The following is a 56,517-nucleotide window of genomic DNA, read 5'->3' on the forward strand; positions in this document are numbered from 1 at the left end:
GGTCGCCGCCATCCAGGCGGTGAACTGAGCCTCGTTCAAGCGGGGCGGCTCGAAACGGCCGCTCCGCTTTCCAAAGCCCTCATCCTGAGGAGCGATCGGAGAGCGCGTCTCGAAGGATGATCCAGAGATCGCTGGAACCATCCTTCGAGACGCCGCTTCGCGGCTCCTCAGGATGAGGGCTCAGGATGAGAAACCCGCATCCACGGACATCCCATGCGCGCGTTCACCGCCTTTTTGACACGCCTCGACGCCAAGTTCAGCCTGTTCGCGCTGATCACCGCCGGTGCCGGTCTCGTCCTGATGACCGTGATGGTCGCCTGGGGCGTGTTCGGCCGCTATGTCCTCAACGACACGCCGATCTGGGTCGAGGCCGGATCGCTCTTCCTGATGTCGTGGTTCATCCTGCTCGGCGCCGCCGTCGGCGTGCGCGAGAGCGACCATCTCGGCTTCGAAGTCGGACTGGTGATGTCGCCGCCGCCCTTGCGCGCCGCGCTGATCGTCATCGGCGAAGGCCTTGTCTGCGCTTTCGGTCTCGCCATGCTCGGCTATGGCTGGCAGCTCGCGGCCGGGACCTGGGCCGACCGGATGCCGATCATCGGCATCTCCCGCGGCTGGGACTATGTGCCGATCGCCGCAGGCGGCGCGCTGATCGCCCTGTTCGCGCTGGAAAAGCTCCTGCTCTTCATCACCGGCGAAGAACAGGCTCCGCTCGGCTTCGTCCATTTCGGCGAAAGCCAGGAGGCCTGAGCCATGGAACTCTGGATTCTCTTCGGCGTCTTCTCGCTGCTCCTGCTGATCGGCGTCCCCGTGGCCTTTTGCCTCGGCATCGCCTCCGTCGCGACCGTCGCCTTTATGGGCCTGCCGCCCGTCGTCGTCTTCCAGCAGATGAATTCCGGCATGAACGCCTTCGCGATGATGGCGATCCCATTCTTCATCTATGCCGGCGACCTGATGATCCGCGGCGGCATCGCCGAGCGGCTGATCCAGATGGCGGCGAGCCTCGTCGGCCATCTGCGCGGCGGCCTCGGCCAGGTCAATGTCGTCACCTGCACGCTCTTCGGCGGCATCTCCGGCTCGGCCGTGGCCGACGCCTCGGCGGTCGGCGGGCTGATGATCCCGCAGATGAAGAAGCGCGGCTATGACGCCGACTATGCCGTCAACGTCACCGCGAACGCGGCGATCATCGCGCTGCTGATCCCGCCCTCGCACAACATGATCATCTATTCGCTCTCGGCCGGCGGCAATCTCTCGATCGCGGACCTGTTCACCGCCGGCGTCGTGCCGGGCCTGCTGCTCTGCGCCGCGCTGATGGTCGCTGCCTGGGCGGTCGCGGTGAAGCGCGGCTATCCGCGCGAGCCCTTCCCGGGCTTCGCGACGGTCGGGCGCTATGTCGTGCTGGCGCTGCCCGGCATCCTGCTGATCGGCATCATCTTCGGCGGCGTCCGCTCCGGCGTCTTCACCGCGACGGAATCCTCCTGCGTCGCCGTCGTCTACGCCATCCTCGTGACCATCTTCGTCTACCGGCAACTCACCTGGACGGCCTTCGTCGAGGCGACGCTGGGCGCGGTGCGGACTACGGCGATGGTGCTGCTGGTGATCGGCACCGCCGGCGCCTTCGGCTGGCTGATGGCCTTCCTCGAGGTGCCGCGGGCGACGATCGCGGCGATGAAGGCGGTATCCGACAATCCCATCACCATCCTGCTGATGATCAACCTGATCCTGCTGGTGCTCGGCACCTTCATGGACATGGCGCCGATGATCATCATCTGCACGCCGATATTCCTGCCGGTGGTGAAGGCCTTCGGCGTCGACCCCGTGCATTTCGGCGTGATCCTGATCCTCAACGCCGGCATAGGCCTCAACACGCCGCCGGTCGGCTCGGTGCAGTTCGTCGCCTGCGCCATCGGCCGCATCTCCATCGGCGAGTCCATGCGCACGATCTGGCCCTTCTACGGCGCCAGCATCGCCGTGCTCCTGCTCGTCACCTATGTGCCCGGCCTGTCGCTCTGGCTGCCGCGCCTGTTCCACTGAAGGACTGATCATGACCATCGACATCCGCCAGGTTTCGCACCCCGAGGCCGTCAAGGGCTTCGACACGGCGGAGCTGCGGCGCCACTTCCTGATCGAGACGCTGTTCGCCCCCGGTGAGGTCAAGCTGACCTATAGCCATCTCGACCGTGTCATCGTCGGCGGCGCCATGCCGGCCGGGAAGGCGATCGTGCTGCCGACGCCGAAGGCGGTCGGTACCGACGCCTTTCTCAGGCGGCGCGAACTCGGCATCGTCAATGTCGGCGGCCCCGGCAAGGTCGCGGTCGGCGGCAAGGACTACGCTCTGGCCAAGCGCGACGCGCTCTATGTCGGCAAGGAAGCCGGCGAGGTCTCATTCGCCAGCGACGATGCCGGCAACCCGGCGAAGTTCTACCTGCTCTCGACGCCGGCCCATGCCGCGCATCCGACCAAGGTGATCAGGGAGGCCGATGCCAAGACCATCGCGCTCGGCGAGCAGGCGACCGCCAACAAGCGCGTCATCCGCCAGTACATCATCCCCGGAATCTGCGACACCTGTCAGCTCGTGATGGGCGTCACCACCCTCGACGAAGGCAGCATCTGGAACACCATGCCGGCGCATGTCCATGACCGGCGCTGCGAGATCTATCTCTATTTCGACGTTCCGGCCGACGCCCGCGTCTTCCACCTGATGGGCGAGCCGCAGGAGACCCGCCACCTCGTCATCGCCAACGAGCAGGCGATCCTCTCGCCCGGCTGGTCGATCCATTCCGGCGTGGGGACGAAGGCCTATTCCTTCATCTGGGGCATGGGTGGCGACAATGTCGACTATACCGACATGGACATGGTTGCGACCGGAGACCTGCGCTGATGCGCTCGGCCTTTGACTTGGGCGGCCGGACCGCGATCGTCACCGGGGCCAATACGGGCCTCGGCCAGGCGATCGCGGTCGCGCTCGCCCAGGCCGGTGCCGGCATCGTCGCGGTCGGACGATCGAGCATGGCCGAAACGAAGGCGCTGGTCGCCGAGACCGGCAAGCCCTTCCATGAGATCGCCGCCGATCTCGCGACGCTGGAGCCGATCCCGCGGATCGTGGAAGAGGCCGAGGCGGCAGCGAAGGCCGACGGCTCGCGGCTCGACATCCTCGTCAACAATGCCGGCATCATCCGCCGCGCCGACGCCATCGACTTCACCGAGGCCGATTGGGACGCGGTGATGGACGTGAACCTGAAGTCGACCTTCTTCCTGACGCAGGGCGTGGCCAAGCGCATGCTCGCCGACGGCAAGGGCGGCAAGGTCATCAACATCGCCTCGCTGCTGTCCTTCCAGGGCGGCATCCGCATCCCCTCCTATACGGCGTCGAAGAGCGGCCTTGCTGGCCTCACGCGGCTGCTCGCCTGCGAATGGGCGGGCAAAGGCATCAACGTCAACGCGATCGCGCCCGGCTATTTCGCGACCAACAACACGCAGGCCCTGCGCGCCGACCCCGAGCGCAACACGGCCATTCTCGCTCGGATCCCGGCCGGGCATTGGGGCGAGCCGCAGGAACTCGGCGGCGCCGCCGTGTTCCTCGCCTCGGACGCGGCGGCTTACATCCACGGCGTCGTACTGCCCGTCGACGGCGGCTGGCTCGCGCGCTGAGGGAGAACCGACATGGACCGCAGGAACGAGCCTTTCGCCCATGATGCCGATCTCGCCTGGGAGCCGGCCGGCGACGGCGTGACACGCAAGATCCTGACCTATCGCGAGGAGGTCATGATGGTGCGCGTGCGCTTCGAGGCCGGCGCCATCGGCCCGGCGCATAGCCATCCGCATATCCAGTGCTCGCTGGTCGAAAGCGGCGTTTTCGACATCACCATCTCCGGGCGCACCGAACGCCTCAGCGCTGGCGACAGCTTCACCGTGCCGCCGGATGCGGTGCACGGCGCCGTCAACGTGGAGGCCGGGACGCTCGTCGACGTCTTCACACCGATGCGGCAGGACTTCGTCTCCTGACGGAACGGCCCTCGGCTGTCCACGTTCGGATTGACTCTCTCATAACCCGTCAGCTATGGATCAATCCCATAACTGACGGGTTATGCTTTTGATCTCGACCGATCACGACCAGCTTTTCAGGACGCTTGCCGATCCGACACGGCGGGCGTTGTTCGAATGGCTGTGCAGGGATGGCGAACAGACTGTGGGAGCCCTGACGATCCGCGCCGGCGTCTCGCAACCGGCCGTGTCGAAGCATCTCGCCGTGTTGAAACAGGCCGGGCTGGTGCGGGACCGGCAGGAAGGCCGCCAGTCCCACTACAGCGCACGACCGAAGGCGCTGGCGCCGCTGATCGACTGGACCAGCCAGATGGGCGGGTTCTGGGAGAGCCGATTCGACGATCTCGAAAATCTGCTCAAGAGGATGGACCAGTGAACGAAGCAGCCACCGAACTCCGCTCCGTCGTCGTCGAGCGAGAATTCCCGCACCCGCCCGAGAAGCTCTGGCGCGCCCTGACCCAGCCGCATCTGATCGCGGAGTGGCTGATGAAGAACGACTTCAAGCCGATCGTCGGTCATCGTTTCGGTTTCAGCGCCGAATGGGGCGCCGTTTCCTGCGAGGTGCTGGAGATCGAGGAGACGAAATCGCTGTCCTACACATGGGGCGATCATGAGCTGAAGACGGTGGTGACCTGGACCTTGACCCCGGCCGGCGCCGGCACGGCGCTGCGCATGGAACAGACGGGCTTCCGGGACAACCAGCCACGCTACTTCCAGGGCGCCCGGGCTGGCTGGCCGCGCTTCCTCGCCGTGCTGGAGGAATTGCTGGCGCGGATGGGCTGAGGCCCAGTCCAGAGGCGTGAACGCACGGAATTTGAAGAAGGGAGAGCGTGGTGGCCGACACCGCAACCCAGACGGAGAAATCGCCGTCCGAACTGATCGACGGGCGGATCGCAGAGCTCGGCGACTGGCGCGGCGAGATGCTGGCCCGGCTGCGCGCCCTGATCAAGCAGACCGTCCCCGATGTCGTCGAGGAGTGGAAATGGCGCGGCGTGCCGGTCTGGTATCGCGACGGCATGATCTGCACCGGCGAAACCTACAAGTCGGTGGTCAAGCTGACCTTCGCCAAGGGTGCCGCGCTGGAAGACGCATCCGGCCTGTTCAACTCCAGCCTGGACGGCAATGTCCGCCGGGCCATCGATTTCCACGAGGGCGATGCGATCGATGAAAAGGCCCTGGCCGAGCTGATCAGCGCAGCTGTTGCGCTGAACGCGTCGAAAACGAAGAGAGCCGGCCGCTCGGGCTGAGCAGCCGGCCCTTTCTTGATCGAGTGCCCACGACTGAAAGTCGCGGGCTCCCGCTGTGCCGTCGTATCAGCCCTTGGACTTCTTCCCGGGCTTTCCGCCACCCTTCTTGCTTGACGAGCCGCCGCCCTTCTCGAACACCTTGTAGAACTCCTCGGCCATGCCGCGCAGAGACCTGCCGATGTTGGCGTATTGGTACTCGTTCAGATTGGCGAGCGAGGCGCGCCCCGCCGGCTGGCGCGTGCCGAAGCCGCGGCCGGGCAGCAGCACGATGCCGGTTTCGTCGGCGATCCTGAACAGCAGCTCGTCCGGATTGACGTTCTTCTTCACCCAGGCCTCGAACTCCGGCCCATACAGGTCTCTGGCCACCGCCGATAGATCGAGCAGCGTGTAGTAATCGACCGCATTCTCGTCGTTGCCCTGGGGGACGCCGAGCTCGCGATAGAGCGCCGCCTCGCGGCGGCGGATCAGCTTCTTCAGCTCCGCCTTGTAGCCATCGGCCTCATCCATCAAGGCAAAGAGCGAGAACAGCACCATCTGGACCTGCTGCGGCGTCGAGAGGCCGGCGGTGTGGTTGAGCGCCACGGTGCGGCTGTCGGCGACGAGGCGATCGATGAAGCGCAGCTGGCTGACATCCGGCAGGAGCGAGCCATAGCGCCGGTCCAGCGCCTGCTTGGCGCTCTTCGGCAGTTCGTCCAGCGCCTTGTCGAATATGGAGTCCTTGTGCGTCGCGACGACGCCGAGGCGCCAGCCGGTCGCGCCGAAATACTTCGAGAAGGAGTAGACCAGCATCGTATTGTGCGGACAGGTCGCGAAGAGCGACCGGAAACCGTCGGCAAAGGTGCCGTAGACGTCGTCCGTCAGGATGAAGAGGTCAGGCCGGTGCTCGCGCACGATGGCCGCGACCTTTTCGAGGCTGCGATCATCCATCTTCACCGAGGGCGGATTGCTCGGGTTGATGCAGAAGAAGATCTTGATCGCCGGATCCTTGAGCTTCTCCAGCTCGGAATCCGGATACTGCCAGCCCTTCTCGGGATCGGCGTCGATCGCGACCTCGACGAGCCCGTATTCGTCGAGTTCGGGAATCTCGATATAGGGCGTGAAGACCGGCATGCCGATCGCGACCTTGTCGCCGCGCTTGACCAGACCGTTCTGCTTCAACGTGTTGAAGATATAGGTCATGGCGGCGGTGCCGCCCTCGACCGCGAAGAGATCGACGCTACCCGGCGGGATGGAGCCCCCGATCATCTCCTTGACGATGTAGTGGCCGACGATCTGCTCGCTCACCCTGAGCATGCGCGGCGGGACCGGATAGTTGCAGCCGAGGATACCCTCGACCATCTCGTGCAGGAACGCGGAAGCCGAGAGACCAAGCTGGTCGCGGACATAGCTCAGCGCCCGGCCGAGGAAGACAACGCCGGGCTGGTCGCGGTTCTCGGCGATGAAGCGCTCGAACCGGCCCTCGATGCCCTCGATCTGCGGCAGGCCGCCGATGCCGTTGGGCATATAGGAGTAGGAGAGCTCCGCCTCCGCCGTGGCGAAGAGGCCGAGCCGAAAGAAAGCCCGGCGCGGCAACGTCGCCAGGAAGTTCGGATTGCCGCGTCCGGCATTGAGCATCAGGCGGTTTTCGCGGCTTGAAGCTAGCTTGATCAGTTCGTCCTTGAGCTCGAAAGGGCTGAGCTTGGCGTATTTGCTGTAATCAGTCGCCATAATACGTCTCCTCGATCAAATCAGGTGAAAGCCACGACGAGCGGGCCGAGCAATGTCAGGAAAACGTTCGCCAGCGCATAGGTGATGGCGAAGGGAGTGGTCGGGATGGAGTTCCCGGCCTTGTCCAAAACCTCGCCGAAGGCGGGGTTGGCGCTGCGCGAACCGGACAATGCGCCGGCAAAGACGGCGGTGTTGTCGTAGCGCAGGATGTAGCGCCCGACGAGCATGGTGATGATCAACGGCAGGATCGTCACAACCACACCGATCAGGAAGATCGACAGGCCACTCTGGGCGATGGTGGTGACGGCCTGGTGCCCCGACTGGAGCCCGACCACCGCGACGAAGCCGGCAAGTCCGAGATCGCGCAGCAGTGTCGAGGCCGCCGTCGGCATATTGCCGATGGCGAGATTGCGGCTGCGATACCAGCCGAAGAGCAGGCCGGACAGCAGCGCGCCGCCGCCGCTGCCGAGCGTCAGCGGGACATCGCCGATACGAACCACCAGCAGGCCGATCAACAAGCCGACGACGAGGCCCAGACCGTGGAAGACGAAATCGGTCTTGTCGCTCGAAACCAGCAGCGTGCCGACCACCTTCGCCACGCGCTGGACATCTTCCGCCGTGCCGTAGAGCGTCGCGACGTCGCCGGCTTCGATGACGGTATTTTCCGTCAACGGAAGCGGCTTGCCGGCGCGCTGCAGGCCGGTGACGTAGATGCCATGGCGGAGATTGCCGGCCGTCGCATCTCTGATCTGCTGCACGGTCTTGCCGATGAAGTCTCGGCTGGCGATGGCGACGTCGCGGCTGAGCACGACCAGATCCATGCCATCGGAGGACTGGAGCTCGGGGCCGATCTTGCTGGCCGCGCCGACGACGCCCGCACGCCTGCCGACGACGAGGATGGTGTCCCCGGGCTTGAGCTTGAGGTCCGGTTCAACGCCGATCACCGAACCGTCGCGCTTGAGCCGCTCGATGGCGAAGGCGGCAGGACCGGCCAGCGCCTCGACTTCCGCGATCGAGCGCCCTGCGACACCCTCCACCTTGAACAGGCGACCGACCAGATCAGGCGCCGCCGGGTGCTCGCCGGCGCCATACACCCGGATGCCCGCGAGCATCTCGGCCTCGGCCTTGATGGCGTCGTCCCGGATGCTGCGGCCCATGAGCCAGGGCAGGATGTTGACGCAGACGATGATCGCGCCGAAGGAGCCGAAGATGTAGGTCACGGCATAGCCGATGGCGACGTTGCCCTGCAGGCGCTGGGCTTCATCCGCCGCCAGCCCGAGTTTGCCGATGGCTGCGCCGGCGGTGCCGATGATCGCCGATTGCGTCAGGCCGCCGGCCGCGATGCCTGCCGCCAAGCCCTTGTCGAGCCCGAACATCCTGGCGAGGATGACGACGGTGGCGAGGCCGCTGAGCGCCAGCACCGCCGCCATGACGATCTCGCGGATCGATTGCCGACCCAGGGAGCGGAAGAACTGCGGTCCGCTCTCGAAGCCGACGGCATAGATGAACAGCGCAAACAGGACAGATTTGATGCCGTTGTCGATGGTGACGCCGACCTGGCTGATCAGGACCGCTGCGAGCAGCGAGCCGGCGACACCTCCGAGCTGGAACTTGCCGAACTGGAACTTGCCGACCCAGTAGCCCACCGCCAATGACAGAAAGAGAGCAATTTCCGGGGATTGATGGAAAATCGACGATAGCGCCGCCACAGATCGCCTCCCAAATGCTGGAACAGAACTGATCGAAATCAAGCAAACGATAACAGCGGACAGAACTCTAGACGCGAATTCACATATGACTCAAGGAGCGATATTCGGAGCACTGCCTCTGCAGACGCGCACGGCCAGAACATCGACACCAGAAACAATATTCAACATGGCAGAATTCAAAACTGTCATTTTGACGATAATTTTATGACTTGGTCAGGCATCTCGCCGCTTTCCACTCCCGGCCAAAGCTGTGGCTATGGCGACTATATTTCGGCGTTCTGAGCGAGCACCACCCTCACCGGGATCAATGCCGCCAAAGCTTCGGCCGGCACCAGTCAAGACCGCTCTTCGGCATGAACAACAGCCAAGATCAACGAGCACCGTTTATGACAGCTCGAACAAGGCTGTAGCGCCCTTCAAAAAAAACGCCCAGTATCGCCGCGATCCGGCCCATCCCCGCGATGGAGCCGATGCGGCGGTCAAGATGGCAGGGGAAGGGAAAGCGGATGCCTGGATTTTCGCAGCGCGCGGATGAAAGACTGCGCCCTGGAATTCTCTGCCTTGCGGCGATGGCCCTGGCCGTTGGCCTCGCCTTGAATCCCGCGACCACCGCCCTCGCCCAGCAAGCCGCCCCGGCGAAGATTCCGGTGGGCACCGTCCCCGCCGAAAAGCGGCCCGTCGAAAAAACCGCCGATTTCGTAGGCCGCATCGCAGCCATCAACCGCGTCGACATCCGCGCGCGCGTCACCGGGTATCTCGAAGAAGTGCTCTTCAAGGACGGTGCAAACGTCAAGGAAGGCACGCCCCTCTTCCGCATCGAGCGGGCACCGTTCGAAGCGGCCGTCGAACAGGCGCAAGGCGCGCTGGAAGGCGCGCAGGGCACCTTGCAGAATGCCATCGTGCAACGGCAGCGCGCCGAGGATCTCCTGCGCACCAGTGCGGGGTCCGTCGCCGTCCGCGATCAGCGTGTCGCCGATGAGAAGAGCGCGCAGGGCAACCAGACGATCGCGGAAGCCAATCTGAAGACAGCGCAGATCAATCTCGGCTACACGGAAATCACGGCCCCGATTGCCGGCAGGATCGGCCGGACCAAGGTTACCAAAGGCAACGTCGTGGGCCCCGATAGCGGCGTGCTCGTCCAGATCGTCAGCAACGACCCGATGTACGTCAACTTCCCGGTCAGCGAGCGCGAGTTCCTGGGGCTGAAGACGAACTCGGTCGCGGAACTGAAGGACCCGCCCTCCGTCAGTCTCAGATTCGCGGACGGCAGCGCATATAATTACAAGGGCCGCGTCGACTTCGTCGACGTCTCGGTCGACCGTTCCACCGATACGGTTCTGGTGCGCGCGGAGGTTCCGAATCCGGACGGCAAGCTCATCGACGGCACGCTCGTGCGCGTCACCGTCCAGGCCGACAAACCCGAAGAAAAGGTCCTGATCCCCCAATCGGCGCTGATCGCCGATCAGCAGGGCCCCTATGTCTTCGCGGTCGAGGACGGCAAGGCCGTGGTCAAGCGCGTCAAGATCGGCGCAGAGGTCGGCGCCTATGTCGTCGTCGAGCAGGGCCTCGTCGGCAACGAGCAGATCATCGTCGAAGGGCTGCAGAACCTGCGGCCGGGGTCGCCGGTCCTGCCCTCGCCCGTGCCTGCGCCGGTCGGCCGGAGCTGAGCCATGTTCACCTCCGTCTTTGTCGACCGGCCGCGCCTGGCCATCGTCATCGCGCTCGTCACCACGATCGCGGGCCTGTTGTCGCTCTTCGCCATCCCGGTGGCACAGTATCCCGACATCGTGCCGCCGCAGGTCTCGGTGACGGCCTCCTATCCCGGCGCCTCGGCGGCGGTAATCGAGGCGACCGTGGCCCAGCCGCTCGAAGCCCAGATCGTCGGCACCGACAAGATGCTCTACATGAAGAGCGTCAGCGGCAATGACGGCAGCTATTCGCTGCTCGTCTCCTTCGAACTGGGAACCAACCCGGACATCAACAGCGTCAACGTCAACAACCGCGTGCAGGTCGCGCTGTCGAAGCTGCCCCAGGAGGTGCAGCGGAACGGCGTGACGGTGAAGAAGAAATCCTCGGCCCTGCTCGGCGTGATCGCGGTCTATGCGCCGAAGAACAACTACGACACGCTGTTCGTCTCGAACTACGTCACGATCAACCTGCTCGACTCCATCCGCTCGACGCCCGGCGTCGGCGACGCCGCGCTGTTCGGCGCTCAGGATTATTCGATGCGGGCCTGGGTCCGCACCGACAACCTGACCGGTCTCAACCTGACGACCGGCGATATCATCAGCGCCATCCAGTCGCAGAACACGCAGGCCGCCGTCGGTCGGATCGGCGCCCGTCCGATCTCGGACGATCAGCAGCTGCAGCTGAATATCCAGACCAAGGGCCGATTGAGCTCGCCTGAGGAGTTCGGCAAGATCGTGCTGCGCACCAATCCGGACGGCTCGATCCTGCGGCTCTCCGATGTCGCGCGGCTCGAGCTCGGTGCCGCCAATCTCGACCGCGACACGCGGCTGAACGGTGGCCCCGCCGTGCTGATCGGCGTCTACCAGTCGCCCGGCGCCAATGCGATCGCCGCGCTCGACGCCGTCAAGAAGACGGTCGGCGACCTGTCGAAATCCTTCCCGGAAGGGCTGGAGTGGAAGGTCACCTACGACCCCACGGCCTTCGTCGAGGCGACGATCCATGAGGTGCAGAAGACGCTGATCGAGGCCTTCGTCCTCGTCGTCCTCGTGGTCTTCCTGTTCCTCGGCAATTTCCGCGCGACGCTGATCCCGACGGTCGCGGTGCCGGTCAGCCTGATCGGCGCCTTCGTCGTCCTTAACGCCATCGGATACTCCGCCAACACGGTGTCGCTCCTCGCCGTGGTCCTCGCGATCGGCATTGTCGTCGACGACGCGATCGTGGTGATCGAGAACGTCGAGCGCGTGATGGAGGAACATCCGGAGCTGACCCCCGCCGAGGCGACGAAGAAGGCGATGAGCGAGATCGTGGCGCCGATCATCGCGATCACGCTTGTGCTGCTCTCGGTCTTCGTGCCGGTGGCCTTCATCCCCGGCATTTCGGGCGAGCTGTTCCGGCAGTTCGCGGTCACAGTCGCCGTGGCGATGGTGCTCTCCGCCATCAACGCCCTGACGCTTTCCCCGGCGCTCTGCGCCGTGCTGCTCAAGCGCCATGAAGGGCCGCGGCATGGGCCGATCGCCCGCCTCATGCGCGGGATCGACTGGGTGCGTGACCGCTACGGCTCCGCCGTCGCGCGCCTCGTGCGGGTTTCCTTCATCAGCCTCCTGCTGACCGCCGCCTTCGGCGCCGGTATCTACGGGATGAGCCGCATCACGCCGACGGGCTTCCTGCCCGACGACGACCAGGGCGCCTTCTTCATCGTCGCGCAATTGCCCGACGGCGCCTCGATCGGCCGCACCTCCGCCGCCATGGCGCAGGTCGAAGGCATCCTGAAAACCGAAAGCGCGATCGCCGACTACTCCACCGTCATCGGCCTCAACTTCCTCGACAATTATTCGCAGCCCAACGCCGCCTTCGTCATGATTTCGCTGAAGCCCTTCGATCAGCGGCCAAGCCGTGAGGATTCCGCCGAAGCGATCATCGCCCGGCTCTCGCAGAAGCTCAGGGCGGTGCGCGACGGCAATGTCGTGGCTCTGGCCCCACCACCGATCATCGGCCTCGGCAGTGGCGGCGGCTTCAGCTACGTCGTGATGGACATGGGGACATCCGATCCCAAGGCGCTCGGCCGGGCGCTGCGCGGCCTCACCATCGCGGCCAATCAGGACCCGCAGCTGCGGCGTGTGTTCTCGACCTTCTCGGATTCCGCTCCGTCGATCTATCTCGACATCGACCGGGACAAGGTCCAGATCCTCGGCGTCGAGCTCAGCAACGTCTTCCAGGCCCTGCAGGCCTCGCTCGGCGGCTACTATGTCAACGACATGAACCTGTTCGGCCGCACCTGGCAGGTTCAGGTCCAGGCGGACGGCGCCGATCGCGCCTCGGTCGACGACATCTACCGCATCAATGTCCGCAGCCGCGCCGGCGACATGGTGCCGCTGCGCAGCTTCGTCGAGGCGAAGGTCGTTGTCGGGCCGCAGGCGCTGATCCGCTACAACAACCGCCTCGCCGTGACCCTGCAGGGCTCGCCCGCGCCCGGCGTCTCGTCCGGCGCAGCGCTCGCCGCGATGGAGGCGGTTTCGGCCAAGACCTTGCCGGCGAACTATCGCGGGGCCTGGACCGACGTGTCGTTCCAGGAAAAGCGCGCGGAGGGGCAGACCGGAATCATCCTCGCCTTCGCCCTACTCTTCGCCTATCTCTTCCTCGTCGCGCTGTACGAAAGCTGGACGATCCCGATCCCGGTGCTGCTCTCGGTCGCGGTCGGCCTGCTTGGCGCCTTCGCCGCGATCGTGGTCGCCGGATCGACGCTCGATCTCTACGGCCAGATCGGCATCGTCGTGCTGATCGGCCTGGCGGCAAAGAACGGCATTCTGATCGTCGAGTTCGCCAAGGAGATGCGCGAGAAGGGACATCCGCTGCTGCATGCGGCGACGGAAGGGGCGCGTCTGCGCTTCCGCCCGGTGATGATGACCTCCTTCGCCTTCATTCTCGGCCTGCTGCCGCTCGTCATCGCCGAAGGGCCGGCGATGCTCGCCAGGCGCAATGTCAGCACGCCCGTATTCGGCGGCATGATCGCGGCGGCCTTCATCGGCATCTTCGTCATCCCAGCGCTCTATGTGGTGTTCCAATCCCTACGCGAGCGCGTGCGCCCATCGACGCGCCCCGAGGAGAAGCCGGAGGCAGCGGCATAGGGCGGGGGGCGGAGCCCGGCGAGAGGCGGAACCCAGCCCGAACGGCTATTGTGGTCCTTTCGGCGCCCGGCTCTTCAGGGATGCCAGAAGGCAGCCGAGCCAGCTGCCGCTCCGCGGCGGCGCGAGCGGTTCGCGCGACCGCTCGACACGGCAGAGAATCTCGATCTCCTCGATCGAGAGATCGAGAAAGACCAGAAGCATCGGGTTTGAAGCCAACGGCACATCGCCTGCCGGAGCGCTGTCGGGATCCATGGATCGACCTGCCCGATGTGAGATGGTCGATCCCGATTGATCCCCTGCGGCTTCGCCGGCAACTCCCATCTGGGAGGCGCAGGCCCGCGCGCCACAAAATTCGGAGCGGAGATGCCAGGGGCATGCGCCGCAATTCTTCGGCCGCCCTGATCTTCTAGCGCCAGAATGGTTGAAGCTCGATCAGCGCGCGATGGGCCTCGATGGCGGAGGCGAGCAGCTTCTGCTCTTTCGCCTCGACATCGGCCAATGCCAGGCCGGCGGCAAACTGGACGGAACCGACGGCATCGGAGCCGACCACGCGCTTCATCAGCTGCTGGCCGGCTGCGATGTCGTTGAGCCCGCCGAGGCTGCTCTGCAGTTTCGAAAAGACCGATGCGAAGGCCTTCTGGAGTTTGCGCTCCTTCTTGCCTTCATAGAGGCCGGCGAAGAATTCGGCGCCGTAGCGCAGCTTCTTGGCCGCGATGCGGACCTGATGCCGCTCCTCGATGCCCAATGCCGCGAGGTTTCGGCCGCGCTTCTCCACCTGCCGCCTGCGCTTGTCGAGCATCCGGGACGCGAAGGGTCTCACGGGCTGGTCGCGCTCGGTATCATTCTGCGCCGTGAGCCACGGCCCGGCGTTGATCCACGCGACCAGATCGATCAGGAAGCGCCGCCAATCCTCCGAACGCAGCGTCAGCACCACCGCGAGATAGGCTTCGGCGCACTGGCTCTGGAGATGCTTTTCGAGGCTCAGCAGCTCGGCATGATCGGGATGGCGCGCCAGCTCCGCCGGTAGCGTCTCCGTGAGGAAGACATCCAGGTTTCGAGCCCGCCCGAAAGGCTGCGACAGGCGCTTCAGTTCCGCCTTGATGCTCTCGAACCGATCGTCGGCCAGGAGGTCCTTGAACAGCGACATTGCCGAGCGGAGCCTGCGAATCGCGACGCGACCCTGATGCAAGGCGTCGACGTCGTGGCGGCCGAGCAAAACATCCTCGTTCAGCCGCAGCTGGCGCAGGCAGCCATGAGCGATGCTGCGGAATGCGTCGGCGGCCGTCATGTCGTCCGACAAGTCGATCGGCTCGGCCTTGTGAGCCCGATCGCCCTCCCCATCGATCAAGCCGAACCCGCGCTCCGCCTTGCTCACGACGCCCAGACGCACAGGGACCTGCTCGCAGATTTCACGCGCGAGAGCAAAGAGGTCTTCGGCCGTTCCCTGCTTCAGCTCGAGCTCGATCTCGCTAATCGCCGCGACGTCCGAGCCATTCTCCGCGCCAGGATTGGTCACGCGCCCCTGGTCCAGCGCGACTTCGATCCGAGAGCTTCCCTGGCTGATGAGGCACGTGGCGCGCTCGACGGACACAGTGAACAGCGCGGCGAGCTTCGCCTTCCTGCCGAGCAGCTTCGCGAGCGGTGTCCCGCGCAGGGCATCCCGATCGGGCTCTGGGCCGTCGACCGGCTCCTCCCATTCGCGCCGCACGATCAGCCCGTCACCGCCTGACTTCACCGTCTGGACATGGCGATCATCGGTTCGTCTGACCCGCAGCACGTAGCCGCAGGCCTGCAGCAGGCGCTCGGAGGTGTCGAAATAGGTCGACTCCAATCGATCTGTGCTCAGTGCCTCGGCGGCAAAGCGCGGCCATTCTCGCAATCCAGCCAAGTCCGAGGGATCGCAAACCAACTTCAGCTCGACTTCCTTCGGATCGCTCATGCTTGGGCCCCGACAAGCTCCGCCAAGACAGGGAAGGGAGACGAAGGCTAGCGCGTCCTCAGGCTCGTGACGATGATGGAGGTCAAACCGTCATGAAGAGCAAAATCTCCGACATACTTGCTTGCTCGACGGCGCTGCTTCCTTCGCCGCCGGCATCGATGCCAAGACCGTCCCCTTCGCGGTCGAATTCCAGATGCCCGGGGCGCCGCGGCGCTCAATGTCGCGGCCTCGAAGATCGAGCCCAGCCTCCATCTCGGCGCCCGCGACGACAGCATGATCCCGCCCCCGGTCCAGCGCAAGATKGCCGCTGCTCGCGAAGCCCGGCTCGGCGTCGCTCTTCAATCGCAACCGCTCGCTGCCCCCGGGCTCGCGAAACCAGATGCTCGTGCAGCCCGCCTCTTGGTGACGGCCGCCCGTCTTTCGGCGGATCGGCGGCGCGTATTGCAAAGCGGCGTCGGCGTTGCCGTGGTCGCCCCTCTCTCCCCGGTCTTTTCCGGGCATTACGATCTGGCTACCCGCCCCCTCAGGCCCGCTTCCGAGGTGACGGCCTCGGCCGTCCGCTCGCGCAAGCGCCCGGATCTCGCGCGCGGCCGACGCCTTCCTGCGCGAGGTCAGGTTGATCACCGCCGAGACAGCCGCGAACACGGCCAGGGCCGAGCGCGACGGCGCTATGCAACGCGCGAATGTCACCCCGGAAATCCACATAGACGCCGCCATTGTGTGGCCGCGCGGGCTGGCCCAAGGTTTCCGGGCTGCCTGCCGGCGGCAAGTATCGTAAGACGACGCAGGCCGGCCCGACCGGCTGCGCCCCATTCGAACGGACCGACATGACTGCCACCGCCAGGACGCCCGACACTGACACGGCCATCGCCACGGCCGTCGCCGCCCAGCGCGGCTGGGTGGAGGCCCTGTTCGACCGGCTGGCGGCCGGCAGCCGCGACGAACCCGGCATCACCCGCGATACCTATGGCGCGGGCGAGGATTTCGGCCATCGCATGCTGACCGAACACGGCAAGGCGCGCGGGCTTGCCGTCTCCCATGACTTCGCCGCCAACAGCTATGTCACCCTGCCCGGCCGCGAGGCGAGCGCTCCGCGCATCCTGATGGGCTCGCATCTCGACAGCGTGCCGCATGGCGGCAATTTCGACGGTGCGGCCGGGGTCATCGCCGGGCTCGTCGTCATCGAGACCTTGCGTGCGCTCGGCATCCAGCCACGCTGCGACGTCACGGCGATGGGCGTGCGGGCCGAGGAAAGCGTCTGGTTCCAGGTTTCCTATATCGGCAGCCGCTCGGCGCTCGGGACGCTGCCGGACGGCGCGCTGGAAGCGAGGCGCATCGACGATGACCGTGTGCTCGCCGCCAGCATCGACGCCTGCGGCGGCAATTCCGCGGCGATCCGCCGGCGTGAGCGCCATCTCGACCCCGCGGCGATCCGTGCCTTCCTCGAAGTCCATATCGAGCAGGCGCCGAGCTTGGTCGAATCCGGCCTGCCGGTGGCGATCTGCACCGGCGTGCCCGGCAATTTTCGTTATCCCGATGCGCGCATCGTCGGCCGGCATGATCATGTCGGCACGCCCCGCCGCTTCCGCCGCGACGCCGCCATGGCCGGCGCCGAATTCGCGGTGATGCTCGACCGGCTCTGGCAGGGGGAGGAGGCCAACGGCTTCCCGATGGCCGTCACGCTCGGCCGCTTCCACACAGATCCGGCCGTCCATGGCCTGACCACGGTTCCCGGCAGCTTCGCCTTCAGCCTCGACGTGCGCACCTATGACCCTGCCGTGCTGGAGCGCGTCGAGGCGAAGATGCTCGCCGCCATCCGCGAGATCGAAGCGCGAAGGCGCGTCACCTTCGAACTCGGCGCCCGCGCCAGCGCCGCCGTCGGGCCGGTCGACCCCGGCATTGTTGCCGGCTTGGAGGCGGCGGCGGATCGGCAAGGCGTCGCGACGATGCCGCTCGGCAGCCCGGCCTCGCATGATTCCGCCGCCTTCGCCGCTGCCGGCGTCCCAATCGCGATGCTGTTCGTGCGCAACGAGCATGGCAGCCACAATCCGCAGGAGGCGATGGAGATCGAGGATTTCCTGGCCGCCTGCACGATCCTTGCAGATTGGGTCGTGCAAGAAGTCGCCTGAAGCGCCGAGCGATGCCATGCTGAACGACCAGCCCACCATCTCGGGATTTCACCGATGAACCGCCGCCCCCGCATCCTCGTCCTCAACCCCAACTCGAACGAGATGGTCACCGAAGGGCTGCGCCAGGCGCTCGTGCCGCTCAGCTTCGCGGAGGGCCCGGAGATCGTCTGCGAGACGCTGGCGGAGGGGCCGATTGGCATCGAGACGCAGGAGCATGTCGAGAGCGTGGCCCTTCCTCTGCGCCGCCGGATCGAGGCCGCAAACGACGTCGATGCCTTCGTCATCGCCTGCTATTCGGACCCCGGCCTCCATGTCGCCCGCGAGGGCACGGCGAGCCCGGTCTTCGGCATCGCCGAATGCGGCGTGCTGACGGCGCTGACGCGGGCCGACCGCTTCGGCGTCATCGCGATCAAGTCGCGCTCGATCCCGCGCCATATCCGCTATCTCCGCCAGATGGGGCTGATGGATCGGCTGGCCGGCGAACGCCCGCTGGAGATGTCGGTGGCCGAGAGCGCGTCCGGCGAAGGCACGCTCGCGCGCATGGTCGCGATCGGACGCGAGTTGAGGGATGAGGATGGCGCCGGCGCCATCGTGATGGGCTGCGCCGGCATGGCGCGTCATCGCAGGCCGCTGGAAGATGCGCTGGGCGTGCCCGTGATCGACCCGACGCAAGCGGCGGTCGCCATGGCGCTCGGCACGATCATGGTTCGCTAGGCAGTTTGTTTGAGTTACCAGCCCTCATCCTGAGGAGCGCCGCAGGCGCGTCTCGAAGGATGTTTCAGGAGGCTTTCGAGCGCACTGGAGCATCCTTCGAGACGCCGCTTTGCGGCTCCTCAGAATGAGGGCTTGAATAGCCGAGTAGACGTTGGGCTGGAAGGATAGAGCAGATGACGGCGACCTACGATCTGGTCATTCGCGGCGGCACGGTCGGCTCCGCGACCGGCAGCTTCCGCGCCGATGTCGCGGTCAAGGACGGCAAGGTCGCCGCACTCGGTCTCGGCCTTGCGCCCGGCGCACGCGAGATCGACGCGACGGCAAAGCTCGTCCTGCCGGGCGGCATCGACACCCATGCCCATGTCGAGCAGGTCTCGGCCGGCGGGCTGCTCAATGCCGATACGTTCGAGAGCGCCACGGCCTCGGCAGCCTTCGGCGGCAACACCACGCTGATCTCCTTTGCCGCCCAGCATCGCGGCCTCGATCTGCGAGAGGTCGTCGATGACTACGCCGCGCTGGCCCGGCGCGGCGCGCTGATCGACTACGCCTTCCACCTCATCGTCGCCAATCCCGACGCCAAGACGATCACGCAGGATCTGCCGGCGCTGATCCACGAGGGCCATGCCTCGATCAAGGTCTTCATGACCTATGACCTGATCAAGGTCGACGACGAGCCGCTGCTCGACCTGCTGCTGACAGCAAGGCAGAATCGCGCGCTGGTCTGCGTCCATGCCGAGAACCACGGCATGATCTCCTGGATGGGCAAAAAGCTCGTCGAGAAGGGCTATGTCGCGCCGAAATACCACGCGATCAGCCATCCCCGCGGCTCGGAAGCCGAGGCCTTCAACCGGCTGATCACGGCGGCCGAACTGCTCGACCAGCCGATCATGATCTTCCACGTCTCGACTGCCGAAGGAGCACAAGTGATCCGCGATGCGCGCGGGCGCGGCCTCAAAATCTTCTCCGAAACCTGCCCGCAATATCTCTTCCTGACCCGGCACGATCTCGACAAGCCGGGCCTTGAGGGCGCGAAGTGGATGTGCTCACCGCCGCCGCGCGAGCAGGCGGACCAGGATGCACTCTGGCAGGCACTGGCGCTCGGCGACATCCAGACGATCTCATCCGACCATGCCCCCTATCGCTTCGACGAGACCGGCAAGCTTTCAGCCGGCCCGAACCCGAATTTCAAGCAGATCGCCAACGGCCTGCCGGGTCTGGAGACGCGGTTGCCCCTGCTCTTCGACGCGCTGGTCTCGAAAGGTCGGCCGGAATTCGCCGGGCGCGGGCTGGAAGCCTTCGTTGACCTGACCGCGACCGCGCCAGCTGCAATTTACAATCTGCCGGGCAAGGGCGCATTGCTGCCCGGCTACGACGCCGATATCGCGATCTGGGATCCGCAGAAAGCGGTGACCATCACCGACGAGGCGATGCATGACCGTACCGGCTTCACGCCCTTCGCCGGCCGCAGCGTCACCGGCTGGCCCGAGCGTGTGCTCGTCAGGGGCGAGGAGATCGTCGCTGACGGCGCGCTGCACGGGAAGCCCGGCGCCGGCCGCTGGCTGAGGCGCAAGGGCGGCTGGGCAACGGAGCCGACGGGACGCCTTGTCGCCGATATGGACCCGGGCTCGAATTTCGGCGCGGCGATCCTCGACTGACGCGCAGTATGCCGGCTGCGATTTTCAGCGGCTGGCGGCCGGAACCACAATGCGTTCATCGGGACGCATGGCCCGGAGCGCATTCATCCTCCGGGTGCCGGCCGCCCTCGCCGGTCGCACCGCCAGACGACAGCTGCGTGTGCGGGTTCAGTCGTCGACGCGCGCATCCCTTCGGCAGAACTGCACGACGTTGGAAAGCGGCGGAACGCTCTCGGCATGGCTTGCAGTGTCCAGCACGAGCTCGATCGCCTTTCGCAGGCGCTCGTCCTCGGGATTTTTCTCGGTCACGCAAAGCAGGGCGCATTTGAGAAAGATGACGCACTGGTCATGATCTGGATTGATGTGCTGCGCCATGTTCATGGCCTGCCCGGATAGCGGCGCGGCATGAGAGGCAGAGGCAGACGATCGAGCTTTGAACGCATAATGGCCCCACGCGGTACACACTGTTTCAATTTGGGCCGGCACAGTCATAGCAGGCGATGGAAGCGCAAGCTTGGGGCCAGCGCGTCGTGCGCCCTTGGGGGCATGGAATTCGCGCGGCTTCTCGCTGGATCTGGCAAGCGGTTCAAAGCATTGGCCAGGGCTTTCACGATTGTCCCCGCCTGCACGCTACGAGCGCGACCATCGCCGGGTTGCGATCTGAAAGAAAAGGAAATGGCGCTCCCGAGGGCATCTGGCTCGCCAACGGGCACGTTGCCGAAATCAGTACGTTCGAGCCTAAAATCGATGCCTTCCCGGCGCGCTACGGCAGCGCTAGGCTCCGGTAACGCAGCGCCGCCTTGGCGCGCCGCACGTGCCGAGGCGGAACATGCAAGCCGATCTGATCATTCGCAACGGCCATGTCGTCAGCATGGACAGAGACTTCTCGGTCCATGTCGGCGGCGCGGTGGTGGTTTCCGGCAATCGGATCGCCGCTGCCGGACCGGCCTCGATCGCCGAAGGCTTCACGGCGAGGCAGGAGATCGACGCCGAGGGCGGGCTGGTGATCCCCGGCCTGATCAACAGCCATTGCCATTTCGCGATGACGCCGTTTCGTGGCCTCGGCGAGGGCCTGCCCGACCGGCTGGAGCGCTTCATGTGGCCATTGGAGCGCGACATGGTCGATGGCGATCTGGTCGAGGCCGGGGCGACCCTGGGCGCGATCGAAATGGTCGTCGCCGGCACGACCTGCGTCGTCGACAGCTATACTTATCCCGAGCGGCGGGCACTGGCGGCTGAGAAAGTCGGCATCCGTGGCCTGATCGGCCAGACCATCATGAACCAGCGGACGCCGGATTCGCCGGACTGGCGCGCGGGGCTCCGTCGTGCCGAGGGCTGGCTCGCCGATTGGGCCGGCCATCCGCTGGTGACGCCGATCCTTTCGCCGCATTCGCCTTACGCGCTCGACGACGAGGCGCTGGCCGGCATCGTGGCGCTGAGCGACCGTAGCGGCTGCAGCGTCACCATGCATGTCTCCGAATTCGAGTGGGAGGCACAGCGCCTGCGCGAGCGGCGCGGCCTGACGCCCATCGCCCATCTCGATGCGCTCGGCTTCTCCCGGCGCGTGTTCATCGCCGCGCATTGCATCTTCGTCGACGACGAGGACATCGCGATCATGGCGCGGGGCGGCATGAGCGTCGCGCACAACATGGTCGCCAACATCAAGGCCGGAAAAGGCGTGGCCCCGGCGGCGAAGCTGCGCCGTGCCGGCGTTGCCGTCGGGCTGGGCACGGACGGCCCGATGAGCGGCAACGGCATCGATACCCTCGGCCAGCTCGGCTATGTCGCCAAGGTCGCCAATCTGATGGCGTTGAGCAATGCGGCGATGCCGCCGCGTGACGTGGTCGAGATGGCGACGATCGGCGCGGCGCGAGCCATAGGCATGGCCGATGAACTCGGCTCCCTCGAAGCCGGCAAGAAGGCCGATATCGCGATCATCCGGACGGATCTGCCGCATATGCAGCCGCTCTACGACGTCTATACCTCGCTCGTCTTCAGCGCGACGACCCGCGACGTTCGCGCCACGATCGTCGATGGCCGCGTCGTCGCCCGTGACGGCGCCCCCCTTCATGCCGATATGGGCGCGGCAATCGCGGGGGTGCGCGCGGCGGGTGCGCGCCTGGCCGCGCATGTCGGCCTGCCGCCGCTGGAGATGAGCGGCGGCCACGCCATCCCGCCTGCACGGCCCTTCCGGTCCCCAGCCACGGAGCAATGATGAGCAGGATCCCCGGTCAAACGATCTTCTGCCCCAGCCGGCGCACGCTCCTGGCCTCCGGCCTCGCCCTTGCCGGCGGCGGCCTGAGCATTTCGGTCGCCCGCGCGGCCGGCAAGGATGTCGTGAACGCACAGCTCAGTTGGCGGCTCAGCAACAACCAGCTCGGCGAGATCGCCGCCATGAAGCTCGGCTACTACGAGGCCGAAGGCATCGAGCTGAAGATGCAGCCGGGCGGCCCCAGCAATGACGGCGTCGCGATCGTCGCGTCGGGCCGGGCCAATGTCGGGCAGCTCTCATCCTCGCCTTCCCTGCTGCTCGCAGTGTCCCAAGGCATCCCGTTGCGCTGCTTCGCCTCGGCGCTGCAGCGTCACCCGTTCACCTTCTTCTCGCTGCCGCGCGCGCCTGTGCGTACGCCGCAGGACATGGTCGGCAAGCGCGTCGGCATCCAGGCGACGGCGCGACCGCTGCTGCGCGGCATGCTGCTGCGCAACGGCCTCAAGGAGAGCGACGTCAAGATCACCGTGATCGGAGCGGAGCTGACGCCACTGCTCACCGGCCAGGTCGATGTCGCGACCGGCTGGATGTCGAACGGCCTTGCCGTCGGCCCGGACCGGATCGAACTCGCCTTGTGGGATTGCGGCGTGCGCCTCTACGCCCTGCCCTATTACGCGACACACGAGACATTGGCGAAGCACAAGGACGTTCTCGCGCGTTTCGTGCGCGCCAGCGCCAAGGGCTGGGCCTTCGCCTACCAGAATGTCGAGCAGGCCGTCGCTTATCTGCTGGAGAACCAGCCCGAGCTCGACGCGGCCAATGCGATGGCGACCGCAAAATCGCTGATCACCTTCGCCTATGACGAGACGACGCGAACACAGGGCTGGGGAGCGATGTCGCAGACGCTGTGGCAGGACCAGATTGACCTGTTCCGCGAGCTCGGCGAGTTCACGGCGCGCGTCCCTTCGGCAGACGAGGTTTATACGCCGGAGATCCTCGCCCTGACGCAAGACGCGCGCCCGCGGCTGGGCTGACCATGTGCAGCACCCCGGACGCGAACATGCATGCGGCGCTCGAAGCCGCCCGCGAAAGCCCCAACCGCGTGCGCCAGGTCGGCGCCATCCTTCGGTCGAGCGACGGCACAGCGATCGCCGCGTGCAACACCTTCCCCGCCGGCGTGCGCGACCTGCCCGAGCGCCACGAGGGCGACGGTCGCTTCGTCTGGATGGAGCATGCCGAGCGCCATGCGATCTTCGCCGCCGCACGGCGCGGCATCGCGACGGCGGGCGCTACGCTGACGACAACGTTCTTTCCCTGCATCGACTGCGCGCGCGCTATCGTCGATGCAGGGATCGTCTGCGTGGAGACCCCGCCACCGGCCTTCGAAGACCCGGTCTGGGGGCAGGCCTTCATTCGATCCAGCGTCATCCTGGAGGAGGGCGGTGTCGCCGTAAGGCATGTCGACGTCGCGGCGGTCACCCCCAGCTGAGGCATCGCGCTGCGCAACGCCGCGGCAATTGCCGGCGACTTGTGCATGTTCTCATTGCGGCAACACTTCGAACGAAATTTTGTGATATCTGAGTACGCCGGTTAATGATCTACTCCCCCGATAAGGCGGTTACCGCCACATAAAGGGGACGATGATCATGCCGCTCGACAGACGTGATTTCCTGCGTTGCGCCGGTGCCGCCGCCTTCTCCGGTCCGCTGCTCTCGATAGAAGCCCAAGCCCAGGGCAAGGCCACCGTCAACATGCAGCTGGGCTGGATCGCCGGCGGCAACCAGATCGGCGAGGTCTGCGCCAAGGCGCTCGGCTATTACGAAGCCGAGGGCATCGAGATGCGCATCCAGCCCGGCGGCCCGAATGTCGACGGCGTCGCCGTCGTTGCCAGCGGACGGTTCGAGGTCGGGCAGGTCTCGTCGAGCCCATCGCTCATGCTGGCCGCCTCACAGGAGCTGCCGGTGGTCTGCTTCGCCGCCGGCTGCCAGAAGCACCCCTACACCTTCTATTCGCTGAAGAAGAATCCGGTGCGCGAGCCGAAGGACTTCATCGGCAAGAAGGTCGGCATCCAGTCGACCGGCGTCATCCTGCTGCGCGCGCTGCTGGCCCAGAACAAGATTCCGGAGAAGGACGTCACCGTCGTCCCGATCGGCGCGGAGATGACGCCGCTGCTCACCGGCCAGGTCGATGTCGTGACCGGCTGGGAGACCAACACCACCGCGCTCAAGGTCCTCGGTCCCGATCGGGTCGGGATGTCGCTCTGGGATGCAGGCGTGAAGCTCTACGCCCTGCCCTATTACGCCACGGTCGACACGCTGAAATCCAAGAGCGACGTGCTGGCGAAGTATCTGCGCGCGACCGCAAAGGGCTGGGCCTATGCCCATGCCAATCGCGACCAGGCGGTCGCCCTGCTGATCAAGGAATATCCGAACCTGATCGCTGCCGACGAACGCGAGGCGCTCGATGTGATGCTTGCCTTCTCCTTCGGCCCGCAGACCAAGGCCGAGGGCTGGGGCACGATGGATTCAACCGTCTGGCAGCAGCAGATCGACCTTTATGCGGCGCTCGGGCAGTTCACCAAGCGCACGCCGAAACTCTCCGAGGTGATGACGCTCGACGTGCTCAGGATGACGGCCGACGCCCGGCCACGGATCGGTTGATCCGATGGCCACGCTCGCCATGATGGAACCGCGCCAGGCCGATGCAGCGCGGCCGGCAGGCAGCACCGCCGTCGGCTGTCACAACCTCTCGGTCCGCTTCGTCACCGAGCGGCGCACCGTGACCGCGCTGGAGAATGTCAGCTTCTCCGTCGAGAGCGGCGGCTTCCTCAGCCTGCTCGGCCCTTCCGGTTGCGGCAAGTCGACCTTGTTGCGGGTCGTTGCCGATCTGATCCCGCCGAGCTCGGGCCAGGTCACGGTTCTCGGCCAGACCCCGCAGCAGGCCAGGCTCGAGCGCGCGCTCGGCTTCGTCTTCCAGGATGCCGCCCTGCTGCCGTGGCGGACAGCCTTGCAGAATGTCGAGCTTTCGCTCGAGGTCGGCGGGCGCCCGCCCCTGCCCGCGGGCATGCCGACGCCGCGCGAACTGCTCAAGCTGGTCGGGCTGGAAGGCTGGGAAGGCAGTTTTCCGCACGAACTCTCCGGCGGCATGCGCCAGCGCGTCTCGATCGCCCGCGCGCTGCTCGGCGGCCCGCGGCTCCTGCTGATGGACGAGCCCTTCGGCGCGCTCGACGAGATCACCCGCGACCGGCTGAACGAGGAATTGCGCCGCATCTGGCGCGAGACCGGCACGACGATCCTGTTCGTCACCCATTCCGTCTACGAGGCGCTCTTCCTCGGCGAGCAGGTCCTGGTCCTCGCCGCCAACCCCGGCCGCGTCGCCTCCCTGGTCGATATCGACCTGCCGCGGGACCGCACGCTCGCCATCCGCGAGACGCCCGAGTTCATGCGCACCGCCACGGTCCTGCGCGCAGCGCTGGGAGGCACCGAATGACGCTTGCCACCGCGATCTCGCATAACGAGACCATTGCAGACGCCGAAGAGGGCTTTCGCCGGGCCCGGCGCCGCGCGCAATTGCGCCGGCGCATCCTGCCCTTCGTCGGCATCGCCATCTTCCTCGGAATCTGGGCCGCGCTGGTCTACCTGTTCAAGGTCCCGCCCTTCGTCGCCCCGACGCCGCTTCTCGTGGCGCAGACGCTGATCGGCAAGAGCGGCATCCTTTTGTCGAACCTCGTCCCGACCGCGATCGAGGCTCTCGCCGGCTTCCTCCTCGGCAATATCGTCGCGATCATCATCGCGACCGCCTTCGTCCATAAGAAGACGCTGGAAGAGACCTTCTTCCCGACGGTGGTGCTGATCAACACGATCCCGGTCGTGGCCAAGGCGCCGATCCTCGTGCTGCTGCTCGGCAACGGCATGGAGCCCAAGATCGCGATCGCCGCGCTGATCTGCTTCTTCCCGACGCTGGTCAACATGGTGCGCGGGCTGGAGGCGGTGAACCCGCAGGCGATGGAGTTGATGCGCGTGCTTTCGGCCTCGAAGCGCGAGGTCTTCTTCAAACTCCGGCTCTACAACTCGCTGCCCTATCTGTTCTCGGCGCTGAAGATCTCGGCCTCGACCTCGGTCGTCGGCGCGATCGTCGGCGAATGGATCGGCTCGAATGTCGGCATCGGCGCGCTGATCATCCAGGCGACCTACTCCTTCGACTCGGCGCTGCTCTACGCGACCGTGATCGTCGCCTCCTGCTTCTCGATGCTGTTCTTCCTGAGCGTGACCATGCTCGAGCGCCTGATCGTGCGCTGGCAGCCCGTCAACGCGCACTGACACCCCCGCCAAAACATGGAGAGGTCCATGACACCGACCACCATCGCAGAACCGGGCGGGTCCGTTCCCGTCGTCGCCAAGACCGACGTGCTCGTCGTGGGCGGCGGGCCGGCCGGCATGGCCGCCGCGATCGCCGCCCGCCGCGAGGGCTGCGCCGTCACCATGGTCGAGCGCTATCCCTATCTCGGCGGCCTCGCCTCCGGCGGCATGGTGCTGGTGCTCGACGACATGCACAATGGCGACGAGGTCACCGTGCAGGGCATCTGCATGGAGATGATCGAGCGCATGGCGGCGCGCGGCGCCTGCGTCTATCCGCCGCCCGAGGAGCGCCGCCAGGACTGGGCGATGCACCGCAAATGGGCGCGCTGGGGCGCGCATGACTTCCGCGCCCAGACCAAGCCGCAGGCGATCGTGATGGCCGCCGCCTTCGACCCCGATGGCTGGAAGCGCGCCGCCAACGAGATGGTCGCCGAGGCGAAACTCGATGTGCGCCTGCATTCCTGGTTCTCGCGCACCCTGGTCGAGAACGGCAAGGTCACCGGCATCGTCTGCGAGACCAAGTCGGGACGGCAGGCGATCCTGGCGGATGCGGTCGTCGACGCCTCCGGTGATCTCGACGTCGCCGCTTCCGCCGGTGCGGCCCATGAGAAGGGCTCCTTCATCGTCACCACCGTCTTCCGTCTCGGCGGCGTCGATACCGACGAGGCCGAGCGCTTCCAGCACGAGGAGCCGGACGCCTTCGCCGTCGTCGACCGGCAGGCCAAGCGCATCATGGGCGGGTCCTGGGACATGTGGTGGCTGAAGACGCCGCTGCCCGGCGTCGTCTGGTGCAACTGCCCTCATATGGCAGGGTTCGACGCGCTCGCGGTCGAGGACCTGACCCGCGCCGATTTCGAGGGCCGCAACAAGCTCTATGCCCTCGTCGACTATGTCCGCGAGAACATGCCTGGCTTCCGCAATTGCTTCGTCGTCGATGTCGCGCCGCAGCTCGGCGTGCGCCAGACCCGGCTGCTGCAGGGCGACTATGTCGTCAGCAAGCGCGATGTGCTCGACCGCGTCCATTTCGCCGACACGGTGGCGCGCGGCCGCGACTACTACACCCCCTATCGCTCCATGCTGCCGCGCGGGCTCGATGGGCTCGTCGTCGCCGGGCGGCATTATTCCGCGACCGAGCAGGCCCAGAAGATGTCGCGCGAGATTCCACCCTGCATGGCGATGGGCCAATCGGCCGGTATTGCGGCGGCGCTCGCCGTCGCCGGCGGGCAGCGCCTGCGCGACATCGCTCCGCAGGAGATCTGCAAGCGCGTGCGCGCCCAGGGCGGCGATCCCGGCGATGTCCCCTCAGCGAACGCCACCACTTTGGAGAATGCCGCGTGACCAACCCCGCCGAACTGCCGCTCGCCGGCATCAAGGTCGTCGATTTCACCCAGGTGATGATGGGGCCCGTCGCGACGCAGGTGCTCGGAGACTACGGCGCCGACGTCATCAAGATCGAGCGTCCGCCCACCGGCGATCTCTCGCGCACATCCTTCCCCAACGACCCTGCCGGGTTGCAGGGGCCGGTGTTCTGCTCGCTCAACCGCAACAAGCGTTCGATCATGCTCGACCTGCGCAAGCAGGAGGCGAAGGACGCCGTATTGCGGCTGATCGACGAGGCCGATGTCGTCGTCAACAATTTCCGCGCCGGCGTGATGGAGCGGATGGGCTTCTCCTATGAGACACTTTCCGCCCGCAATCCGCGGCTGATCTATGCGGTCGGCACCGGCTTCGGGCTGACCGGGCCCTATGCCCATAAGGGCGGCCAGGACGTGCTGGCCCAGGCGCTCTCGGGCGTGATGCACCGGCGCGCCAATGCCGATCAGCCGCTTGCCGTGCTCTCGACCACCTTTGCCGATTATTCGGCCGGCATGCACATGGTCCAGGGCATCCTGCTGGCGCTGCTGCAGCGCCACAAGACGGGCAAGGGCCAGCGCATCAGCGTTTCGCTGTTCGATTCGATGCTGGCGGCGCAGACGCAGGAGGCCGCCGCGCAGATGATGCGCGGGCGCGAGGTGAACTGGGGTGCGATGCCGCTCACCGGCGTCTTCGCGACGCAGGACGGCGCCCTCGTCCTGGTCGGCGCCTTCAAGGCCGATCCGCTCGGCGATATCGGTGCTGCGCTCGATCTGCCGGCGCTGAAAAGCGACCCGCGCTTCGCCGGCCATGAATTGCAGGTCGCCAACAAGCCGGCCTTGCAGGCGATCTTCGCCGAGCGTTTCGCGACGCAGACCACGGCCTATTGGCTGGAACGCCTTGAGCGGCAGGATCTGCTCTGCGCACCCGTGCGCCAGCTCGCAGAGGCGCTCGACGACGAGCAGACCCACGTCAACGGGATGATCCTTGAGGCCGATGGGCCGACGGAGCGGGTGCGTGTGGTCGGCTCGCCGATCCATATGGAAGCCGCGCCGGTGACGATCCGCATCGTTCCCGCCGGCCTCGGGCAACATACCGACGAAATCCTGGGCGAGCTCGGGCTGCCCGCTTTCGAAAAGGTGGCGTGATGCCGATCAGCCTTTCGGTCGAAGATCATGTCGCCCGCGTCACCATCGACCGGCCGGAGGTGATGAACGCGCTCGACCAGCCGGCCGAGGCTGAGATGGAGGCGATCTGGCGGCGCATCGAGGCGGACCCTTCGGTGCGTGTGGTCGTGCTCACCGGCGCGGGCGAGCGCGCCTTCTGCACCGGCGCGGACATGCGCAATGTCGATCCGGATCTGACCGGCCTCGCCTATTGGGCCGCCGCGCGGCCGGCGGGCTTCGGCGGCATCGCCTTGCGCCAGACGCTCGACGTTCCCGTCATCGCGCGCGTCAACGGCCATGCCGTCGGCGGCGGCTTCGAGATGGTGCTGGGCTGCGATCTCGTCGTGGCCGCTGATCACGCGAGCTTCGGGCTGACCGAGCCACGCGTCGGCCGCCTGCCGCTCGACGGCGGCATGGTGCTGCTGCAACGCCAGATCGCGCATCGCCACGCGCTCGGCATGCTGCTGACCGGGCGCCGGATCAAGGCGCAGGAAGCGCTCGGCTTCGGCCTTGTCAACGAGGTCGCAGCCGCGGACGAGCTTGACGCGGCGGTCGACCGCTGGGTGCAGGATATCCTCGCCTGTGCCCCCCTTTCGCTGCGCGCCATCAAGCAGGTCGCGCGCCGCACGGCTCATCTTTCGCCGACTGAGGCACAGGCGCTGCGCTTGCCGGCCCTGGTCGCAGCACTGGAATCGGCGGATTCGGACGAAGGCGTGCGCGCCTTCCGCGAGAAGCGAAAGCCCGTCTGGCAGGGGCGCTAGAGCATTTTCGAGCGAAGTGGCCACCGGCTCGCGTGAAGAAAATGCGATAAAACAAATAGATAGAGCATTTCTGCGGTTCGGGGAAACGCGGAAATGCTCAGGCCGGGAGGCCCGCCATGCCCTTCGTGATCACCGACGCCTGCATCGACATCAAGGACAAGGCCTGCCTGGCAGCCTGCCCGGTCGACTGCATCTATGAGGGCGGACGCACCCTCTATATCCAGCCGGACGAATGCATCGATTGCGGCCTGTGCGAGACGGTCTGCCCGGTCGCGGCCATCCACGCCGACGACCGGCTGCCACCCGAGCTTGCCGAATGGCCGGCGGTCAACCGCGAGTTCTTCGGACCGGCCGTGACGGGCTGGGGCAAGCCCGGCGGCGCCGACTCCTCTTTGACGACGATGCGGGATCATCCCACGGTGGCGGCTTGGCCGAGGAAGGCCGCAAGCTGAGGATGCCCGGTCATGCACGCCGCTGCCCTGTTCTATTTCCGGGAGGTCGCGCGGCTGGGTTCGATCCGCCGGGCCGCGGCCCGGCTGAATGTGGCGGCGAGTGCCATCAACCGACAGATCCTGAAGCTCGAGGACGAGTTCGGCGGCCCCCTTTTCGACCGGCTTCCGGCCGGAATGCGCCTGACCGTCGCAGGTACCTTGCTTCTGCAGCACGTCACCTCAACGATCGAAGCCTTTGGGCAGGTCCGTGCGGCGATCGACGATCTTCGCGAAGCCCGCTCGGGCCACGTCACGATCGCTGCGCTCGACTCGCTGCTGGTCGACTTCCTGCCGCGGGCATTGGCGCGGTTCGGGCGCGACTTCCCAGCGATCAACCACACCGTGCTCGCCGCGCCGCCGGCCGAGATCGCCGGCATGGTCAGCAGCGGCGCCGTCGATATCGGTCTGACCTTCGTCAGTCCGCTATCGGCCGCGAACGTCAGTTTCATCGCTGAAGTGCCGGCGCCGATCGGGGTGGTCATGCCGGTCGATCATCCGCTGACCGCGCGCCTGAGCGTCAGCTTCAAGGAAGCTCTGTCCTATCCGGTGCTCGACCAGACCGGACCGTTGCCGCGCGGTGCCGACACCGACGCCGATTTCAGCCAGTTCAAGGCGATGCTCAAACCGAAGATCACCTCGAACTCGATTCAGATGATCCGGATCTGCATCGAGCTCGGACTCGGCATCGCCTTTTTCACCCGCCTCGGCTTCCTGAAGGAAATCGAACAGGGCAAGATCGCCTGGCGCCCGCTGTCCTCCCCCGGCGTGAACATGCTGCGCATCGGTATCATCACGGCGACGCATCGTTCGCTGTCGCCTCCAGCGGCCCAGCTTTCCAAGAGCCTGATGAAGGATCTCCGACATCTCACGACCCCCTGAATCTCGGGCGCGGAAGCCAGTGATGGAGCGAGATTGCGCGCGGGGCTTTCGGCGCAGAGCGAAACAGGCTTTGCCGTTTCGCTTCCCGCTGGGTCATTGTGCTCGCCGATACGAGTTCCGTGCAGCGACGACGAGCGGATTTCGCAGCCATGAACGAGCATGACGATGATGCGCCCAGCACCGGCCCAGTGCCGCGCGGCATGCGCCGTAACCTTGCGACCTATGGCGATCCGGGCTTCTCGCTCTTCCTGCGCAAAGCCTTCATCAAGGCGGCCGGGTTTTCAGACGACGCGCTGGATCGGCCGATCATCGGCATCACCAACACATTCAGCGATTTCAACCCGTGCCACGGCAATGTGCCCCGGCTGATCGAGGCGGTGAAGCGCGGCGTCATGCTGGCGGGCGGGCTGCCGATGGAGTTCCCGACGATCTCCATCCACGAATCCTTCGCCAATCCGACATCGATGTACCTGCGCAATCTCATGGCGATCGACACCGAGGAGATGATCCGGGCCCAACCGATCGACGCCGTCGTGATGATCGGGGGCTGCGACAAGACCGTGCCGGCACAGTTGATGGCCGCGGTCAGCGCCGATGTGCCGGCTATCCAACTCATCACCGGGCCCATGCTCGTCGGCCATCACAAGGGCGAGGTTCTCGGTGCCTGCACCGATTGCCGCCGCTTATGGGGGCAGCATCGCGCCGGTCAGATCGATGCCGACGAGATCGAGGTGCTGAGCGGGCGGCTGGCGCCGACGCAAGGCACGTGCATGGTGATGGGCACAGCGAGCACGATGGGCTGTCTCGTCGAGGCGCTGGGCATCGCGCTGCCCGGAACGGGCACGATCCCAGCCACCCATGCTGACCGCATCCGTGCCGCCGAGGCGAGCGGGCGAAGGGCTGTGGGGCTCGCCCAGGGCGGTCCGAAGCCGAGCGAGCTGCTGACGGAGGCGGCTTTCCGCAACGCGCTGACGGTGTTGCAGGCAATCGGTGGATCGACAAACGGCCTCGTCCATCTTGCCGCGATCGCGCGACGCGCCGGCCTGAAGATCGATCTCGACGCGTTCGATGCCATCGGCCGCAAGGTGCCGGTTCTGGTCGATCTCAAGCCCTCCGGCGACCATTACATGGAGCATTTCCATTGGGCCGGCGGCGTTCCCCGGCTGATGCAGGAACTCGGCGACCACCTCGACCGCGCTGCAATGGCCATCGACGGCCGAACGATCGGCGAGATCGCCGATGCCGCCGAGCGGGTCCCCGATCAGAGCATCATCCGCAGCGCCGCCCGCCCGGTGAAGCCGACCGGCGGCATGGCCGTGCTGCGCGGCAACCTCGCGCCCGACGGCGCGATCATCAAGCATGCCGCCGCCTCTCCGGGCTTGCTGACGCATACCGGGCGGGCGGTCGTCTTCGCGTCGGTCGAGGACATGGTTCGCCGCATCGACGACCCCGATCTCGATGTGGCCGCCGACGATGTGCTGGTGCTGACCAATGCAGGCCCCAAGGGAGCGCCCGGCATGCCCGAGGCGGGCTACATCCCAATCCCGAAGAAGCTCGCCCAGGCCGGGGTCAAGGACATGGTCCGGATTTCGGATGCGCGCATGAGCGGTACGGCTTTCGGCACCATCGTGCTGCATATCGCACCGGAATCGGCGGTGGGAGGCCCCCTCGGGCTGGTTCGTGACGGCGACATGATCCGCCTCGACGTCCCCGCGCGCGAGATCACGCTGATGGTTGATGAGGCCGAGCTGCGGCGGCGGAAAAGCGAATGGCTTCCGCCGGCGCACCTGGTCGAGCAAGCGCGCGGCTATCGGCACCTCTACCTCACCACTGTGCTGCAGGCGAATGAAGGCTGCGATTTCGACTTTTGCTGAAGCACCACGCGCCGGGCAATTGCTCGCGAGACGCAAAGTGCCAAGATATCGTCGCGTGGCCGCGATGGCGGTCGACGACATAGCGGGCGCGTTCTCCTCGGAGCACGGCCTAGCCCAAACGGAGGAGAAAACGACGGATGATCATTCGTTCCTGGCGAGCCGTCGCAGGTTCGGACGCGGTACTGGCCGCCTATGCCGATCACCTCCGGAAAACCACCTTTGTCGAGATGGCCGAGTTGCCCGGCCATCTGGGCGCCACCTTGGCCCGCAAGGTGAAAGGAACCGAGAACGAACTCGTCGTCATGAGCTTTTGGAAGGACACGGCTTCGGCAGGCCATTTCGGGAAGGGCGATTTCGACGACGCAGTCGTGAAGCCGAGTACCCAGAAGCTCCTCAAATCCTTCGACCTGAAGGTCGAGTACTTCGAAACGCTGGTCTCGACGGGCATTGCCGGCGGGCACGACATCCCAGCCGGGCCAGCCTGACACGTTCCTCCACATCGATCCTCGGTCTGCCGAGCTCGCCGATGTTGCGTTATCTCAGATCGCCGCGACGGAGTTGCTGTCGGCACTGACACGGCCGAAAAGGTCCCGGGCGCGCACGCGATAGAAGCCGTTCACGAGGCGTGCGTCGAGATAGACGCTCGAAAGCAGCCCGGCCGGATTGATCACCTGCCAGGGGCCACTCTCCTGCGTGCTCCAGAGCACATCGAAGAGCTGGACGCTCTCATGCGGCGCCGGCTCCCAGAACAAGATGCGATTGCCGCCGTTGAGGCCGCCAAAGTGATGGATCCTGAGGGCGGTGGGCTCGGCTGGTGCCGCGCCTTCGCGCCGGACGAGCGCCGCCAGCGCAACCGACGGCAGCGGCATGTCGAGCCTGAATTCGTGCCGGGCAACAGCCCCGCCGATCTGGAGATGCTCGACCGTCAGGGCGGGCTCCTGCGCGAGGCGCATCGCTTCGAGCTCCGCGGCGTTCGGCAGATCGGGCGCGCCGAGATCCTCCCAGACCGTGAAGGGATCGCCCTTGCCGTGGGCGATGCGGAAGGTGGCGAGCGCATAAGCGCCAGGCTGCAACCCGGAAAAAGCGAGTTCCACCGCGCTCTCGCCAGACTGCCAGATGCGGTCGACGCTGTTGTAGAGGAGCACGCTCGCGCCGGACGGCTCGGAGGCGCTTCCCAGCGCCGTCGCGATCGCGCCGAGGCCGGTGCGGTCGGGGTCGAGTCCCTGGCCGTCGAGCTTGAATCGGCGCTCGCTCAGCAGGCCGAGCAATTCCATGACGCTGAGCGCCGGCTTCTTGACCAGATCGAACGGCTCGGGCTCGGCCCGGCGCGCTTCCAGCGCGGTGATGTCGGTCTTGTGCTCGGCCTGGGCGGCGCGCACCGGGCGCTTGCCGAAATAGGTCAGATGCGTGCGGTGGCCCCAGTGGCCGACGAAGCCGTTGTCGTTGCTGAGGACCTCGTAGTCGACGCCTTCGCCGTCGATCATCAGGCGTTGATGCTGGTCGACGATCTTGGCCGCGAGCCCGGCGAAATAGGGCATGCCGTGCCAGGTATGGTAGAGATGCCAGCCGATCTGCGGGTCGCATTCGTCGTTGACGAAAGGCAAGTTCGCAAAGCGCGGATGATGCTCGCGGATATAATCGACCGCCATCATCTCGTGCCGGATGATGGCGAGACTGTTCGGCGTCAGATCCTCGGCGTGCTTCTTCACCCCCTTCTCATGCACCGAGATGAAGTCGAGCCGCACGCCGGTCTCGCCGGTGAAGAGATTTGTGCCGGTATCGCAATGGGCGAGGAAACTCTTGAAGATCGGCGGAATGCGCCGGGCGACGCCGGGGCCGCCGAGCCTGAGCTTGGGATCGACCGCCTTCAGGGCTTCCGAGCAGGCGTCGTAGTAGTTGTTGAAGCCGGTCTCGCCACCGAGCTTCCACCAGATGTCGGGCTCGTTCCAGGTCTCGAAATACCACTGGCGCAGTTCGTCGGCGCCGTAGCGTGCGCGGTAGCGCTCGATCATCTCGACCATGAAGTCGCGCCAGTGATGCGCCTGCGCGACGTCATTGAAGTCGGTGTAGATGTAGGACGGATTGCCCATCAGCTCGAAGAAGGGCCGGATGCGGTGTTCGAGCATGACATCGATCGCCGCATCGAGCCGCGACCAGTCGTATGTCCCGAAGCGCGACGCGGTGACGAGGTCGAGCATGTAGTGCACGCGCATGTATTCGATGCCGCGATTGGGCACGCCGCCGACATAGGCGAGCGTCTGCCGCATCTCCGGCTCCAATAGCAGCTCCGCCGGGGAAAAGCCGGTGCTACGCCAGAAGCGCCGGAACGGCGTGGTCGGGGCGGCGAGGTCGATATGAATGCGGGTCTTGTCAGGCATGACAGGTCCTTCGCTGCAAAGCAGGTGATGGAATATTGCCGGCTAAATTGATGAGTTGTTCTATTTGAACTTGTCGCGCATCGACTGGATGCCGGGGATCGCCGCCATCAGATGGGCGTGGCGGTCGTCGAAATGCTGGACCAGCCCGCGCTGCGTCTTCCCGACCAGGATGGTGAAGATGTAGCAGCGATGTCCGGGCGAGGTGACGGTCGGGTGATAGCCGCGATCGACCAGGATGGTGTCGCGATCCTGCACCATGAAGCATTCGGACTGGCCGTCGGCATAGATGATCTGGGCGCCGAAGCCGGTGCCGGGCTGGTAGCGGTAATGATAGAGCTCGTCATGCGCCGTCTCGCCATCGCGGTCGGCGTCGTGCTTGTGCGGCGGATAGCCGGACCAGCAGCCGGGATCGGCATAGAGCTCGCTGACCAGGAGATTGCCCGCGCGGCCCTGTCCGTTCTGGCCGAGGATGTGGAAGATGCGGCGGCGGCTATGGGTGTCGGGCGAGCCGACATCGACCATCGCGACTTCGTTCGGCGCGATGCGGAACGGTTTCAGCCCCTCGTCGTCGCAGAGGCCGCCGGCAACGGCGATCTCGACGGGGCCGGTGGCGTTTTCCAGCCGGACGGTGCTGCCCGGCGGGACATAGACCGAATCCGCCTCGCCGGACCAGATGTCGCGCCGTTGGCCGACCGCCGCGAAGCGCTCGCCGTCGACGATGAGGTCCACCGTGCCGGAGAGTACGACATAGACGCTCTCGTGCCGCGGCAAGCTCTGCTCGACCGCCTCGCCGAGCTGCAGGTTCAGCAGGTTGAAATGGACATGCGGCAGCGCCGGATCATCGTCGACGATGGCGAGGTTGGCGTTGTCGCGGGCGCGGATGTGCTTAGGCATGGCTGGGTTGTCCGGTCTGGATGGCGTCGACGCCGCGCAGCGTGAGCGTCTCGGCGTGATGGCAGGCGACATTGCGGCCGCCGAGATCGCGCAAAGGCGGCTGGGTCGTGCGGCAGATATCGGTGGCGAAGCGGCAGCGTGGGTGGAAGGCGCAGCCGCTCGGTCGGTTCGCGGGATCGGCGACCTCGCCCGGCAGGCGGATGCGGCGGTTCTGCCGGCGATGGGCCGGGTCGGGGATCGGCAGAGCCGAGAGCAGCGCCTCGGTATAGGGATGCAAGGGCCGGGCGAAGAGCGCGTCGGCGCTCGCGATCTCGACGACCTGGCCGACATACATCACCACGACGCGGTCGCAGATATACTCGATGACGCTGAGATCATGACTGACGAAGAGATAGGTCAGCCCGAACTCCTCCTGAAGGTCGCGCAGCAGGTTGAGCGTCTGCGCGCGGACGCTGACGTCGAGCGCGGAGACGGCCTCGTCCAGCACGACGAGACGAGGATGCGTCGCGAGCGCCCGGGCGATGCCGACGCGCTGGCGCTCGCCGCCGGAGAAGGCGTGCGGATAGCGCCGGGCGTATTCCGGGCGCAGACCCACCTTGGCGAGGAGATCGCGGACCTTGCCCTCGATCTCGCCCGGCGGCACCAGCTTGTTGACCTTCAAGACCTCGCCGACGATGTCGCGGACCTGCAGGCGCGGATTGAGCGAGGATTGCGGGTCCTGGAAGACGAGGCGCAGATCCGTGCAATAGGCGAGCCGCTCATCCTCGGATAGCTCTGCGAGATCGACGCTGCCGCCATCCTTGCGGCGATAATGCATCGAGCCAGCGCTCGGTTGGTGGATGCCGAGCAAGAGGCGCGTCACCGTCGATTTGCCGCAACCGGATTCGCCGACGAGCCCCAGCGTCTCGCCTTGCCGGATCTGGAAGGAGACATCCTCGACGGCGCGCACGGGATTGGCCGCCTTGCGCTGGAACAAGGTCCGGCGCGGCGGAAACAGCTTTGTCAGCCCGCTGACTTCGAGCAGCACGTCCGGCGGAAGCGTGGCGGAATCAGCCATGGCGGACGCCCTCCCCAATGGATGGATCGCGGGCAAGGATGCAGCGCACGTCGCGGCGGGGGCCGATGGAGACGGTGCCGGGGTCGGCGACGTCGCAGATGCCCTTGAGCGCCGCATCGCAGCGCGGGTGGAAATCGCAGCCCGCCGGCCGGTCGAAGGGCGAGGGCACCATGCCGCGGATGGCGGCGAGCCGGGTCTCGCGCCCGGCACCGAGCCGCGGCACCGATTTCAGCAGCGCCCGCGTATAGGGGTGGCGCGGATCGGCGAAAATTTGCTCGACCGTGCCGCGCTCGACGATCTTGCCGAGATACATCACTGCGACATCGTCGGCGATTTCGGCGACCACCCCGAGATCATGGGTGATGAACAGGATCGAGAGGCCGTCCTCGCGCTGCAATTCCTGCAGCAGGTCGATGATGTTGGCCTGGGTGGTGACGTCGAGCGCGGTGGTTGGCTCGTCGGCGATAAGCAGGCGCGGCCGGCAGGACAAAGCGAGCGCGATGCAGACGCGCTGGCGCATGCCGCCGGAGAACTCGAAGGGATAGTTGCTCAGCCGCTCCGCCGGCCTGGGGATCCCGACGCGGCCGAGCATCTCGATGGCGCGTGCCTCGGCGGCCTTCTTCGAGAGATCGAGATGGCGGCGGATCACAGGAACGAGTTGCTGGCCGATGGTGTGGACCGGTGAGAGCGCCGCCATCGGCTCCTGCGAGATCAGGGAGATTTCCTTGCCGCGCAAGGCACGGATGCGGCGGCCGCGCGGGTCGAGCGTGGTGACGTCCAGCGCCTCGCCGTCGCCACCGGCATAGACGATGCTGCCGGCGGCGATGCGCCCGCTCGGCGGCAGCAAGCTCATCAGGGCGCGGCCGGTGACGCTCTTGCCCGAGCCGGATTCGCCGACGATGCAGAGCGTGCGGCCGCGTGGCACGTCGAAGGTGACGCCGTCGACGGCGCGCACCAGCCCGTCATCGGTGCCGATCTGGACCTTGAGGTCCCGGACGGCGACGAGCGGTGCGGCGCCATCTGCCGGCGCCGGACTCCCGGAGGGGCCGGGTTCAGGCATAGGGATCGGCCGCATCGCGAATTCCGTCACCGAGGAAGTTGAGGGCGAGCACCGCGACCACCACCGCGACACCCGGAGCGAGCAGCCAGGGCGCCGTGGTCAGGGCCAGGATGCTCTGCGCGTCCTTAAGCAGCACGCCCCAGCTCACCACCGGCTCCTTCAGCCCGATGCCGAGGAAGGACAGCGCCGTCTCGGCCAGGATCATGCTGGGGATCGCCAGCGTCACGGAGGCGGTGATGTGGCTGGTGAAGGAGGGGACCATGTGCCGCCAGATCACGCGCTGGCGCGAGCAGCCGTCGAGCCGCGCCGCCAGCACGAAATCCTCGGTCCTGAGCGAGAGGAAGCGGCCGCGCACCACGCGCGCCAGATCGGTCCAGCCGATCAGGGAGAGGATGATGGTGATCCAGAGATAGACCAGCAGCGGGTCCATATTCGCCGGCACCGCGGCGGCGAGCCCCATCCAGAGTGGGATGGTGGGGATCGATTTCAGGAAGTCGATGCTGCGCTGGACGACCTCGTCGATCCAGCCGCCATAATAGCCGGAGATGCCGCCGAGCATCAGACCGAGGAAGAGGCTGATGGCGACGCCGACGAGGCCGATCGACATCGAGATGCGGGCGCCATGGATGGTGCGCGACAGCACGTCCCGGCCGAGCCGGTCGGCGCCCCAGAGATACATCGGCTGGGACGGGTCGGCCGGGCCGATCAGGTGCCGATCCCAGGGAATGAGCCCAAAAAGCTTGTAGGGCTCGCCCTTGGCGAAGAAGACGACCGGGTTGACCGATTTCTCGTCGACCACGAAGCTCCGCTTCAGGGCGACGGGATCGAAGCTCATCCGGTAGCCGTTGACGTACATAAAATGCGTCTCGCCAGCGGCATCCGTGCCGAAGAAGCGCAATGTCTGCGGCGGGCCATAGGTGAAGCGGGCATTGTAGGTGTCGGGCGCGAAGGGCGCGAAGAACTCGGCCAGCAACGCGACGAGATAGATGCCGAGCACCACGAAGAGACTGGCATAGGCCAGACGGTGCCGGCGGAAGCGGCGGAAGATCAGCCGCCATTGGCTGGCCTCGGCCAGACGGCGGGCCGCCGGGGCGACGGTTTCAGGAACGGTGGGCGCGGCGATATCGGTCATGCGCGCGGCTCAGGCGTAGCGCACGCGCGGATCGAGCCACGCGAGCAGGAGGTCGGAGATCAGCGTGCCGATCACGGTGAGCGCGCTCAGCATCAGGATGAAGCTGCCGGCGAGGTACATGTCCTGCGCCAGCAGGGCCGAGAGCAGCAGCGGGCCGGCGGTCGGCAGGCTCATCACCACCGAGGTCACGATCGCGCCGGAGACGAGGTTCGGCAGCACCCAGCCGATGGTCGAGACGAAGGGGTTGAGCGCGACGCGGACCGGGTACTTGAACAGAAGCTCCATCTCGCCGAGGCCGTTGGCGCGGGCGGTCTGGACGTAGGGCTTGTAGAGCTCGTCGATCAGGTTGGCGCGCATCACGCGGATCAGTGCCGCCGTGCCATGGGTCGCCAGCACGAAGACCGGCAGCCACAGATGCATGGCGAGGTCGCCGACCTTGGCGAGGCTCCAGGGCGCGTTGACGTATTCAGGCGAGAACAGCCCGCTGACGCTCATGCCGAAATAGCGCGAGAGCACGTACATCAGCGCCAGCGCCAGCAGGAAGCTCGGTATGGCGAGGCCGAGAAAGCCGAGAAAGGTCACGACATAGTCGAGCCAGGAATAGCGCCGGACCGCGCTGTAGATGCCGATCGGCAGGGCGACGATCCAGGTGACGATCAGGGTGACGCCGGAGAGCAGGACGGTCAGCCCGAACCGATCCCACATCAATTCCGATACCGGCTTGTTCCACTCGAAGGACTCGCCGAAATCGCCGCGGAACAGGATGCCGGAAATCCAGAGCCAGTATTGCACATACCAGGGCTGATCGAGCCCATAGCGCAGCTTGAGCGCGGCCAGTGTGTCATTGTCGAGCGAGCCGCCCTGCTCGGCGAATTTGGCACTGAACGAGGTCAGGAAGTCGCCCGGCGGCAACTGGATGACCAGGAAGGCGACGACCGACACGGCGGCGAGCGTGGCCAGCGTATAGACGAGCCGTCTCAGCATGTAGCGGAGCATCGTGGACCTCCGGTGCGGGCGAGCGGGGCGAAGGGCCCGGAGCGCCGCTCCGGGCTCGATGTCGATGACCGGGCTATTCGTAGAAATACTGCTCGGGATTGGTCGGACCCGGCGTCATGTAGAAGAAGGTGTCCGGCATCAGATCGGGCACGTTGCGCATGTTGTTCTTCACGACGCCGTAATTGTCCGCGTCCATGTTCGTGCCGATCACGTAGAACTGGTCGCGGGCGATCGCGAGGATCTTCTTCATCACCTCGATCTGGCCAGCCGTTCCGGGCGTTTTCTGCATCTGGACGTAGAGCGCTTGCTGCTGCTTGGCCGCCTCCGGCGGCTCCTCGGCATTGGGGTCTTTCGGGTTCTGGAAATAGATCCCCCAGGCCGAGGCGAAGGCCGCCTGGTTCTCGTAGGGGAAATACCATTTCGGATCGAGGATGCCGAGGAAGTCGTAGCCGCCGCCGCCGATCCAGACCATGGCGTCATGCTCGTTGGCGAGCATGCGGGCGAAGGCGAACGATTCCTCGATGGTCTTGACCTGCATCTCGATGCCGACCGCGGCCCAGTATTTCTTGATCAGCTCGAGCGCGTCGATCTGGTAGCGGCGCGAGGTCGCGGCATCGACGGCGAAGGAAATGCGCTTGCCATCCGGCCCGAGCCGGAATTTCTGCGCGTCGCGCTTGGCAAATCCCGCCTTGTCGAGCAACTCGTTGGCGGCTTTGGGATCGTACTTGGTGTACTGGGTCGCCATCTCCTTGTCATAGAGCGCGGTGCCCGGACGCGGCGCCGCCTGATAGGGCTGCGACTGGCCGGCATAGATCAGGTCGTTGATCTCGTCGCGGTTGATGGCGAGCGAGAGCGCGACGCGGACATCCTTGCTGCGGAAGACCTCGCGCAGCACCGGGTTCTTGCTGGTCAGGTTGAGCGAGATGCACATCGCGTTCGACCAGGCCGGCTGCGCCTTGAACAGGCGGTAGCCGCTGCGCTCGCGGTTCTGCGCCAGCACGATGCGCGTCTCCAGCCCGTTGAGGCGCTGGTTCTGCATGTCGAGCTCGCCATTGATCGCCTTGAGCACGATCGCCTGCTGGTCGCCCATGATGTCGAAGGTGACGCGGTCGATATAGGGCAGTTGCCGCCCCTCCGGATCGACCTTGAAGTAATAGGGATTGCGCTCGAGCACGACCTGCGTCGTGCCGCCATAGGGCACGGTCAGCCGCCACGGATCGAGCACCGGCCGGCCGGTATCGCGCCAGCGGCCGGGGAAGCTCACCTTGTTGAGGAAGAGCGCCGCCCAGTTCGCCGCCTTGGCCTCGGTGACGAGCTTGTCGATGCCATCGGGATTGTACTTCTTGTGGAACTGCTTGAGGTAATGCGCCGGCGCCGCCGCGAGAATGTCCGACCCGAAGGTCGTCGCCATGTTCTCCAGCAACATGCCGTTCGGCCCGGTGAAGCGGAAGCGGACGGTGGCATCGTCGATCTTCTCGACGATGACGGGGTCGTTGCCGCTGCGCAGCCAGCGCGGCACCGACGGCGTCAGCTCCTTGTTCATCAACACGTCCTGGTACCAGAACACGAGATCGTCGGCCGTGAACGGCGCGCCGTCGGACCAGCGCGTGCCCTTGCGCAGATGGAAGACGTATTCGGTCCCGTCCGGCTTGACGTCGACCTTCTCGGCGACGTCGGGTTCGACCGCGGTCCAGTCGCGGTTCCAGCGGACGAGGCGGGTATAGCCGACCGAGCGCTCGATCAGCGAGTCGCTGCCGCCCATCAGTGCCTGACGCCAGGTGCCGCCATATTTTCCGACCTTCTCGACCGGCTTCAGCACCAAGGGCTGCTCGGGCAGGCGCTGCTCAACCGGCGGCAGCTTGCCGCCCTTGACCAATTCGGAAAGCCCCGGCGCCTCCTTGTAGTCCGCGGCCCCGGCCGCGCCGGAGAGGACAAGGATCAGGGACAGCGCGACGCCACGCAGGGCGCGCCCAGGAAAAGCTGCCATCGTTTCCTCCGCTGCGCCTTCTGCTCATGGCGGGCGCTATGGAGTTACGTTATCGTTATCTCGCTTATAGCGTCAACCCTCTTTAGAATGGCAGTGCAAGACCCCTCCAAGGAGAATAACTGCAATCGAAAGTCGCATTTCTGGCGTTCGCGATCACCGAGAAATGCACTGGAAAGAGATATCGTTATCGTGAGATAAGGCGACATGAACATGAAGCCGGCCTTGCGGCCGCCAACCATCACCGATGTCGCTACCGCTGCCGGCGTCTCGCCGATGACGGTTTCGCGCGTCCTCAACGGCCGCGGCGGCGCTGGCGAGGACACGCGCCAGCGCGTGCTGCAGGCGGCCCAGGCACTGAACTACCGGCCCAACGCCTTCGCCCAGAGCCTGAAAAGTGACCGCTCGTACACGGTCGGCATCGTCGTGCCCGACATCGTCAATCCGTTCTTCCCCGAGATCATTCGCGGCGCCGAGCTGGTGGCGCGACCGGCCGGCTACACGCTGCTCTCCTGCAACGTCATCGAGGACCCCGAACGCGAGGAGGAGGTCCTGGGCACGCTGCTCGACAAACGTGTCGACGGCGTCATCATCTGCAGCGCCCGCCTCGACGACGAACGGCTTCTGCGCGCAGTCGCGCAGCACCGGGCCGCAGTGCTGATCAATCGGTCCGTTGCGAAACGCCATGCCGGCACGATCGAAGTCGACTATCGCTCCGGCGTGGAAGCCGCCGTCACGCAGCTCGTCGCCCAAGGGCGACGACAATTCGGCTTCGCGGCCGGGTTGGCTTCGTCGCATGGCGGGCGCAAGCGGCGGGAAGGGATCGAGGCGGCGCTGGCGCGCCACGGCCTCTCCCTCGCCCTCGATCTCCCCTGCTCGCCGGACCTTCAGGGCGGAGCCGATATCGCCGCCCGATTGCTGCCCGACGCAGCGCGGATCGATGCCATGATCTGCTATAACGACCTGATCGCGCTCGGCTTGATGAAGCCGCTCGAGCAGGCCGGCATCAGGGTGCCGGACGATATCGCGATCGTGGGCTGCGACGACATTCCCGCCGCCTCGCTGGTGTCGCCGGCTTTGACCACGTTGCGGATCGCCAAGCAGGATCTCGGCGAGATGGCGATGCGGATGCTGCTCGACCGGATCGCTGGCCGCAACGCCCAGCAAGGCATCGTGATCGAACCGGATCTAATCTGGAGGGCGACGACCCCCCCAGCATAAGGGAAGGCTCGGATGCTCGGCTGTCTGCCGATCGGAACGCGGCCATTTGCGCCTCAAGGCATTTGCAATGCGGGATGACGGCTCTGCAATAGCCTTTAGGCGGGGCGATCCGGGACTTTTTCCTTCGCGACCACAGAGGCTATGGCGGAAAAGGCAGCCACGCTGCCCAGGCTACGGGTTTCCCTGCGCGTGACGAGATACTCCCCGGCCACGACATCAAAATCGGAAACCGTGATGGCCCTGAGCCGAGGGTCGAAACCACGCTCCTGATCGAGCACGATGCCAATGCCGACCCCGGCCGCAACCGCCTCCTTCACCGCTTCACGGCTGCCCAGGACCAAATGGGGCGGAAGTTCGAGTTTGCGCTCTGCCAGAGCGGCCTCGAAGAGGTGGCGCGTCATTGAGCCGGGCTCGCGCGTTACCAGGCGCTGACCGGGCAAGTCCCGCGCCTCAACCTGCAGGCGACCCCACCAGGGGTGGTCTGCGTGAACCAGAATCTCGACGCGCTGCTTGACCAGGAAATCGCAGGCGAAATCGGGGTGGGGCTCCCTCAGGGTCGCGATGGCGATGTCGATACGGTGCTGCGCGACGAGCTCCAGCAGATTTTTCGAGTTCGCCAGCCGCACCTCGAGTTGCACGCCCGGATGCTCTGCGGTGAACCGCTCCAAGATCGGCATCGCCACATAGGGTGCGCAAAGGCCGATCGCGAGATGGCCGGTGGCAAGACTGCGGCCGTCGCTCATTCGCGCCGAGATATCGTCGAGCATCAGGATGGCCTGGCGCACTTTCGGCAGCAGGTCGAGCGCGTCAGCCGTCAGCTCGACGCCGCTCGCCGTGCGCAGGAAGAGGCGCGTCCCGACGGCGTCTTCCAGAGATTTCACATGCTGGGTGATCGCTGACTGGCTGACGCCGAGCGCCTGTGCAGCGGCCGAAAAGGTCGCGTGGTTCGCGACGGCGTGGAAGGCGCGGAGCTGAGCGAGATTCATAGGGCCGCTGGAATAAGCTCGACTTCATTTCAATGTCACATGATTTAGCGACACTTATATCACGACGGATTGCCAGACGGTACGGAGACTTTCATGCTCAGCCTCTCCACAACGATGATCGCGCGTCTCGCCGCCACGGCGGCGTTCGCGCTGGCGAGCGGCGCCGCCTTCGCCAAGGAAGTCGTGATCTACAACGCCTCCGACAGCGTCAACAGCGCGCTCGTCGGGGCCTTCAAGAAGAAGCACCCGGATATCGAGGTGAAATTCGTCTCCGGCTCCACCGGCCCGATCGCCGAGCGGGCCATCGCCGAGAAGGGCAAGCCGCAGGCGGATATCGTCTATCTCGTCAACAACGTCGCCCTCGAGCAGCTCAAGCAGGCCGGCGTGTTCGAGCCTTACGAGCCGAAGGGATCGAAGATCCTCCCCGCCTTCCGCGACGAGGACGGCTTCTACAGCAAGTACTTCGCCACCACGATGTGCATGGTCGTCAACAAGGAGCGGCTGGCGCAGAAGGGGCTGCCCATGCCGGCGACCTGGGAGGATCTGATCAAGCCGGTCTACCGCAAGGAGATCTCGCTGCCCTCGCCACTGAAATCCGGGACCGGCGGCGCCATCCTGACGACCTTCGTCGACGCCTTCGGCTGGCCCTTCGTCGAGAACCTGAACGAGAACGTCTATCAGTATTCGGACGGCGGCTCCGGCGGCGCGCAACTCGCCGGCGCCGGCGAGGTCGCGATCGGTCTGACCTTCGACACCACCTGTTTCGAGACCACGGCCGCGGGCAAGCCGATCGAGATCGTCTACGGCCGGATCACCCCTAACGTCACCGAAGGCGGCGGTCTCGTCGCCGGCGGCCCGAACCCCGCCGAGGCCAAGATCTTCCTCGACTTCATGGCGGGCGACGAGGCTGCCGCCGTGCTCGGCAAGGTGGTCGGCGCCACGGCGGTGCCCGGGCATGGCCTGATCGACCTCAAGCAGATCGCGCTTTGGCAGATGCGCCGCCCCGTCGACATGACAGCCTTCCGGCGCGAATTCGCCAGCCGCATCCTCAAGCAGTGACGGATCCGCAGCGGTGATCGAACTGACGGCCCCGCCCGTTGCCACCGAGCGGCCGACCCTGACGACGGGGCGGCCGCATCTGGCCGTCCGCGACATCGTCAAATCCTATGGCGGCCCGATGCTCGCCGTCGACGGCGTCACACTTGCTCTGGCCAAGGGCGAGTTCGTCACGCTGCTCGGCGATTCCGGCTGCGGCAAGACGACCCTGCTCAGGATCATCGCCGGCTTCGTCCGACCGGATGGCGGGCAGGTCACCCGCTCCGGGCAGGATGTAACCGAGCTGGCGCCGGCGCGCCGACGCATGGGCTTCGTGTTCCAGTCCTACGCATTGTTTCCGACGAAAACGGTCGCGGAGAATATCGGCTTCGCGCTCACGATCGCTTCTCGCAGCCGAGCCGAGCGCGAGCATCGGGTTTCCGAACTCGCGCGCCTGGTCGAGTTGGAGCGGCTGCTCGCACATTATCCGCACCAGTTGTCCGGCGGCCAGCAGCAGCGCGTCGCTCTAGCGCGCGCGCTCGCCTCCGATCCCGAGGTGTTGCTGCTCGACGAGCCGATGTCGGCGCTGGATGCGCGCATCCGGGTCAAGCTGCGCAACGAGCTGCGCATGATCATCGACAGGCTCGGCATCACCACGCTCTATGTGACGCATGATCAGGAGGAGGCGCTCGCCCTCTCCGACCGGGTCGCCGTCATGCGCAACGGCCGCATCGCGCAGATCGGCGCGCCGACCGAGATCTACCACCGGCCCTGCTCCGCCTTCGTCGCGCAATTCGTCGGCATCTCCAATCTGGTCGAGGGCCATGCGGCGGGCCGCGGCATCGATGCCGATGGCGAGTTCTGGCCGATCGCGCTCCCGGCGCATGTAAGGCCGGGAGAGCGCGTGACGGCCGTCTATCGGCCGGAGCACATCGTGGTTTCCCGCGCGGGAGAGGGGCTTGCCGGGCGGGTCGCCGGCGCGGCCTTTCTCGGGGCGGTCGTCCGCCTCACCGTGACGCTCGAATCCGGGCGCACGGTCATCGCGGATTGCCCATCGCACCAGGCCGAGTCTTTCGGTCCGCGCGGCGCGCCCGTCGCGCTCCTGCCGGACCCGCAACGCGCGGCGCTGATTCCTGCCCGGACCTGCGCGTGATGCGACTGCTGCGCCAAATGCCGCGCGCGCTCATCAGCGGCGTCGTCGCGCTGCTGCTGATCGTCTTCATCGGCGTGCCGATCGGCGCCGTCCTGGTCGAGAGCTTCGTGATCTCCGGCCCGATGTCCCCTGTGCGGCTCAAGGCCGTCACGGTCGACGCGCTGAGCCGGCTGCCGGAGCAGGAGAGCGCTGCCCTGATCCAGCGCTGGGGCGAGACCGCGACGGAGGCCGAGCGTGTCGAGGCGACCGCCGCGGCTTTCCAGCTCGTCGGGCACCCGCCGTCATGGGACCGCAAGGCGCCCTATTCGGATCAGGCGCGGGCCATGGAGACCGCACTCTCAGCCCTGCCACCGCAAGACCGCGAGCAGGTGACGCAGATCGTGACGCTCGCTCATGTGATGCTGCACAAGCGGACCGCGCTCGCCTTCAAAGTCAAGGACCTGATCGATCAGCAAGGCTTCGACACGTTGCGCAACGGCAGCGAGGCGCGCCGGGGTTTCGACCACTATCTCAAGCTCTTCCAGGATTCCTATCTGCGCAACGCCGCGCTCAACAGCCTGTCACTCGCCGTCTTGTCGGTAATGTTCACGGTGCCCCTCGCCTTCGCGCTCGCCTATGGCATCAATTGCGGCGGCGTGCCTTGGCCGGCAACGATGAGAGGCATCTTTCTAATGCCGCTGGTCGCCCCGCCGGTGCTGATCGCAACCGCCACGGTGATGCTCTTCGGCCGACGCGGGCTGGTGACGCATACGCTGTTCGACCGAGGCCTAGGCCTGATCGACGCCGACGAGACCAATCTCTACGGCCTGCTCGGCGTCGTGCTGGCGCAGATGCTGTCCTTCATGCCGGCGACGCTGATCATCTTCGACAACATCCTGCGGCGGCAGGACGGCCGGGTCGACGACGCCGCCGCCAGCCTCGGCGCGGACCACTTCACCACCTTCCGGCACGTCACGCTGCCGCTCGCGTGGCCCGCGACCAAGCGCGCGATCGTGCTGGTCTTCATCATGAGCCTCACCGATTTCGGCAACCCGCTGATCCTCGGCCGCGATACGCCCGTGCTCGCCGGCATCATCTACGACGAGATCACCGCCTATCGGAACACGCCGCTGGCAGCGGCGCTCTGCGTCTGGCTCATCATTCCCTCGCTTCTTCTCTATCTGGGCCTCGAACTGCTGGGGCGGCGCAAGGGCTACACGAGCGCGAGCGTCGCGGCGCGCTCGGAGCTCTCGGCGCCACGCTCCTGGCGTATCTGCCTGACGGCCATTGCGGGAACCGTCGCGGTCCTGATCTTCGCAGTTTACGGCACCATGGCGCTCGGCGCGGTGACCCGAGTCTGGGGCACGGATTGGAGCCTGACACTCGGCTATTTCACGGCTGAGGGTGTCAATATCGGCCTCGCCGGCGCCGGCTATGGCAGCTCGGACCGCGGCCTCGGGCTCGTCTGGGAGAGCCTGCGCATCGGCATCGTCGCTGGCCCGATCGGCGGGCTTTTTGCCGTGGTGATCGCCTATGTGGTCGAGCGCCTGCGGCCGCCCGGCGCCAATCTCATCGTCTTTCTGGTGCTGGTGCCGGCAATCCTGCCCGGCATCATCTTCGGCATCGGCTACATCGTCGCCTTCAACGTCCCCTTCGGCATTCCCGCCCTGTCGTTGACCGGAACTTCGGCGATCCTGGTCGTCAACATCCTGTTTTCGAACATCTTCGTCGGCGCGCTCGCCGCGCGCGCCGCGCTGCAGCGCGTCGACAGCTCGATCGACGAGGCCGCCGAGAGCCTCGGCGCCGGGCTCATCTCGCGCTTCGTGAGCGTAACCCTGCCGATCCTGCTGCCGGCCCTGCTGCTCGGGACCCTCTATGTCTTCATCGACGCGTTGACGACCCTCTCCTCGGTGATCTTCCTGGTCTCGGGCAACCACAAGCTCGCCTCGGTCGCGATCTTCAACCACGCCAATTCCGGCGAATACGGCTATGCCGCCGCCAAGAGCCTCGTCCTGCTCGCCTTCGCGCTCGCGGCCATCGCTCTGGCGCGGCTGATCGAGCGCCGTCGGGAGACCGCAAGGCACCGCCGGCCGCCTTCGGCTCTGCCCGGCCTCCCTTCAGCGATCTCCCGGTAGATGCCGATGCCCCCCGATCTCGTTTCGCGCGATGCTGCCGCTTTCTTTCATCAGGAGGGATCGAGCCCTTGTCTTTCGGCTCTGCGCGCTGCCCAGGGCATCTGGCTGGAGGACGTCGACGGACGGCGCTTCATCGACCTGCATGGCAATACCGTCCATCATCTCGGGCATCGCCATCCGCAGATCATCGCTGCGTTGAAGCGCCAGCTCGACACACTGCCTTTCTCGCCGCGGCGCTACACCAACGAACMTGCCGTTGCGCTCGCCGAGAAGCTGCTCGCGCGCTGGCCCGGAGCGCCCGCCAAAGTCCTCTTCGCCACCGGCGGCTCGGACGCGATCGAGATCGCCTTGAAATTGGCGCGCGTCGCGACCGCCCGCCATGAAACGATCTCGCTCGAAGGCTCGTATCACGGCCACGGCTTCGGCAGCTTCGGCCTGTCCAAGGCCGCACCCGATCCGCGTCTCGGCCCATTTTTGCCTGGGCGCCGGCATGTCACGCCTTACTGGGCGCCCGACGGAGCCCAGCGCATGCTCGCGGAGATGCGCGCCGCCTTCGCGCAGTCGGAGACAGGCATCGCCGCGGTCGTGGCTGAGCCGATCCGCTCGAACTGCCACATGCCCCCGGATGGGCTCTGGGCCGAGGTTCGCGATCTTTGTGACCGGCACGGCACCCTTCTGATCTTCGACGAGATCCCTTCGGGGCTCGGCAAGACCGGGCGCTTCTTCGCCTTCGAGCATGTCGGCGCCGTGCCCGACGCGGTCGTGCTCGGCAAGGCGCTCGGTGGCGGCGTGCTGCCGATCGCCGCCGTGATCGCGGATGCAAGGCTCGATATCGCTCCGGAGCTCGACCTTGGCCACTACACTCATGAGAAGAATCCGCTGACGACGCTCGCCGCCCTGACGGCGATCGAGATCATCGAACGCGATCAGCTGGTCGAGCGGGCCGCTCTGCTGGAGCAGCGGATCAGATCGCGGGTCGCCGAACTCGCCCGCGCGTGGCCGGCCATCCGCGGCGTTCGGGGCGCCGGCCTGCTGCTTGCGCTCGAATTCGACGCTGAGATGTGCGGTCTGGGACCGGGCCCCGGCTTTGCGGCCGACCTCGTGCGGGCCTGCATGGAAGCCGGTCTCTCGACCACCTCCAAGGGCGACTCCAGCATCGGGTTTTCCTTGCCCATGACCGTGAGCGACGCCGAACTCGATCTGATATTCGAACAGGTCCGGAAGCTGGCCCAGGCGCTCCAACGCTAGGCCCAGACGCGCGTTCGCAATCGACCATGGCTTCGGCAGACCCACGGGCGGAGAGCCGGTCGCATCGTCGCCGTTCGGTTGGAGAGCGCCCGAGGGCTGGACCGCTACCGGCGCGACATCCGCCCGGCTCCAGAATGCCGGCGGCGAGGAAGGACATATGATGGCGCTCGTCACGCCTTGCGGGCTCGATAGCGCCTTTCCGGCCGTCGCGCGCCAGAAGCCCGAGGCGCCGAGCAGATGGCCACCGTCGCACGTGGCCTTCTCCAGCCAATGCCTCGATATCAGCGTTTCAAACTGTGAGGTTTCTCGCGGATCGGTAACTTAGCGTGTCCACCGGGCATCACCAATGCGGGCGCCGAAATGGCGGCCGAAAGCAAGCAGCGCATCGATTATCGTCTGATCGTTGCCCTCAGACAGGGCGAAGAGCGGATAGGAGACGCTGACGGCGATCGACGTGCCCTTGTGCTTCTCCGTGAGAGCGATCGAGATCGCCTTGACGCCGTCGAAGAGTTCCTGATCGGAGATGGCGTAGCCACGCAGCCGCGTCAGGGCCAGCTCACGGAGCAATTCGTCGACCGAGTGGAGCGTCTGCCTGGTGGTCGCAGCCAGGGAGTCTTCGAACAAGCCGCGTATCTCTGCATCGGGCTTGAGCGAGAGCAGCGCCTTACCCATTGCCGCGGCGTGTGCCGGCAGCCGGTGTCCAGGCTCGACGGCGAACTGAATCGGCTGCGAACCGCGCACCGTCTTGAGCACGACGACCTCGGCTCCGGAGAGCACCCCCAACCAGACCGTGTGCTGCGTCTCGCGGGCGAGCGCCTCCATCTCCTTCTGCGCCTGCTCGACAATGTCGAACTTGCGATGGAAGCCGGCAGCGAGCTGCACAGCGAGAATTCCTGCGCCGTAACGCTGGGTTAGAGCGTCCTGCTCGATCAAGCCGCCGCCTGCCAGGGAAGCCAGCAGGCGCGAGGCCGTGCTGCGGTTGACCTTGAGATGACGACTGACATCGCCGACCCGCAGTTCGCCACCTGATTCAACCATGAGTTGCAACGCGCTGACGGCCTTCTCGATCGATTTCACCTGACCTCACATTGCGGCTTGACGCGGCGGCAAAGCGCCGCCACCATAAATAAACAACACGTTGCATAATACGCAACACAACGAAAACGTCAACGGGAGAAGACGATGCGAGGAACCGGCGGCGCGCTGCTCTACGCGACCCTGAAGAGCCACGGCGTGAAGTGCTTGTTCGGGATGGAGGACCCGATCCATGTCTTCCACGCGGTCGATCGGTCGTTCACCCGCATCGTGACGGTGCGCGACGAGAAGCACGCCGCGATCATGGCTCATGGCTATGCTCAGGTGACCGGCCGCCCCGGCGTCTGCGCGGCGACCTTCGGGCCGGGCGCGACCAATCTGATCACCGGCCTGCTGGAGGCACAGCGTTCCTCCGTGCCGGTGATCGCGTTGGTGCAGGACCACGCGCTACGGCTGAAGAACAAGCATGCCAGCAGCGCGCTCGATCACGCCACGGCGCTCAACCCTTACGTCAAGGAGGTCATCCGCATAGACATGGCGGAGCAGGCCGGCGATGCAGTGCGGAAGGCTTTCCGGATCGCGACGACGGGGCGGCCCGGCCCGGTCGTGCTTCTCTGCCCGGGCGATGTGATGGCGGCCGAAGCCGAGGCCGAAACCTGGGCGGATCCGACCTATGCCCATTTCCCGGCCAATCGCGTGCGGGCGAGCCGGGAGTCGATCGCCGGCGCCGCCCGGTTGCTGGCGGCAGCCCGCCGGCCGCTGCTGATCGCCGGCGGCGGCTCGATCATCTCGGGCGCCGAGGAGGAAATCCGCATCCTGGCGGAGCTGTTCGACATGCCCGTCGCGACCACGATGACGGGTCGCGGCGCCATCCCGGATTCCCACCCCCTGGCAGCAGGCCCGCTCGGTTCGACCACCGGAGGGCGCTATGGCCGCGGCCGCATCTCGAACACGCTGTTCGCCGAGGCGGATGTCGTCTTCGTGCTGGGCTCGCGCACCGGGCAGATCTGCTACAGCGACTGGTCGCTGCCGAAGCCGGGCACCAAGCTGGTCCATCTCGACATCGACCCGGCCGAGATCGGCCGCAACTTCGCCACCGATGTCGCCATGGTCGGCGACGTGCGCGACACGCTCCGCGACCTCCTGGCCCATTGTGCCGAGCAGGGCCTGGCACGAACCGACGCCGCCAACCGCGCGCGGCTCCATGCCCTGACGCGCGACTGGCGCGACGAGTTCCGCCCCGTCGCCGAATCCGACCAGATTCCGATCCGGCCCGAGAGGCTGCTGGCCGAAATCTCGACCCAAGCGGATGAGAAGACCCTGGTCGTCACCGATGCGAGCTATGTCACCGGCTGGGCGATGAGCCATATCGACGTGCCCCGCGCCGGCCGCTTCATCCTGTCGCCACGCGGCACCGGCGGCATCGGCTGGAGCCTGCCGGCGGCGATCGGCGCCAAGATGGGCGATCCCTCGCTCAAGGTCGTCTGCGTCACCGGGGACGGCGCCTTCGGCTACGTCTTCAACGAGCTTGAGACTGCCGCGCGCTACGGCGTCGAGGTCGTAGTCGTCGTGTTCAACAACGGCACACTCGGCTTCCAGCGGCACTGGGAGCAGAAGGTGATGGGTCGCTATCTCGAATGCGACTTCCTCGACATCGACTTCGGCGAACTCGGCCGCGCGCTGAAATGCCAGGGCGAGCGCATCACCGATCCGGCCGGAATCTCCGCCGGGCTGGCGCGCGGGCAAGCGGCGAAGGGGCCTTACATCCTCGATGTCGTGATCGACCCGGACGCCACCGCGCCGATCGTCGGCTTCGAGACCATCCTCGCCGAGGACGCCGTTCACTGACACCGCGCTCACCAACGATCGAAGGGGCTGCCGGAGAGACAGCCCCAATCAGGGAGGGGAACAGCATGTTGAAACGCATCGCAGCCATGACGATGGCGGTCGCCCTTGCGGCGGTCGCGAGCCTGGCGGCTTCCACCGCCGAGGCGGGACCGACGCTCGACCGGATCATGAAGGATAAGAAGATGGTCGTGGGCGTCGCGCCCTGGAACCGCTTCGTCCTGCTCAATCCGAAAACCAACGAATACGAGGGCTTCATCGCCGACGATATTCGCAACTTCGAGCAGATGACCGGGATCAAGGTCCAGCTCGTCAACACCACGTGGAGTGGGCTGGTCGCCGGGCTCCAGGCCGGGCAATGGGACGTAGTGATGAGCGGGCTCGGCGCCACTCCCGAGCGCGCCACCGCCGTCGCCTTCACCGACCCGATCGGCTACCTGTCCTCGACTGCGATGGTGCGCGCCGACAGCCCCATTCAGCGCTTCGAGGACCTCGACAAGCCGGGCAACACCGTCTCGGTGGTCAGCGGAACCGCGGCACAGCAATTCGCGCAGCGAAGCTTCAAGAACGCCAAGGTGACCCCGCTCTCCGATACGGCTGCCGCGGTTCTCGAGGTCATGCAGGGACGTTCGACCGCCTATATCGGCGATTCCGTCTCGAATGCGCTGCGGGCCGAGGAGCGCCCGACCGAGCTGCGCAACGTCAGGTTTGCGGCCGACAAGACCGAATGGACGAGCATGAACCACGCGGTTCGCTACGCCGACCTCGACCTCGTGGTGTTCCTCAACACCTATGTCCGGGCGATGCAGTTGCGCGGCTGGTACCGCAGCCTCGCCGAGAAGTGGAACCTGCCGCCCGAGCTCGCCACCGGGCCGCGCTGAGCCAAGGCGGCCCGGCGATGCGCGGCCGCTCCGCCGCGCATCGCGCTCTCATTTCGTCTGCATCGCGCGTTCAGGTCCGCACATGAACTATACCTTCCAATTCGGTGTTCTCACCGACTATGGGCCGTATCTCGCCTGGGGCCTCTGGCATGCCTGGTGGACGAGCTTTCCGGCCATCCTGTTTTCGACCGTGCTCGGCATCGCCTTGGCTGCGATGAGCATGTCGCGCAGCAGAGCGGTGCGCGGTGTCTCGATCGTCTTCGTCGACCTGTTCCGCACATTGCCCGTGGTGGTGCTGCTGATCTGGATCCACTACGTGCTGCCGATCCTGACCGGCGCCTCGCTCTCGCCGACGATGAGCTCGATCATCGCGCTCTCGCTGAACGGAGCCGCCCTGGCCTGCGAGGCCTTCCGCGGCGGGCTCGAGGCGATCCCGCAGACGCAGGTGCAGGCGGCGCAGTCGCTCGGCTTCTCCCGCTGGAAGGTGATGCGCTACATCACCCTGCCGCAGGCCTTCTTCGCCACCTTGCCATCGCTGACCAACGTCCACATCACCGTGATCAAGAACGTGACCGTGACCGTGCTGATCGCGGTGCCCGAGGTGATGTTCCGCGCGCAGGAACTGACGGTTCAATTCTTCCGCCCACTCGAATTCTACACCGGCGCGGCGCTGCTCTATGTCGCGCTGATCTGGGGCTACACCATCCTGATGCGCATGATCGAAAGGCTGCAGAAATGGCAACCGATCTGAGGGCGGCCACCGCCATGCCTGCCGCGCGTGACTTCATTCGCATCCAGGACGTCCATAAATCCTATGGCGAGGTGAAGGTCCTCAACGGGATCTCGCTCGATGTCGCCGAGGGCGAGGTGCTGGTTCTGTGCGGGCCGAGCGGTTGTGGCAAGAGCACGCTGCTGCGCTGCATCAACGGGCTGGAGACGATCAATGCCGGCACCATCACGGTCAGCGGCCGCAACGTCGCGACCGCATCGTCCGACGAGCTCCAGAAGATTCGGCTGTCGACCGGCTTCGTCTTCCAGAATTTCAACCTGTTCCCGCATATGACGGCGCTGCAGAACATCACGATCGCGCCGATGAAGATCCTGGGCCGATCGGCACGTGACGCCAGTGACGAGGGCCGCCGGCTCCTCGAGCGCGTGGGGATGGCCGACAAGGCCGCCTCCTACCCGTTCCAGCTTTCCGGCGGCCAGCGCCAGCGCGTCGCGATCGCTCGTGCGCTGGCAATGAAGCCGACGCTGATGCTGTTCGACGAACCGACCTCGGCGCTCGACCCGGAGATGCGCGAGGAGGTGCTGCAGGTGATCCGCCAGGTCCATCATGATCACGGCATGACCATGGTCGTGGTCACGCACGAGATCGGCTTCGCCAAGAGCGTCGCCAGCCGCGCCATGCTGCTCGACGCCGGCGAGATCGTCGAGGAGGCGCCGGCCCGCAGCTTCTTCGCCAATCCGAGCCAGGAACGCACCCGCCGCTTCCTGCGAGCGATCGTCAACGACTAGCCACGGTGAGCCGGTGCGGGGGACAACCTCACCGCCGGAACCTCCGCTTCCTGGCGAAAAGCCGAGGTCTGCTCGTGGTGCAGCGTGACCTCGGGCTTCGCTAGGCTCCGCTGCCACAAACGGCTGGCTAGCGTGGCCAAGGAGCATGACGAAGCGGGCCCGAGGATGCGAAGCACGCGCCATCACTGGACATTGGGTCACGGCCAGCAAGCGGGCGTTCACATCCCGCACATCAGGGGCAAGGTGCGCCCCAATCCGGGGCGGCAACCTTCCTGCCGCCGTCATTGCTGGACGAACGACAGGTCGTTCGACGAACAGATAGCGGCCGGCTTCACACCACCAGATCGCGCTCCGGCACGGGTTCGCCGCGGGAGACGCGTGCCATGTTGTCGAACATGCGCTTGACCGTCGGCTCGAAATTATCGGCGGCCATCGCGGCGAGATGCGGCGTCACCACGAGATTGTCGAGCGTCAGCAATTCGCTATCGGCCGGCAGCGGCTCGACCGAGAACACATCCATGGCCGCGCCGGCGATCTCCTTCGCCTTCAGCGCCGCGACCAGATCGGCCTCGTTGACGACGCCGCCGCGCGCGACATTGATCAGCACCGCCGTCCGCTTCATCGCCCGCAGCGCCGCCGCATCGATCAGATTGGTCGTCTCCGGCGTCAGCGGGCAATGCAGCGAGACGACGTCCGCCTGCGCCAGTATCTCCGGCAGCGACGCATGCTTTACGCCCAGCGCTGCTTCTTCGGCGGCATCGAGCGGCTGGCGCTTGCTGTAGAGGATGGTGCAGCCAAAGCCCTTGAGCAGCTTCGCCAGGCTCTGGCCGATCGCGCCGAAGCCGATGATGCCGACCGTCTTGCCCGACAGCATGAAGGTGTCGCCCGGCAGCTTGCCGGTGGCCCAATGCCCCTGCTTCAGCTCGGCATTGCCATAGGCGATGAAGCGCAGTGC

At 66.1% G+C, this 56,517-nt stretch carries 52 protein-coding genes (2 of these 52 running past the window's edge); 36 read left to right on the top strand and 16 right to left on the bottom strand.

The window, feature by feature from the left end:
- The 9 genes from AC1DDA_RS14605 to AC1DDA_RS14645 form a co-directional block, all read left to right on the top strand.
- On the top strand, window positions 1-28 hold the final stretch of the coding sequence (locus tag AC1DDA_RS14605; RefSeq protein ID WP_476796281.1) for a TRAP transporter substrate-binding protein. 959 nt of this gene lie to the left of the window's left edge; 28 of the gene's 987 nt are visible here — the last part of the coding sequence; its start codon lies beyond the left edge, outside the window; it ends in the stop codon at window positions 26-28.
- A 185-nt stretch (window positions 29-213) separates the two neighbouring features.
- Window positions 214-747 carry a TRAP transporter small permease gene (locus tag AC1DDA_RS14610; RefSeq protein ID WP_476796282.1) on the top strand — a complete coding sequence of 178 codons (534 nt, stop codon included), beginning with the start codon at window positions 214-216 and terminating at the stop codon, window positions 745-747.
- Between the two features lie 3 nt (window positions 748-750).
- A complete protein-coding gene (locus AC1DDA_RS14615; protein WP_441509504.1) occupies window positions 751-2,031 on the top strand; it encodes a TRAP transporter large permease in 1,281 nt (426 codons plus the stop codon).
- A 10-nt stretch (window positions 2,032-2,041) separates the two neighbouring features.
- Complete coding sequence (gene kduI / locus AC1DDA_RS14620; RefSeq protein ID WP_476796283.1) at window positions 2,042-2,878, top strand: 5-dehydro-4-deoxy-D-glucuronate isomerase; 837 nt, start codon at window positions 2,042-2,044, stop codon at window positions 2,876-2,878.
- On the top strand, window positions 2,878-3,648 hold the full coding sequence (gene kduD / locus AC1DDA_RS14625) for a 2-dehydro-3-deoxy-D-gluconate 5-dehydrogenase KduD (protein WP_476796284.1): 771 nt from the start codon (window positions 2,878-2,880) through the stop codon (window positions 3,646-3,648). Before kduI ends, kduD begins: the two co-directional genes overlap by 1 nt.
- A gap of 12 nt (window positions 3,649-3,660) precedes the next feature.
- Window positions 3,661-4,002 carry a cupin domain-containing protein gene (locus tag AC1DDA_RS14630; RefSeq protein ID WP_476796285.1) on the top strand — a complete coding sequence of 114 codons (342 nt, stop codon included), beginning with the start codon at window positions 3,661-3,663 and terminating at the stop codon, window positions 4,000-4,002.
- A gap of 82 nt (window positions 4,003-4,084) precedes the next feature.
- Window positions 4,085-4,417, top strand: coding sequence for an ArsR/SmtB family transcription factor (locus AC1DDA_RS14635; protein ID WP_476796286.1), 333 nt, complete (start codon window positions 4,085-4,087; stop codon window positions 4,415-4,417).
- Window positions 4,414-4,824 (top strand): SRPBCC family protein, encoded by a 411-nt coding sequence (locus AC1DDA_RS14640; RefSeq protein WP_476796287.1) that lies wholly within the window; start codon window positions 4,414-4,416, stop codon window positions 4,822-4,824. The genes AC1DDA_RS14635 and AC1DDA_RS14640 overlap by 4 nt, the downstream gene beginning before the upstream one ends.
- A 47-nt stretch (window positions 4,825-4,871) precedes the next feature.
- The gene (locus AC1DDA_RS14645) at window positions 4,872-5,288 is read left to right on the top strand and encodes a DUF1801 domain-containing protein (protein ID WP_476796288.1); all 417 of its coding nucleotides are present in this window, start codon (window positions 4,872-4,874) and stop codon (window positions 5,286-5,288) included.
- 66 nt (window positions 5,289-5,354) lie between these two features.
- Here AC1DDA_RS14645 and AC1DDA_RS14650 read toward each other — a convergent pair whose 3' ends face one another.
- Complete coding sequence (locus tag AC1DDA_RS14650) at window positions 5,355-6,995, bottom strand: bifunctional aspartate transaminase/aspartate 4-decarboxylase (RefSeq protein ID WP_476796289.1); 1,641 nt, start codon at window positions 6,993-6,995, stop codon at window positions 5,355-5,357.
- A 20-nt stretch (window positions 6,996-7,015) separates the two neighbouring features.
- Window positions 7,016-8,704, bottom strand: coding sequence for an aspartate-alanine antiporter (aspT, locus tag AC1DDA_RS14655; RefSeq protein WP_441509512.1), 1,689 nt, complete (start codon window positions 8,702-8,704; stop codon window positions 7,016-7,018).
- 506 nt (window positions 8,705-9,210) lie between these two features.
- Here aspT and AC1DDA_RS14660 point away from each other — a divergent pair.
- Window positions 9,211-10,371: an efflux RND transporter periplasmic adaptor subunit gene (locus tag AC1DDA_RS14660; RefSeq protein WP_441509513.1), complete on the top strand. Its 1,161-nt coding sequence runs from the start codon at window positions 9,211-9,213 to the stop codon at window positions 10,369-10,371.
- Window positions 10,372-10,374: 3 nt separating this feature from the next.
- Complete coding sequence (locus AC1DDA_RS14665) at window positions 10,375-13,518, top strand: efflux RND transporter permease subunit (RefSeq protein WP_476796290.1); 3,144 nt, start codon at window positions 10,375-10,377, stop codon at window positions 13,516-13,518.
- Between the two features lie 45 nt (window positions 13,519-13,563).
- Here the strand turns inward: AC1DDA_RS14665 and AC1DDA_RS14670 are convergent, their stop codons facing one another.
- The 3 genes from AC1DDA_RS14670 to AC1DDA_RS14680 all read right to left on the bottom strand — a co-directional run bounded on the left by AC1DDA_RS14670 (window position 13,564) and on the right by AC1DDA_RS14680 (window position 16,147).
- A complete protein-coding gene (locus tag AC1DDA_RS14670) occupies window positions 13,564-13,770 on the bottom strand; it encodes a hypothetical protein (protein ID WP_476796291.1) in 207 nt (68 codons plus the stop codon).
- Between the two features lie 154 nt (window positions 13,771-13,924).
- Window positions 13,925-15,457 (bottom strand): CYTH and CHAD domain-containing protein, encoded by a 1,533-nt coding sequence (locus tag AC1DDA_RS14675; protein ID WP_476796292.1) that lies wholly within the window; start codon window positions 15,455-15,457, stop codon window positions 13,925-13,927.
- Between the two features lie 90 nt (window positions 15,458-15,547).
- Window positions 15,548-16,147 carry a hypothetical protein gene (locus AC1DDA_RS14680; protein WP_476796293.1) on the bottom strand — a complete coding sequence of 200 codons (600 nt, stop codon included), beginning with the start codon at window positions 16,145-16,147 and terminating at the stop codon, window positions 15,548-15,550.
- A 137-nt stretch (window positions 16,148-16,284) separates the two neighbouring features.
- On the opposite strand from AC1DDA_RS14680, the gene AC1DDA_RS14685 reads away from it, so the two are divergent.
- From AC1DDA_RS14685 to hydA, 3 genes are all read left to right on the top strand, one after another.
- Window positions 16,285-17,586: a hydantoinase/carbamoylase family amidase gene (locus AC1DDA_RS14685; RefSeq protein ID WP_476796294.1), complete on the top strand. Its 1,302-nt coding sequence runs from the start codon at window positions 16,285-16,287 to the stop codon at window positions 17,584-17,586.
- 54 nt (window positions 17,587-17,640) lie between these two features.
- The gene (locus tag AC1DDA_RS14690) at window positions 17,641-18,300 is read left to right on the top strand and encodes an aspartate/glutamate racemase family protein (RefSeq protein WP_476796295.1); all 660 of its coding nucleotides are present in this window, start codon (window positions 17,641-17,643) and stop codon (window positions 18,298-18,300) included.
- Between the two features lie 173 nt (window positions 18,301-18,473).
- Complete coding sequence (hydA, locus tag AC1DDA_RS14695; RefSeq protein WP_476796296.1) at window positions 18,474-19,955, top strand: dihydropyrimidinase; 1,482 nt, start codon at window positions 18,474-18,476, stop codon at window positions 19,953-19,955.
- A 147-nt stretch (window positions 19,956-20,102) separates the two neighbouring features.
- Here hydA and AC1DDA_RS14700 read toward each other — a convergent pair whose 3' ends face one another.
- A complete protein-coding gene (locus AC1DDA_RS14700; protein ID WP_476796297.1) occupies window positions 20,103-20,309 on the bottom strand; it encodes a hypothetical protein in 207 nt (68 codons plus the stop codon).
- Window positions 20,310-20,763: 454 nt separating this feature from the next.
- Here AC1DDA_RS14700 and AC1DDA_RS14705 point away from each other — a divergent pair, with 454 nt between their 5' ends.
- From AC1DDA_RS14705 to AC1DDA_RS14765, 13 genes are all read left to right on the top strand, one after another.
- Window positions 20,764-22,149, top strand: coding sequence for an amidohydrolase (locus tag AC1DDA_RS14705; RefSeq protein ID WP_476796298.1), 1,386 nt, complete (start codon window positions 20,764-20,766; stop codon window positions 22,147-22,149).
- The gene (locus AC1DDA_RS14710; RefSeq protein ID WP_476796299.1) at window positions 22,149-23,177 is read left to right on the top strand and encodes an ABC transporter substrate-binding protein; all 1,029 of its coding nucleotides are present in this window, start codon (window positions 22,149-22,151) and stop codon (window positions 23,175-23,177) included. Before AC1DDA_RS14705 ends, AC1DDA_RS14710 begins: the two co-directional genes overlap by 1 nt.
- A 26-nt stretch (window positions 23,178-23,203) precedes the next feature.
- Window positions 23,204-23,632: a deaminase gene (locus AC1DDA_RS14715; protein ID WP_476796300.1), complete on the top strand. Its 429-nt coding sequence runs from the start codon at window positions 23,204-23,206 to the stop codon at window positions 23,630-23,632.
- A gap of 151 nt (window positions 23,633-23,783) precedes the next feature.
- On the top strand, window positions 23,784-24,803 hold the full coding sequence (locus tag AC1DDA_RS14720; RefSeq protein ID WP_476796301.1) for an ABC transporter substrate-binding protein: 1,020 nt from the start codon (window positions 23,784-23,786) through the stop codon (window positions 24,801-24,803).
- Window positions 24,804-24,807: 4 nt separating this feature from the next.
- On the top strand, window positions 24,808-25,632 hold the full coding sequence (locus tag AC1DDA_RS14725) for an ABC transporter ATP-binding protein (protein ID WP_476796302.1): 825 nt from the start codon (window positions 24,808-24,810) through the stop codon (window positions 25,630-25,632).
- Complete coding sequence (locus tag AC1DDA_RS14730; protein ID WP_441509526.1) at window positions 25,629-26,462, top strand: ABC transporter permease; 834 nt, start codon at window positions 25,629-25,631, stop codon at window positions 26,460-26,462. Before AC1DDA_RS14725 ends, AC1DDA_RS14730 begins: the two co-directional genes overlap by 4 nt.
- A gap of 27 nt (window positions 26,463-26,489) precedes the next feature.
- Window positions 26,490-27,839: an FAD-dependent oxidoreductase gene (locus AC1DDA_RS14735; RefSeq protein ID WP_476796303.1), complete on the top strand. Its 1,350-nt coding sequence runs from the start codon at window positions 26,490-26,492 to the stop codon at window positions 27,837-27,839.
- Window positions 27,836-29,002 carry a CaiB/BaiF CoA transferase family protein gene (locus AC1DDA_RS14740; protein WP_476796304.1) on the top strand — a complete coding sequence of 389 codons (1,167 nt, stop codon included), beginning with the start codon at window positions 27,836-27,838 and terminating at the stop codon, window positions 29,000-29,002. The genes AC1DDA_RS14735 and AC1DDA_RS14740 overlap by 4 nt, the downstream gene beginning before the upstream one ends.
- Window positions 29,002-29,781, top strand: coding sequence for an enoyl-CoA hydratase-related protein (locus AC1DDA_RS14745; RefSeq protein ID WP_476796305.1), 780 nt, complete (start codon window positions 29,002-29,004; stop codon window positions 29,779-29,781). The genes AC1DDA_RS14740 and AC1DDA_RS14745 overlap by 1 nt, the downstream gene beginning before the upstream one ends.
- A 116-nt stretch (window positions 29,782-29,897) precedes the next feature.
- Window positions 29,898-30,233: a ferredoxin gene (fdxA, locus tag AC1DDA_RS14750; protein WP_476796306.1), complete on the top strand. Its 336-nt coding sequence runs from the start codon at window positions 29,898-29,900 to the stop codon at window positions 30,231-30,233.
- A 12-nt stretch (window positions 30,234-30,245) separates the two neighbouring features.
- Complete coding sequence (locus AC1DDA_RS14755) at window positions 30,246-31,151, top strand: LysR family transcriptional regulator (RefSeq protein WP_476796307.1); 906 nt, start codon at window positions 30,246-30,248, stop codon at window positions 31,149-31,151.
- Window positions 31,152-31,351: 200 nt separating this feature from the next.
- Entirely contained in the window at window positions 31,352-33,025 is a 1,674-nt protein-coding gene (locus AC1DDA_RS14760) for an IlvD/Edd family dehydratase (protein WP_476796538.1), read from the top strand.
- A gap of 137 nt (window positions 33,026-33,162) precedes the next feature.
- Window positions 33,163-33,510 carry a hypothetical protein gene (locus tag AC1DDA_RS14765; protein WP_476796308.1) on the top strand — a complete coding sequence of 116 codons (348 nt, stop codon included), beginning with the start codon at window positions 33,163-33,165 and terminating at the stop codon, window positions 33,508-33,510.
- 54 nt (window positions 33,511-33,564) lie between these two features.
- On the opposite strand, the gene AC1DDA_RS14770 is transcribed toward AC1DDA_RS14765, so the two are convergent.
- The 7 genes from AC1DDA_RS14770 to AC1DDA_RS14800 all read right to left on the bottom strand — a co-directional run bounded on the left by AC1DDA_RS14770 (window position 33,565) and on the right by AC1DDA_RS14800 (window position 42,529).
- Complete coding sequence (locus AC1DDA_RS14770) at window positions 33,565-35,403, bottom strand: GH39 family glycosyl hydrolase (RefSeq protein WP_476796309.1); 1,839 nt, start codon at window positions 35,401-35,403, stop codon at window positions 33,565-33,567.
- A gap of 60 nt (window positions 35,404-35,463) precedes the next feature.
- Window positions 35,464-36,297 carry a 5-deoxy-glucuronate isomerase gene (locus AC1DDA_RS14775; protein ID WP_476796310.1) on the bottom strand — a complete coding sequence of 278 codons (834 nt, stop codon included), beginning with the start codon at window positions 36,295-36,297 and terminating at the stop codon, window positions 35,464-35,466.
- Window positions 36,290-37,354, bottom strand: coding sequence for an ABC transporter ATP-binding protein (locus AC1DDA_RS14780; protein WP_476796311.1), 1,065 nt, complete (start codon window positions 37,352-37,354; stop codon window positions 36,290-36,292). The genes AC1DDA_RS14775 and AC1DDA_RS14780 overlap by 8 nt, the downstream gene beginning before the upstream one ends.
- Window positions 37,347-38,429: an ABC transporter ATP-binding protein gene (locus AC1DDA_RS14785; protein ID WP_476796312.1), complete on the bottom strand. Its 1,083-nt coding sequence runs from the start codon at window positions 38,427-38,429 to the stop codon at window positions 37,347-37,349. The genes AC1DDA_RS14780 and AC1DDA_RS14785 overlap by 8 nt, the downstream gene beginning before the upstream one ends.
- Window positions 38,407-39,546 (bottom strand): ABC transporter permease, encoded by a 1,140-nt coding sequence (locus AC1DDA_RS14790; RefSeq protein ID WP_476796313.1) that lies wholly within the window; start codon window positions 39,544-39,546, stop codon window positions 38,407-38,409. The genes AC1DDA_RS14785 and AC1DDA_RS14790 overlap by 23 nt, the downstream gene beginning before the upstream one ends.
- A gap of 9 nt (window positions 39,547-39,555) precedes the next feature.
- Window positions 39,556-40,542 (bottom strand): ABC transporter permease, encoded by a 987-nt coding sequence (locus tag AC1DDA_RS14795; protein ID WP_441509538.1) that lies wholly within the window; start codon window positions 40,540-40,542, stop codon window positions 39,556-39,558.
- 73 nt (window positions 40,543-40,615) lie between these two features.
- A complete protein-coding gene (locus tag AC1DDA_RS14800) occupies window positions 40,616-42,529 on the bottom strand; it encodes an ABC transporter substrate-binding protein (protein WP_476779743.1) in 1,914 nt (637 codons plus the stop codon).
- Window positions 42,530-42,733: 204 nt separating this feature from the next.
- Between AC1DDA_RS14800 and AC1DDA_RS14805 the strand changes: the two genes are divergently transcribed.
- The gene (locus tag AC1DDA_RS14805; protein ID WP_476796314.1) at window positions 42,734-43,747 is read left to right on the top strand and encodes a LacI family DNA-binding transcriptional regulator; all 1,014 of its coding nucleotides are present in this window, start codon (window positions 42,734-42,736) and stop codon (window positions 43,745-43,747) included.
- A gap of 95 nt (window positions 43,748-43,842) precedes the next feature.
- Here the strand turns inward: AC1DDA_RS14805 and AC1DDA_RS14810 are convergent, their stop codons facing one another.
- Entirely contained in the window at window positions 43,843-44,733 is an 891-nt protein-coding gene (locus AC1DDA_RS14810) for a LysR substrate-binding domain-containing protein (protein WP_476796315.1), read from the bottom strand.
- Between the two features lie 93 nt (window positions 44,734-44,826).
- Here AC1DDA_RS14810 and AC1DDA_RS14815 point away from each other — a divergent pair, with 93 nt between their 5' ends.
- The 4 genes from AC1DDA_RS14815 to AC1DDA_RS14830 are packed head-to-tail and all read left to right on the top strand — an operon-like array spanning window position 44,827 to window position 50,283.
- On the top strand, window positions 44,827-45,792 hold the full coding sequence (locus tag AC1DDA_RS14815) for an extracellular solute-binding protein (protein WP_476796316.1): 966 nt from the start codon (window positions 44,827-44,829) through the stop codon (window positions 45,790-45,792).
- A gap of 13 nt (window positions 45,793-45,805) precedes the next feature.
- Window positions 45,806-46,921: an ABC transporter ATP-binding protein gene (locus AC1DDA_RS14820; RefSeq protein ID WP_476796317.1), complete on the top strand. Its 1,116-nt coding sequence runs from the start codon at window positions 45,806-45,808 to the stop codon at window positions 46,919-46,921.
- A complete protein-coding gene (locus AC1DDA_RS14825; protein WP_476796318.1) occupies window positions 46,921-49,035 on the top strand; it encodes an ABC transporter permease in 2,115 nt (704 codons plus the stop codon). The genes AC1DDA_RS14820 and AC1DDA_RS14825 overlap by 1 nt, the downstream gene beginning before the upstream one ends.
- Window positions 49,036-50,283, top strand: coding sequence for an aminotransferase class III-fold pyridoxal phosphate-dependent enzyme (locus AC1DDA_RS14830; protein WP_476796319.1), 1,248 nt, complete (start codon window positions 49,036-49,038; stop codon window positions 50,281-50,283).
- 321 nt (window positions 50,284-50,604) lie between these two features.
- Here AC1DDA_RS14830 and AC1DDA_RS14835 read toward each other — a convergent pair whose 3' ends face one another.
- Window positions 50,605-51,360 carry an IclR family transcriptional regulator gene (locus tag AC1DDA_RS14835; protein ID WP_441509546.1) on the bottom strand — a complete coding sequence of 252 codons (756 nt, stop codon included), beginning with the start codon at window positions 51,358-51,360 and terminating at the stop codon, window positions 50,605-50,607.
- Window positions 51,361-51,465: 105 nt separating this feature from the next.
- On the opposite strand from AC1DDA_RS14835, the gene AC1DDA_RS14840 reads away from it, so the two are divergent.
- From AC1DDA_RS14840 to AC1DDA_RS14855, 4 genes are all read left to right on the top strand, one after another.
- Window positions 51,466-53,166, top strand: coding sequence for a thiamine pyrophosphate-binding protein (locus AC1DDA_RS14840; RefSeq protein WP_476796320.1), 1,701 nt, complete (start codon window positions 51,466-51,468; stop codon window positions 53,164-53,166).
- A gap of 65 nt (window positions 53,167-53,231) precedes the next feature.
- Window positions 53,232-54,044, top strand: coding sequence for a transporter substrate-binding domain-containing protein (locus AC1DDA_RS14845; RefSeq protein ID WP_441509548.1), 813 nt, complete (start codon window positions 53,232-53,234; stop codon window positions 54,042-54,044).
- An 82-nt stretch (window positions 54,045-54,126) separates the two neighbouring features.
- The gene (locus AC1DDA_RS14850) at window positions 54,127-54,795 is read left to right on the top strand and encodes an amino acid ABC transporter permease (RefSeq protein WP_441509549.1); all 669 of its coding nucleotides are present in this window, start codon (window positions 54,127-54,129) and stop codon (window positions 54,793-54,795) included.
- Window positions 54,780-55,562 carry an amino acid ABC transporter ATP-binding protein gene (locus AC1DDA_RS14855; protein WP_441509550.1) on the top strand — a complete coding sequence of 261 codons (783 nt, stop codon included), beginning with the start codon at window positions 54,780-54,782 and terminating at the stop codon, window positions 55,560-55,562. Before AC1DDA_RS14850 ends, AC1DDA_RS14855 begins: the two co-directional genes overlap by 16 nt.
- 331 nt (window positions 55,563-55,893) lie before the next feature.
- Here the strand turns inward: AC1DDA_RS14855 and AC1DDA_RS14860 are convergent, their stop codons facing one another.
- Window positions 55,894-56,517: the 3' portion of a 2-hydroxyacid dehydrogenase gene (locus AC1DDA_RS14860; protein WP_476796321.1), read on the bottom strand. It continues 342 nt past the right edge of the window; only the last 624 of its 966 coding nucleotides appear in the window; the start codon falls outside the window, past its right edge; the stop codon is at window positions 55,894-55,896.

Source organism: Allobosea sp. 10N428, assembly GCF_056394545.1.

Bases quoted from the DNA above. Each gene is read 5' to 3' on its own strand.
- AC1DDA_RS14845 (WP_441509548.1), top strand. From the start codon at position 53,232: ATGTTGAAACGCATCGCAGCCATGACGATGGCGGTCGCCCTTGCGGCG.
- AC1DDA_RS14730 (WP_441509526.1), top strand. From the start codon at position 25,629: ATGACGCTTGCCACCGCGATCTCGCATAACGAGACCATTGCAGACGCC.
- AC1DDA_RS14675 (WP_476796292.1), bottom strand. From the start codon at position 15,457: ATGAGCGATCCGAAGGAAGTCGAGCTGAAGTTGGTTTGCGATCCCTCG.
- AC1DDA_RS14650 (WP_476796289.1), bottom strand. From the start codon at position 6,995: ATGGCGACTGATTACAGCAAATACGCCAAGCTCAGCCCTTTCGAGCTC.
- kduD (WP_476796284.1), top strand. From the start codon at position 2,878: ATGCGCTCGGCCTTTGACTTGGGCGGCCGGACCGCGATCGTCACCGGG.
- AC1DDA_RS14705 (WP_476796298.1), top strand. From the start codon at position 20,764: ATGCAAGCCGATCTGATCATTCGCAACGGCCATGTCGTCAGCATGGAC.
- AC1DDA_RS14630 (WP_476796285.1), top strand. From the start codon at position 3,661: ATGGACCGCAGGAACGAGCCTTTCGCCCATGATGCCGATCTCGCCTGG.
- AC1DDA_RS14855 (WP_441509550.1), top strand. From the start codon at position 54,780: ATGGCAACCGATCTGAGGGCGGCCACCGCCATGCCTGCCGCGCGTGAC.
- AC1DDA_RS14665 (WP_476796290.1), top strand. From the start codon at position 10,375: ATGTTCACCTCCGTCTTTGTCGACCGGCCGCGCCTGGCCATCGTCATC.
- AC1DDA_RS14800 (WP_476779743.1), bottom strand. From the start codon at position 42,529: ATGGCAGCTTTTCCTGGGCGCGCCCTGCGTGGCGTCGCGCTGTCCCTG.
- kduI (WP_476796283.1), top strand. From the start codon at position 2,042: ATGACCATCGACATCCGCCAGGTTTCGCACCCCGAGGCCGTCAAGGGC.
- hydA (WP_476796296.1), top strand. From the start codon at position 18,474: ATGACGGCGACCTACGATCTGGTCATTCGCGGCGGCACGGTCGGCTCC.
- AC1DDA_RS14660 (WP_441509513.1), top strand. From the start codon at position 9,211: ATGCCTGGATTTTCGCAGCGCGCGGATGAAAGACTGCGCCCTGGAATT.
- AC1DDA_RS14840 (WP_476796320.1), top strand. From the start codon at position 51,466: ATGCGAGGAACCGGCGGCGCGCTGCTCTACGCGACCCTGAAGAGCCAC.
- AC1DDA_RS14795 (WP_441509538.1), bottom strand. From the start codon at position 40,542: ATGCTCCGCTACATGCTGAGACGGCTCGTCTATACGCTGGCCACGCTC.
- AC1DDA_RS14745 (WP_476796305.1), top strand. From the start codon at position 29,002: ATGCCGATCAGCCTTTCGGTCGAAGATCATGTCGCCCGCGTCACCATC.
- AC1DDA_RS14825 (WP_476796318.1), top strand. From the start codon at position 46,921: ATGCGACTGCTGCGCCAAATGCCGCGCGCGCTCATCAGCGGCGTCGTC.
- AC1DDA_RS14765 (WP_476796308.1), top strand. From the start codon at position 33,163: ATGATCATTCGTTCCTGGCGAGCCGTCGCAGGTTCGGACGCGGTACTG.
- AC1DDA_RS14710 (WP_476796299.1), top strand. From the start codon at position 22,149: ATGAGCAGGATCCCCGGTCAAACGATCTTCTGCCCCAGCCGGCGCACG.
- AC1DDA_RS14815 (WP_476796316.1), top strand. From the start codon at position 44,827: ATGCTCAGCCTCTCCACAACGATGATCGCGCGTCTCGCCGCCACGGCG.
- AC1DDA_RS14615 (WP_441509504.1), top strand. From the start codon at position 751: ATGGAACTCTGGATTCTCTTCGGCGTCTTCTCGCTGCTCCTGCTGATC.
- AC1DDA_RS14770 (WP_476796309.1), bottom strand. From the start codon at position 35,403: ATGCCTGACAAGACCCGCATTCATATCGACCTCGCCGCCCCGACCACG.
- AC1DDA_RS14775 (WP_476796310.1), bottom strand. From the start codon at position 36,297: ATGCCTAAGCACATCCGCGCCCGCGACAACGCCAACCTCGCCATCGTC.
- AC1DDA_RS14805 (WP_476796314.1), top strand. From the start codon at position 42,734: ATGAACATGAAGCCGGCCTTGCGGCCGCCAACCATCACCGATGTCGCT.
- AC1DDA_RS14810 (WP_476796315.1), bottom strand. From the start codon at position 44,733: ATGAATCTCGCTCAGCTCCGCGCCTTCCACGCCGTCGCGAACCACGCG.
- AC1DDA_RS14760 (WP_476796538.1), top strand. From the start codon at position 31,352: ATGCGCCGTAACCTTGCGACCTATGGCGATCCGGGCTTCTCGCTCTTC.
- AC1DDA_RS14780 (WP_476796311.1), bottom strand. From the start codon at position 37,354: ATGGCTGATTCCGCCACGCTTCCGCCGGACGTGCTGCTCGAAGTCAGC.
- AC1DDA_RS14685 (WP_476796294.1), top strand. From the start codon at position 16,285: ATGACTGCCACCGCCAGGACGCCCGACACTGACACGGCCATCGCCACG.
- AC1DDA_RS14725 (WP_476796302.1), top strand. From the start codon at position 24,808: ATGGCCACGCTCGCCATGATGGAACCGCGCCAGGCCGATGCAGCGCGG.
- AC1DDA_RS14700 (WP_476796297.1), bottom strand. From the start codon at position 20,309: ATGGCGCAGCACATCAATCCAGATCATGACCAGTGCGTCATCTTTCTC.
- AC1DDA_RS14670 (WP_476796291.1), bottom strand. From the start codon at position 13,770: ATGGATCCCGACAGCGCTCCGGCAGGCGATGTGCCGTTGGCTTCAAAC.
- AC1DDA_RS14785 (WP_476796312.1), bottom strand. From the start codon at position 38,429: ATGCGGCCGATCCCTATGCCTGAACCCGGCCCCTCCGGGAGTCCGGCG.
- AC1DDA_RS14735 (WP_476796303.1), top strand. From the start codon at position 26,490: ATGACACCGACCACCATCGCAGAACCGGGCGGGTCCGTTCCCGTCGTC.
- AC1DDA_RS14715 (WP_476796300.1), top strand. From the start codon at position 23,204: ATGCATGCGGCGCTCGAAGCCGCCCGCGAAAGCCCCAACCGCGTGCGC.
- AC1DDA_RS14755 (WP_476796307.1), top strand. From the start codon at position 30,246: ATGCACGCCGCTGCCCTGTTCTATTTCCGGGAGGTCGCGCGGCTGGGT.
- AC1DDA_RS14790 (WP_476796313.1), bottom strand. From the start codon at position 39,546: ATGACCGATATCGCCGCGCCCACCGTTCCTGAAACCGTCGCCCCGGCG.
- AC1DDA_RS14850 (WP_441509549.1), top strand. From the start codon at position 54,127: ATGAACTATACCTTCCAATTCGGTGTTCTCACCGACTATGGGCCGTAT.
- AC1DDA_RS14720 (WP_476796301.1), top strand. From the start codon at position 23,784: ATGATCATGCCGCTCGACAGACGTGATTTCCTGCGTTGCGCCGGTGCC.
- AC1DDA_RS14690 (WP_476796295.1), top strand. From the start codon at position 17,641: ATGAACCGCCGCCCCCGCATCCTCGTCCTCAACCCCAACTCGAACGAG.
- fdxA (WP_476796306.1), top strand. From the start codon at position 29,898: ATGCCCTTCGTGATCACCGACGCCTGCATCGACATCAAGGACAAGGCC.
- AC1DDA_RS14635 (WP_476796286.1), top strand. From the start codon at position 4,085: ATGCTTTTGATCTCGACCGATCACGACCAGCTTTTCAGGACGCTTGCC.
- AC1DDA_RS14610 (WP_476796282.1), top strand. From the start codon at position 214: ATGCGCGCGTTCACCGCCTTTTTGACACGCCTCGACGCCAAGTTCAGC.